The organism is Pseudomonas sp. NPDC088414 (assembly GCF_044753325.1).
In the GTDB taxonomy this organism is placed as follows: Bacteria; Pseudomonadota; Gammaproteobacteria; order Pseudomonadales; family Pseudomonadaceae; genus Aquipseudomonas.
The window spans coordinates 101,405-156,815 of sequence record NZ_JBIVMY010000009.1; the positions used below are offsets into that span (position 1 = coordinate 101,405).

The 55,411-nt window shown below is 60.1% G+C and carries 56 protein-coding genes and 1 pseudogene (2 of these 57 cut by a window edge); 29 read left to right on the plus strand and 28 right to left on the minus strand.

Going from position 1 to position 55,411, the window contains the following annotated elements:
- A protein-coding gene (locus ACIP8I_RS11430) for a 2-hydroxyacid dehydrogenase (protein ID WP_400761070.1) crosses the window boundary here: on the plus strand, positions 1-629 show its 3' portion. It extends 346 nt beyond the left edge of the window; only the last 629 of its 975 coding nucleotides appear in the window; the start codon falls outside the window, past its left edge; the stop codon is at positions 627-629.
- Between the two features lie 148 nt (positions 630-777).
- Complete coding sequence (locus ACIP8I_RS11435; protein ID WP_400761072.1) at positions 778-1,287, plus strand: DUF2165 family protein; 510 nt, start codon at positions 778-780, stop codon at positions 1,285-1,287.
- Positions 1,288-1,306: 19 nt separating this feature from the next.
- Here the strand turns inward: ACIP8I_RS11435 and ACIP8I_RS11440 are convergent, their stop codons facing one another.
- Complete coding sequence (locus tag ACIP8I_RS11440; RefSeq protein WP_400761074.1) at positions 1,307-2,209, minus strand: DMT family transporter; 903 nt, start codon at positions 2,207-2,209, stop codon at positions 1,307-1,309.
- 254 nt (positions 2,210-2,463) lie between these two features.
- On the opposite strand from ACIP8I_RS11440, the gene ACIP8I_RS11445 reads away from it, so the two are divergent.
- Positions 2,464-3,339 carry an AraC family transcriptional regulator gene (locus ACIP8I_RS11445; RefSeq protein ID WP_007967531.1) on the plus strand — a complete coding sequence of 292 codons (876 nt, stop codon included), beginning with the start codon at positions 2,464-2,466 and terminating at the stop codon, positions 3,337-3,339.
- A gap of 143 nt (positions 3,340-3,482) precedes the next feature.
- On the opposite strand, the gene ACIP8I_RS11450 is transcribed toward ACIP8I_RS11445, so the two are convergent.
- The 6 genes from ACIP8I_RS11450 to ACIP8I_RS11475 all read right to left on the minus strand — a co-directional run bounded on the left by ACIP8I_RS11450 (position 3,483) and on the right by ACIP8I_RS11475 (position 9,883).
- Positions 3,483-5,912 carry a TonB-dependent siderophore receptor gene (locus ACIP8I_RS11450; protein WP_400761076.1) on the minus strand — a complete coding sequence of 810 codons (2,430 nt, stop codon included), beginning with the start codon at positions 5,910-5,912 and terminating at the stop codon, positions 3,483-3,485.
- Positions 5,913-6,117: 205 nt separating this feature from the next.
- Positions 6,118-7,107 carry a FecR family protein gene (locus tag ACIP8I_RS11455; protein WP_400761078.1) on the minus strand — a complete coding sequence of 330 codons (990 nt, stop codon included), beginning with the start codon at positions 7,105-7,107 and terminating at the stop codon, positions 6,118-6,120.
- Positions 7,104-7,670: an RNA polymerase sigma factor gene (locus tag ACIP8I_RS11460; protein ID WP_003221797.1), complete on the minus strand. Its 567-nt coding sequence runs from the start codon at positions 7,668-7,670 to the stop codon at positions 7,104-7,106. Before ACIP8I_RS11460 ends, ACIP8I_RS11455 begins: the two co-directional genes overlap by 4 nt.
- Position 7,671: 1 nt before the next feature.
- Positions 7,672-7,998: a DUF3325 domain-containing protein gene (locus ACIP8I_RS11465; RefSeq protein WP_400761080.1), complete on the minus strand. Its 327-nt coding sequence runs from the start codon at positions 7,996-7,998 to the stop codon at positions 7,672-7,674.
- A complete protein-coding gene (locus tag ACIP8I_RS11470; protein WP_400761081.1) occupies positions 7,998-9,581 on the minus strand; it encodes a PepSY-associated TM helix domain-containing protein in 1,584 nt (527 codons plus the stop codon). The genes ACIP8I_RS11465 and ACIP8I_RS11470 overlap by 1 nt, the downstream gene beginning before the upstream one ends.
- Complete coding sequence (locus ACIP8I_RS11475) at positions 9,578-9,883, minus strand: DUF3649 domain-containing protein (protein ID WP_007967542.1); 306 nt, start codon at positions 9,881-9,883, stop codon at positions 9,578-9,580. The genes ACIP8I_RS11470 and ACIP8I_RS11475 overlap by 4 nt, the downstream gene beginning before the upstream one ends.
- 177 nt (positions 9,884-10,060) lie before the next feature.
- Here ACIP8I_RS11475 and ACIP8I_RS11480 point away from each other — a divergent pair, with 177 nt between their 5' ends.
- The 3 genes from ACIP8I_RS11480 (at position 10,061) to fecA (ending at position 14,017) form a co-directional block, all read left to right on the plus strand.
- The gene (locus ACIP8I_RS11480; protein WP_400761083.1) at positions 10,061-10,549 is read left to right on the plus strand and encodes a sigma-70 family RNA polymerase sigma factor; all 489 of its coding nucleotides are present in this window, start codon (positions 10,061-10,063) and stop codon (positions 10,547-10,549) included.
- On the plus strand, positions 10,546-11,478 hold the full coding sequence (locus tag ACIP8I_RS11485; protein ID WP_400761086.1) for a DUF4880 domain-containing protein: 933 nt from the start codon (positions 10,546-10,548) through the stop codon (positions 11,476-11,478). The genes ACIP8I_RS11480 and ACIP8I_RS11485 overlap by 4 nt, the downstream gene beginning before the upstream one ends.
- 208 nt (positions 11,479-11,686) lie before the next feature.
- A complete protein-coding gene (gene fecA, locus ACIP8I_RS11490; protein WP_400761088.1) occupies positions 11,687-14,017 on the plus strand; it encodes a TonB-dependent Fe(3+) dicitrate receptor FecA in 2,331 nt (776 codons plus the stop codon).
- A gap of 283 nt (positions 14,018-14,300) precedes the next feature.
- Here fecA and ACIP8I_RS11495 read toward each other — a convergent pair whose 3' ends face one another.
- Positions 14,301-14,705: an HPF/RaiA family ribosome-associated protein gene (locus ACIP8I_RS11495; RefSeq protein WP_007968091.1), complete on the minus strand. Its 405-nt coding sequence runs from the start codon at positions 14,703-14,705 to the stop codon at positions 14,301-14,303.
- Between the two features lie 200 nt (positions 14,706-14,905).
- Positions 14,906-15,853, minus strand: coding sequence for a LysR substrate-binding domain-containing protein (locus tag ACIP8I_RS11500; RefSeq protein WP_103369604.1), 948 nt, complete (start codon positions 15,851-15,853; stop codon positions 14,906-14,908).
- A 135-nt stretch (positions 15,854-15,988) separates the two neighbouring features.
- On the opposite strand from ACIP8I_RS11500, the gene ACIP8I_RS11505 reads away from it, so the two are divergent.
- The 3 genes from ACIP8I_RS11505 (at position 15,989) to ACIP8I_RS11515 (ending at position 19,375) form a co-directional block, all read left to right on the plus strand.
- On the plus strand, positions 15,989-17,365 hold the full coding sequence (locus ACIP8I_RS11505) for an L-serine ammonia-lyase (RefSeq protein WP_400761090.1): 1,377 nt from the start codon (positions 15,989-15,991) through the stop codon (positions 17,363-17,365).
- A gap of 86 nt (positions 17,366-17,451) precedes the next feature.
- Complete coding sequence (locus ACIP8I_RS11510) at positions 17,452-18,753, plus strand: HAAAP family serine/threonine permease (RefSeq protein ID WP_400761092.1); 1,302 nt, start codon at positions 17,452-17,454, stop codon at positions 18,751-18,753.
- 304 nt (positions 18,754-19,057) lie between these two features.
- The gene (locus tag ACIP8I_RS11515; protein WP_202370141.1) at positions 19,058-19,375 is read left to right on the plus strand and encodes a DUF3509 domain-containing protein; all 318 of its coding nucleotides are present in this window, start codon (positions 19,058-19,060) and stop codon (positions 19,373-19,375) included.
- Here the strand turns inward: ACIP8I_RS11515 and ACIP8I_RS11520 are convergent.
- Positions 19,372-19,872, minus strand: a complete 501-nt coding sequence (locus ACIP8I_RS11520) for a phosphate-starvation-inducible protein PsiE (protein ID WP_003221775.1) — start codon at positions 19,870-19,872, stop codon at positions 19,372-19,374. The genes ACIP8I_RS11515 and ACIP8I_RS11520 overlap by 4 nt on opposite strands.
- Positions 19,873-20,197: 325 nt before the next feature.
- Positions 20,198-20,917: an autoinducer binding domain-containing protein gene (locus ACIP8I_RS11525; RefSeq protein WP_400761095.1), complete on the minus strand. Its 720-nt coding sequence runs from the start codon at positions 20,915-20,917 to the stop codon at positions 20,198-20,200.
- Positions 20,918-21,072: 155 nt separating this feature from the next.
- Between ACIP8I_RS11525 and ACIP8I_RS11530 the strand changes: the two genes are divergently transcribed.
- The 5 genes and pseudogenes from ACIP8I_RS11530 to ACIP8I_RS11550 all read left to right on the plus strand — a co-directional run.
- A complete protein-coding gene (locus ACIP8I_RS11530) occupies positions 21,073-21,627 on the plus strand; it encodes an acyl-homoserine-lactone synthase (RefSeq protein ID WP_367083168.1) in 555 nt (184 codons plus the stop codon).
- Between the two features lie 148 nt (positions 21,628-21,775).
- Entirely contained in the window at positions 21,776-23,020 is a 1,245-nt protein-coding gene (locus tag ACIP8I_RS11535; RefSeq protein WP_400761098.1) for an AfsA-related hotdog domain-containing protein, read from the plus strand.
- Positions 23,017-24,165 carry an NADH:flavin oxidoreductase gene (locus ACIP8I_RS11540; protein WP_400761101.1) on the plus strand — a complete coding sequence of 383 codons (1,149 nt, stop codon included), beginning with the start codon at positions 23,017-23,019 and terminating at the stop codon, positions 24,163-24,165. The genes ACIP8I_RS11535 and ACIP8I_RS11540 overlap by 4 nt, the downstream gene beginning before the upstream one ends.
- 13 nt (positions 24,166-24,178) lie before the next feature.
- Positions 24,179-24,949, plus strand: coding sequence for an SDR family NAD(P)-dependent oxidoreductase (locus ACIP8I_RS11545; protein ID WP_400761103.1), 771 nt, complete (start codon positions 24,179-24,181; stop codon positions 24,947-24,949).
- Positions 24,950-25,129: 180 nt separating this feature from the next.
- Positions 25,130-25,384: pseudogene (locus ACIP8I_RS11550) on the plus strand (YebG family protein); the annotation flags it as partial.
- A 181-nt stretch (positions 25,385-25,565) separates the two neighbouring features.
- On the opposite strand, the gene ACIP8I_RS11555 reads toward ACIP8I_RS11550, so the two are convergent.
- Positions 25,566-26,585, minus strand: a complete 1,020-nt coding sequence (locus ACIP8I_RS11555) for a Glu/Leu/Phe/Val dehydrogenase dimerization domain-containing protein (RefSeq protein ID WP_007968076.1) — start codon at positions 26,583-26,585, stop codon at positions 25,566-25,568.
- 172 nt (positions 26,586-26,757) lie between these two features.
- Here ACIP8I_RS11555 and ACIP8I_RS11560 point away from each other — a divergent pair, with 172 nt between their 5' ends.
- Entirely contained in the window at positions 26,758-27,561 is an 804-nt protein-coding gene (locus tag ACIP8I_RS11560; protein ID WP_007968075.1) for a SirB1 family protein, read from the plus strand.
- 54 nt (positions 27,562-27,615) lie between these two features.
- On the opposite strand, the gene ACIP8I_RS11565 is transcribed toward ACIP8I_RS11560, so the two are convergent.
- From ACIP8I_RS11565 to hmgA, 4 genes are all read right to left on the minus strand, one after another.
- Positions 27,616-28,986: an MFS transporter gene (locus tag ACIP8I_RS11565; RefSeq protein ID WP_400761107.1), complete on the minus strand. Its 1,371-nt coding sequence runs from the start codon at positions 28,984-28,986 to the stop codon at positions 27,616-27,618.
- 158 nt (positions 28,987-29,144) lie between these two features.
- Positions 29,145-29,780, minus strand: a complete 636-nt coding sequence (gene maiA / locus ACIP8I_RS11570) for a maleylacetoacetate isomerase (RefSeq protein ID WP_400761109.1) — start codon at positions 29,778-29,780, stop codon at positions 29,145-29,147.
- Between the two features lie 12 nt (positions 29,781-29,792).
- Positions 29,793-31,097, minus strand: a complete 1,305-nt coding sequence (gene fahA / locus ACIP8I_RS11575) for a fumarylacetoacetase (protein WP_400761112.1) — start codon at positions 31,095-31,097, stop codon at positions 29,793-29,795.
- Positions 31,098-31,100: 3 nt separating this feature from the next.
- On the minus strand, positions 31,101-32,405 hold the full coding sequence (hmgA, locus tag ACIP8I_RS11580) for a homogentisate 1,2-dioxygenase (RefSeq protein WP_400761115.1): 1,305 nt from the start codon (positions 32,403-32,405) through the stop codon (positions 31,101-31,103).
- A 165-nt stretch (positions 32,406-32,570) separates the two neighbouring features.
- Here hmgA and ACIP8I_RS11585 point away from each other — a divergent pair, with 165 nt between their 5' ends.
- Positions 32,571-33,356 (plus strand): IclR family transcriptional regulator, encoded by a 786-nt coding sequence (locus ACIP8I_RS11585; RefSeq protein WP_400761117.1) that lies wholly within the window; start codon positions 32,571-32,573, stop codon positions 33,354-33,356.
- Positions 33,357-33,387: 31 nt separating this feature from the next.
- Here ACIP8I_RS11585 and ACIP8I_RS11590 read toward each other — a convergent pair whose 3' ends face one another.
- The 6 genes from ACIP8I_RS11590 to ACIP8I_RS11615 form a co-directional block, all read right to left on the minus strand.
- Positions 33,388-36,870, minus strand: a complete 3,483-nt coding sequence (locus ACIP8I_RS11590) for a dermonecrotic toxin domain-containing protein (RefSeq protein ID WP_400761120.1) — start codon at positions 36,868-36,870, stop codon at positions 33,388-33,390.
- A gap of 601 nt (positions 36,871-37,471) precedes the next feature.
- Entirely contained in the window at positions 37,472-38,383 is a 912-nt protein-coding gene (locus tag ACIP8I_RS11595) for an SDR family oxidoreductase (protein ID WP_400761123.1), read from the minus strand.
- Positions 38,384-38,629: 246 nt separating this feature from the next.
- On the minus strand, positions 38,630-39,532 hold the full coding sequence (locus ACIP8I_RS11600; protein WP_400761126.1) for an alpha/beta fold hydrolase: 903 nt from the start codon (positions 39,530-39,532) through the stop codon (positions 38,630-38,632).
- Positions 39,532-40,314, minus strand: a complete 783-nt coding sequence (locus ACIP8I_RS11605) for a class II aldolase/adducin family protein (protein WP_007968062.1) — start codon at positions 40,312-40,314, stop codon at positions 39,532-39,534. The genes ACIP8I_RS11600 and ACIP8I_RS11605 overlap by 1 nt, the downstream gene beginning before the upstream one ends.
- A 131-nt stretch (positions 40,315-40,445) precedes the next feature.
- Positions 40,446-41,132: an LrgB family protein gene (locus ACIP8I_RS11610; RefSeq protein ID WP_007968060.1), complete on the minus strand. Its 687-nt coding sequence runs from the start codon at positions 41,130-41,132 to the stop codon at positions 40,446-40,448.
- Positions 41,122-41,508: a CidA/LrgA family protein gene (locus tag ACIP8I_RS11615; RefSeq protein ID WP_400761129.1), complete on the minus strand. Its 387-nt coding sequence runs from the start codon at positions 41,506-41,508 to the stop codon at positions 41,122-41,124. The genes ACIP8I_RS11610 and ACIP8I_RS11615 overlap by 11 nt, the downstream gene beginning before the upstream one ends.
- A gap of 94 nt (positions 41,509-41,602) precedes the next feature.
- Between ACIP8I_RS11615 and ACIP8I_RS11620 the strand changes: the two genes are divergently transcribed.
- Positions 41,603-42,490 (plus strand): LysR family transcriptional regulator, encoded by an 888-nt coding sequence (locus ACIP8I_RS11620; protein ID WP_400761131.1) that lies wholly within the window; start codon positions 41,603-41,605, stop codon positions 42,488-42,490.
- Here ACIP8I_RS11620 and ACIP8I_RS11625 read toward each other — a convergent pair.
- Positions 42,480-42,935 carry a flavodoxin gene (locus ACIP8I_RS11625; protein ID WP_007968053.1) on the minus strand — a complete coding sequence of 152 codons (456 nt, stop codon included), beginning with the start codon at positions 42,933-42,935 and terminating at the stop codon, positions 42,480-42,482. The two genes, ACIP8I_RS11620 and ACIP8I_RS11625, sit on opposite strands and share 11 nt — an antisense overlap.
- Positions 42,936-43,088: 153 nt before the next feature.
- On the opposite strand from ACIP8I_RS11625, the gene ACIP8I_RS11630 reads away from it, so the two are divergent.
- Both ACIP8I_RS11630 and ACIP8I_RS11635 read left to right on the plus strand, forming a co-directional pair.
- Positions 43,089-43,565: a PAS domain-containing protein gene (locus ACIP8I_RS11630; protein WP_400761134.1), complete on the plus strand. Its 477-nt coding sequence runs from the start codon at positions 43,089-43,091 to the stop codon at positions 43,563-43,565.
- 55 nt (positions 43,566-43,620) lie between these two features.
- Positions 43,621-44,226, plus strand: a complete 606-nt coding sequence (locus ACIP8I_RS11635) for a hypothetical protein (RefSeq protein WP_007968048.1) — start codon at positions 43,621-43,623, stop codon at positions 44,224-44,226.
- Positions 44,227-44,229: 3 nt separating this feature from the next.
- On the opposite strand, the gene ACIP8I_RS11640 is transcribed toward ACIP8I_RS11635, so the two are convergent.
- Positions 44,230-45,189, minus strand: coding sequence for a MerR family transcriptional regulator (locus ACIP8I_RS11640; protein WP_400761137.1), 960 nt, complete (start codon positions 45,187-45,189; stop codon positions 44,230-44,232).
- Between the two features lie 212 nt (positions 45,190-45,401).
- Here ACIP8I_RS11640 and ACIP8I_RS11645 point away from each other — a divergent pair, with 212 nt between their 5' ends.
- From ACIP8I_RS11645 to ACIP8I_RS11670, 6 genes are all read left to right on the plus strand, one after another.
- On the plus strand, positions 45,402-45,971 hold the full coding sequence (locus tag ACIP8I_RS11645; protein ID WP_367083143.1) for an antibiotic biosynthesis monooxygenase: 570 nt from the start codon (positions 45,402-45,404) through the stop codon (positions 45,969-45,971).
- A gap of 129 nt (positions 45,972-46,100) precedes the next feature.
- Positions 46,101-46,811, plus strand: coding sequence for a dihydromonapterin reductase (gene folM / locus ACIP8I_RS11650; protein ID WP_400761139.1), 711 nt, complete (start codon positions 46,101-46,103; stop codon positions 46,809-46,811).
- Between the two features lie 21 nt (positions 46,812-46,832).
- On the plus strand, positions 46,833-47,393 hold the full coding sequence (folE, locus tag ACIP8I_RS11655; RefSeq protein WP_400761140.1) for a GTP cyclohydrolase I FolE: 561 nt from the start codon (positions 46,833-46,835) through the stop codon (positions 47,391-47,393).
- Positions 47,394-47,765, plus strand: coding sequence for a dihydroneopterin triphosphate 2'-epimerase (gene folX, locus ACIP8I_RS11660; protein WP_007968040.1), 372 nt, complete (start codon positions 47,394-47,396; stop codon positions 47,763-47,765).
- Positions 47,766-47,833: 68 nt separating this feature from the next.
- Entirely contained in the window at positions 47,834-48,130 is a 297-nt protein-coding gene (locus ACIP8I_RS11665) for a DUF1244 domain-containing protein (protein WP_115986687.1), read from the plus strand.
- Positions 48,123-48,461 carry a HopJ type III effector protein gene (locus tag ACIP8I_RS11670; RefSeq protein WP_400761143.1) on the plus strand — a complete coding sequence of 113 codons (339 nt, stop codon included), beginning with the start codon at positions 48,123-48,125 and terminating at the stop codon, positions 48,459-48,461. The genes ACIP8I_RS11665 and ACIP8I_RS11670 overlap by 8 nt, the downstream gene beginning before the upstream one ends.
- 127 nt (positions 48,462-48,588) lie before the next feature.
- Here the strand turns inward: ACIP8I_RS11670 and trxB are convergent, their stop codons facing one another.
- Positions 48,589-49,551, minus strand: coding sequence for a thioredoxin-disulfide reductase (trxB, locus tag ACIP8I_RS11675; protein WP_003221727.1), 963 nt, complete (start codon positions 49,549-49,551; stop codon positions 48,589-48,591).
- Between the two features lie 311 nt (positions 49,552-49,862).
- Between trxB and cysZ the strand changes: the two genes are divergently transcribed.
- Both cysZ and ACIP8I_RS11685 read left to right on the plus strand, forming a co-directional pair.
- Positions 49,863-50,615 carry a sulfate transporter CysZ gene (cysZ, locus tag ACIP8I_RS11680; protein ID WP_400761144.1) on the plus strand — a complete coding sequence of 251 codons (753 nt, stop codon included), beginning with the start codon at positions 49,863-49,865 and terminating at the stop codon, positions 50,613-50,615.
- Between the two features lie 54 nt (positions 50,616-50,669).
- Positions 50,670-51,869, plus strand: coding sequence for a glycosyltransferase family 4 protein (locus ACIP8I_RS11685; protein WP_400761146.1), 1,200 nt, complete (start codon positions 50,670-50,672; stop codon positions 51,867-51,869).
- Between the two features lie 135 nt (positions 51,870-52,004).
- Here ACIP8I_RS11685 and ACIP8I_RS11690 read toward each other — a convergent pair whose 3' ends face one another.
- The 3 genes from ACIP8I_RS11690 to ACIP8I_RS11700 form a co-directional block, all read right to left on the minus strand.
- Complete coding sequence (locus ACIP8I_RS11690) at positions 52,005-53,108, minus strand: NADH:flavin oxidoreductase (protein ID WP_367083138.1); 1,104 nt, start codon at positions 53,106-53,108, stop codon at positions 52,005-52,007.
- A gap of 141 nt (positions 53,109-53,249) precedes the next feature.
- Complete coding sequence (locus tag ACIP8I_RS11695) at positions 53,250-53,732, minus strand: glutathione peroxidase (protein ID WP_123587239.1); 483 nt, start codon at positions 53,730-53,732, stop codon at positions 53,250-53,252.
- Positions 53,733-53,854: 122 nt separating this feature from the next.
- Positions 53,855-54,340, minus strand: coding sequence for a peptidylprolyl isomerase (locus ACIP8I_RS11700; protein ID WP_007968032.1), 486 nt, complete (start codon positions 54,338-54,340; stop codon positions 53,855-53,857).
- Between ACIP8I_RS11700 and ACIP8I_RS11705 the strand changes: the two genes are divergently transcribed.
- On the plus strand, positions 54,309-54,635 hold the full coding sequence (locus ACIP8I_RS11705; RefSeq protein WP_400761150.1) for a DUF3565 domain-containing protein: 327 nt from the start codon (positions 54,309-54,311) through the stop codon (positions 54,633-54,635). The two genes, ACIP8I_RS11700 and ACIP8I_RS11705, sit on opposite strands and share 32 nt — an antisense overlap.
- A gap of 60 nt (positions 54,636-54,695) precedes the next feature.
- Positions 54,696-55,411, plus strand: partial view of a phosphate acetyltransferase gene (gene pta / locus ACIP8I_RS11710; RefSeq protein ID WP_400761152.1) — the 5' portion only. 1,384 nt of this gene lie beyond the right edge of the window; 716 of the gene's 2,100 nt are visible here — the first part of the coding sequence; it begins with the start codon at positions 54,696-54,698; the stop codon falls past the right edge of the window.

The window sequence follows — 55,411 nt, forward strand, 5'->3', positions numbered from 1 at the left end:
GCCGCGTCGCCGAACTCGACGCCTGGACCAAGGCCGGCCAATGGCAAGCCAGCGTCGGCGCCCCCTTGTTCGGCTGTGACGTCCACGGCAAGACCCTGGGCATCGTCGGCATGGGCAACATCGGCGCCGCCGTCGCCCGCCGGGGCCATTTCGGTTTCAACATGCCGATCCTCTACAGCGGCAACAGCCGCAAGCCGGAACTGGAACAACAACTCGGCGCGCAATTTCGCAGCCTCGACCAACTGCTGGCCGAAGCCGACTTCGTTTGCCTGGTGGTGCCGCTCAGCGACAAGACCCGACACCTCATCAGCCAGCGCGAACTGGCGCTGATGAAGCCAGGTGCGATTCTGGTCAACATCTCCCGTGGCCCGGTGGTCGACGAGCCGGCCCTGATCGAAGCCCTGCAAAACAATCGCATCCGTGGCGCCGGACTGGACGTCTACGAAAAAGAGCCGCTGGCCGAGTCGCCGCTGTTCCAGCTGAAAAACGCAGTGACATTGCCGCACATCGGCTCCGCCACGAACGAAACCCGTGAAGCCATGGCCAATCGTGCACTGGCCAATCTGCGCAGCGCGCTGCTCGGCGAACGCCCGCAGGACTTGGTCAATCCGCAAGTCTGGCGCGGATAAAAAATGACGGGCAAGTGCAGAACCGCACTTGCCCGTTAGTTGCCGCCCTACATAACTTGAAATTGAACAACAAAGCCAATTAAACAACAGCATTATAAGCTCTGCCTGGCAATCGAATGATCGATCACTGCTATGGAGAGCTAATACCGTGAACAATCTGACAACCGACAAAATTATTCGCTACAGCAAAGTTATATTGATGACTTACATCAGCTTCTTTGGTGTATTGGTAATGATTCATAACTTTACCGACTATGATTCGAACTACACGTACGTGGCTCATATCCTGAGCATGGACACTACCGCCGCCAGTGAGTCCATAAAATACCGGGCCATTGACTCGCCAATGATTCATCACCGGATCTATTGGTTCATCATCACGCTGGAAGTAACGTATACGACGTTGTGCCTGATAGGCACCTATCAACTCTATCGGCACATCAACGCGCCTGCAGAGATATTCCACGAGGCAAAAAAGTTCTCGATCATGGGAATACTGGCGGCAATTTTCATTTATTACGTGTGCCTGCAAACCGTGGGTGTGGAATGGTTTGACATGGACACTTCACAATCATGGAATGCCAAAGACTGGGCCCGGCATATCGTAGACTTCATGTTGCCGGTGATGATTTACATCACCTTGAAAGTCGAGCGCTGATGTTCAGTGATCGTTTGTTTCATACCAACTTCCCCTGCACCGGCGCCACCAGCGTTTTCGGCTTACGAAACACCAAGACATTACCCAGCATCACCAACACCAGCCCGAGCAACGCCGGTGCCGTCCACTGATAACCTTCAGCAAACGCTGACACGTTCAGCGCCACCACCGGGAACAGCACCGTGCAGTAAGCGGCGCGCTCCGGCCCCATGCGCCCGACCAGCGTCAGGTACGCGGTAAACCCGATCACCGAACCCGGGATCACCAGATACAGCAGCGCCCCGACATAACGCGGCGACCAGTCCATGTCGAATGGAATGCCTTTGACCAGGCACCACACCGACAACATCGCCGCGCCATAGGCCATGCCCCAGGCGTTGGTGGTCAAGGGTTTCAGACCGGCCTTCTGCTGCAGGCTCGAGAGCATGTTGCCCGCCGAGAAACACAGAGTGCCGCACAGCGCCAAGCCAAGACCCAGCAACGTTTCGGGGCTGGCGTGATGGCCGGCCAGTTCCGGCCAGAACAGCATTCCCAGACCAAGCAAGCCAAGCGCCCCGCCCATCAGCACGTTACGGGCGATGCGCTGACCGAAGAATACCCGTGCATTGAGCGCATTCCACAAAGTGGCCGTGGAAAACACCACCGCCACCAGCCCGCTGGGAATCCACTGGCTGGCGGTCAGAAAGCACATGAAGTTGACGCAGAACAGACACAAGCCCTGCGCCACGCAAATCAGATGCCCGCGCCGGTTCATCGGTTGCAACCGCCGGCTGAGCAGCAGCAAAACAAACAGCACCAGCGCGGCGAGACCGAAGCGATAGACGATCGACACCGGTATCGCGACCACGCCCAATTGCCATTTCAGGGCAATCCAGGTGGTGCCCCAGATCAGCACGGTCAGCAGATACAGCGAAAGGTTCATGACGAGACTCCTGAGGACACCGGACACTCTGTGGCGAGCGAGCTTGCTCGCGCTGGGCTGCGAAGCGGCCCCGTTCATGAGTGCTGCGCACTCGGCGGGAGCAAGCTCCCTCGCCACAGGTTTTGCGTTTAACCGCGATTCAGGGTGCGGCAGCCAGGAGCGGGGCGCTTGCAGATTCTTGCGCTTTTGTCGCTCGACAGGCTGGCAGCGCGCCGGCTACGGAGTAGGATGCAAGGCGTTGGAGAGAACCGCACATGGCCGCTATCGATACCCTGCAAGTCTTTCAAGCCCTCAACCGCTCGCCGAACGCACGCCTTGTGCACAGCGCCGAGCTCGGTGACGGCTTGTCTGCGGCCCTGTGGACCAACCACCACGACGCCCAGGAATACGCAGCGCCGAGCCACCACACCCTGTCCTGCTACATCGCCGGTGGCACCGGGACGTTTCGTCGCGGTCAACCGGGGCACAAGGGTGGGCCGGACAAGCTGTGCATCCTGCCGGCAGATCATGAATCCGGTTGGGTGATCAACGGCGATATCCGCCTCGCTCATCTGTATTTCAGTGCCGAGCAGTTTGCGTTGGGGTGCGTCACCTTGCTCGATCGCGAGCCGCGAGAGATGCAACTGCGTGAGCAGACCTTTCTGGAAGATCCGCAGCAGGCCGGACGCTTTCGGCAGTTACTGACGCTGAATTGGGACGAACCTGCCGAACGCTTGCTGACCAGCAGCATCGCCCATGAATTGATCAGCCATACCCTGCTCAGCCAGGTCGGCGCGCGCCAGGGTTTGCGCCTCAAGGGCGGACTGGCACCGCATCAGCGGCGGCAATTGGTCGAGTTCATTGACAGTCAGTTGGCCGAGCCGATCAGTCTCGGACAACTGGCCGGATTGTGTGCATTGTCGGAGTACCACTTTGCCCGGATGTTTCGCGTGAGCTTCGGCCTGCCGCCGCATCAGTACGTACTGGCACGGCGCTTGAGCCGGGCGCGGGAGTTGTTGCGCGCAACGGCATTGCCGCTGGGGGAGATTGCGCTGGCGTGCGGGTTTGCCAGTGCCAGCCATTTCACCAACCGGTTTCGGCAGGTATTGGGTGGGACGCCGGGGGAATATCGGCAGGCGTTTTTGCGCTAGAGGCGAATGTTTTCGCTGTCTGTCAGGGCCTTATCGCTGGCAAGCCAGCTCCCACAATGTCTCCGGCCGTTCAAAACATTTTTGCTCGACCGTGAACCTGTGGGAGCTGGCTTGCCAGCGATGAACGATGACGCGGTCCCCGATCAGAACTCCAGCGTACTGGAGAGCGAAATCTGCCGCGAATCGCCCATCGACACAAAGAACCGGCTCGCCGCCGAGGTGTAGTAGGTGCGGTCGAACAGGTTCTTCACGTTGAGCTGGAACTTGACCTTCTGCCCTTCGACTTTGGTGTCGTAAGTGGCGAACGCATCGGCCACGGTGTAGCTCGGCAGGTCGAAATCATTCACCGCGTTGCCTGCTCGCTCGCCGACATACCGCGCCCCGGCACCGACCCGCAGTTGATCACCACCGATCACGCTGCCGAAGTCATACACCGCCGACAATGAGCCGCTGTTCTTCGCCACGTTTTGCAGGCGATTGCCTTTGTAGTCCGGGTCTTCGGTGACCTCGGCATCGGTGTAGGCATAGGCGCCGATCAGGCTCCAGCGGTCGGTCAGTTGACCGGTCAGGTCCAGTTCAAGCCCCCGGGAACGCACTTCGCCGGCGGCGCTGTAGATCGTGGTCGGGCCTTCGGCGTTGGCCACCAGCACGTTGCGTTTCTTGATGTCGAACAGCGCAATGTTGCCGGTGATGCGCCCTGGAATATCCAGCCGCGCCCCCAGCTCCCACGACTTGGCTTCTTCCGGCGCGATGCTGCCGTCGAGCACGGTGCTGCTGCCGCTAAGCGGGGCAATGGTCGAGTTGGGTTTGAACGATTCGGTGTAGCTGCCGTAGAACGACAACTCGTCGGTGTAGCGATACACCAGGCCCGCACGCGGTACGAACTTCTGCCCGTTGCTGTCGGTGTTGGCCTTGAACGGCACACCTTTGCCGGCGTACTGGTCGTACTCCTGGAAGCGCCCGCCGGCGACCAGAATCCACTGGTCGTTGAGGTGAATCGAGTCCTGCAGAAACACCGAATCGCTGCGCAGCAGATCGGTCTGCGCGCTGTCCGCCGCGCTGACGGTGGTGCCCTCGACTTCACGGCCATACACCGGATTGACGTAGCTGAAGGTGCTCAGGCTTTTCTGGCGGATCAGGTCGGCGCGGTAGATCTTGCGGTACTCGTCGTCGACGCCGAACACCAGGTCATGCTGCATGCCCAGCAGGTTGACCTTGCCTTCGAGGCTGGCGGTGGTGAAACGGTCGGTGCTGATCGCGCCTTGCGTGCCGTCCATGCTGCGGGTCAGTGTGCCTTTCTTGGTGTCGATAGCGGTCACGCGCACCTGGCTGGCGTCGTAGGTCTCGCGGTTCCAGCTGTAGCCGAAGTGAGCTTTCCAGTCGTCATTGAGTTCGTGGTCGGCCTCGAAGTGGTACAGATCGGAACGGCCTTCCATGTCGTTGAACGGCTCGTCCAGACGCTCGTTGCGCGAGATGTCCAGCGGGTGGTTGGTGCGCGGATCGATCAGCGTGCCACGGTCGAACGGCGTGAGAAATTCGCGGTGTTCGTAGGCGAACAGCAGCTTGGTGCGTTCGCCATACCAGGCCAGCGATGGCGCGATCAGCGTCTCGCGGTGAGTGCCGAAATTGCGCCAGTAATCTTCGTCTTCGTGATCCAGCACCATGCGATACGCCAGGCCGGAATCGCCCAGCGCGCCGGTGCTGTCGAAGCTGCCGCCGCTGCCGTTCTTGCCGTCGCCGTAGGTCGAACCGCGCAGGGTCAGGGCGTTGTATTGGGTCAGTTCGGGTTTCTTGCTGACCAGGTTGACCACGCCGCCCGGGTCCTGGATTCCGTAAAGCAACGAGGCCGGGCCTTTGAGCACTTCGACGCGATCAACGGTTTCGTTCATCCCGCGGCCCTGCACGATCGGCATGCCGTCGCGCATGATCGAGCCGTTGCGGTTGTCGCCGAAACCGCGGGTCATCACCGAATCCTGGGTGCTGCCCAAGGTGTTGCCCTGAGTGATGCCGCTGACGTTGGCCAGCGCATCGTCGAGATTGCGCGGGGTCTGATCGCGGATCACCTGGGCCGGGATCACGTTGACGGTCTGCGGGATTTCCTGCAGCGACGCCGAAGAACGCATCACCGAACTGGTCTGCGGCGGCTGGTAGCTCATCGAGTCGTCGCGCATCGAAGTGATGGTAGTCGCGCCGAGATTCAGCGCCCCTTCGGTGGGCTGCGGTTCCAGCGCCAGAGTGTGACTGTCGGTGCGGCGGAAGGTCATGCCGGAGCCGCTGAGCAGGTGTTGCAGCGCTTGTTCGGCACTCATCTGGCCGCTGACGGCCGGGGCATTAATGCCATACGGCGCTTCGTCGGTGTAGACCACGCTTTGCCCGGTGACGCGGCTGAAGTCGCTCAGGGCTTGCGGCAGCGGTTTGGCGCTCAGGGAGAAATTGAACTGCTTCTGCGCCGGACTGCTGACGGTTTCAGCGGCGAGCGCCACGCTCATCGGCAATAGCGCCAATGCCGAAAAACTCAATGCCGAAACGCCCAACCACTGTTTGACCGAACCCGATTTTGCCCTGGACTTCATTGCTCAATGACCTGTGTAGAACCGCAACGGATGCGAATGACTCGCAGTTTCAGTCACTACACGGATGGGGCTGTGGTTTACCTCATCACTCATTTGAAAATATTTTTGGGTGTCTGAAAGAACGCTTTCGCGAGCAGGCTCACTCCTACAGGGGAAACGCATTCCAAATGTAGGAGTGAGCCTGCTCGCGATGGCGCCGGCAGGCTCAGCGCAGAATTATCAGATGCCCCAGCACCTGATGCTGCTCAAACCCCATCACCCCTTGCAGGGAACTGAGCACCGCCTGCGGATCCTTGCTCGGAAAACTGCCGCTGACCTTGCGCGCTGCCAGTTCATCATTGAGCACAACAATCCGCCCCGGGTAATAGCGCCGCAGATCCTCCACCACATCGGCTAGCGACGCCTTGTAGTAATTCAGCCAGCCTTGGCGCCAGGCCAGTTGCGCTTCGCTGTCCACCGCGTGCAGTTTTTCTGCACTGCCCTGTCCGTAAGCCACTTGCTGGCCGGCGGTCAGAATTTGCTGTTGCGCGTTGCGATCCGCCGTCACGCCAACGCGCCCGGACAGCACCGTGACCTGCGCGCCCTGAGGTTGCAGACGAACTTCGAACTGCGTGCCGAGCACCCGCGCCTCGCCCTTCTCTGCCGCGACCACAAACGGATCCCCCGTATGCGTGACGCTGAAAAAAGCGGCGCCGCGACGTAACCGCACCCGCCGCTCGCCATGGCTGAAATCCACCGCGATGGCGCTGTCGGCGTCCAGCGTGACTTGCGATTGATCGGCCAGGGTCACCGTGCGGACTTCACCCGGCGCCGAGACGTAATCGGCACCGAGATCTTCGATCCAGCGCTGCGGCTGCCAGCCCGTGCCGAGGCTGATCATCAGCAACAGGCACGCGGCCATTGCCAACGCGCCCGACCAGCGCACAAGTGCCGGGCGACGCGGACGATCCATCGCATTCAGGTAACCCTGCAACGCCAATGCGTCTTCAGCGGCCAAGGTACGCGCCGGACTTTCGCTCAACTCCCAGAGTACTTGCGCCTGGGCATAGGCCTCGGCGTGGGCCGGGTCAGCGCGCAGCCATTGGCTGAAGGTCAGTTGATCGCCGGTGCTCGGGTGGTCGTGCAACAGGCTCAGCCAGGCGAGCGCGGCCTGTTCCTGAGCGGGCGTCGGAGTGACGCGGTCGGTGTGATTCACGGTGCTTTCCCTGGCAGGCGTGGCGCGGGCTCGCGCAGGCTGGCCTTGCAGGCCTCGAGGGCGCGCATCATATGTTTTTCCACGGCGCTTTGGGACAGGCCCATGGCTTTGGCGATGTCCGCGTACTTGCGGCCGTGGATGCGATTGAGCAAAAAGATCTGCCGGGTGCGCTCGGGCAAAGCGCGCAATGCCGCTTCGACATGGCGCAGATCATTGCCCGCTTCGAGCGCGGCTTGCGGCTCGCTGCCGTGGCTGTCCGGCGCATCCGGTTGCCAGCCCTCGTTGACCCGCACCCGCGTACCTTCGCTGCGCAAGTGATCGATGGCGATGTTGCCAGCGCAGCGCAACAGGTAGGTGCTGAGTTCTTCGACCTGCACCAGCGGCCGCCGCCAGAAGCGCAGAAACAGATCCTGCACCAGATCCGCTGCCGTGGCCCGGCAACCGACGCGCCGGTTCACCAGCGCTTCCATCTGCGAGCGCTGCGACAGGAACACCTGGAGAAAATGCGCACGCGCGCCATGCGGCTCGTCGTCGCGGGATTCCGGAGGATGACCGATCAGCATGTCAGCCCTGCGCCCAGGCAGCGACCGGACTGGCCAGCAGACTCAACCCGGCCAGTGCGAGGGCCAGACGTGGGCGATACGGCAGCAACAGCACCAACGCCAAGGCGCTGAGCATGAGTACCGCGCACCAGTCGACCAGACCGAAACTCCAACCGTGTGCAGCGACTGCCGCCCATAGCGACAACCCGAGCAATAGCCAACCGGCGAGTTTCAAAACCCTTGCGCGTCGGGCCGAGGGTTTGTTGCCGAGCAGTTCATCGTGGTGCCGGGGCATCGACAGACACAACGCGCTGAACCCGGCGTAGCACAGCAACAACGCCAGCAACATCAGCTGACCTCCTGCTCGAGCGCGATCGGTCGCGGCTTTTCCCGGGGAGTTTTTTTCACGTTGACGGTGCTGCCGGCACGCTGCATTTTCCATGCGGCCCAGCCGAGGAACAGACCTGCGCCCAGGCAGGTCAGATCGAAACCCGCCAGCGTCCAGTCACCTTGCGCCAGCGTTACGCCGAGATTCCATGGCGTGGTCAGATTGATCAGCGGCACCGCGATAAACAGCACAGCAGCCAGCGCGAGCTGTTCGACCCAGGCCTTGCGTCCTTTGCGCAGCAACGCATGCACCACGCTCAACGCCCAGGCAATAAAAAACGCATTCACTTCCTGATCAGCGCGCCCGGCCAGATCCGCCCGCAACAGCCGATTGGCCAAAAAGAACACTGCCACCGCCGCTGTCAGCCCGGCCATGCTGGCGATGTTCAGCACTTCCACCAGACGCAACTCGAACGGCATCACGCCGCTCTTGGCGTGTTTGAGCTGGCGCTTGCCAAGCCAGATCACCAGCCCGGTGCCGATCATCGCGGTACTCGCCAGGCCGCAGATGAAATACAGCCAGCGCAACGTCGCCCCGGCAAAGTGGCCCATGTGCAAACCGTAGAACGTGCCGCCGACGGCCATCGCCACTGGCTGCTCCGGGGTGCTGCCGAGGCGCTCGCCGGTGACGCCGTTGAACGTCACCGCGCGCCCGAAATCGTGGACGACGCGGTCGCCACGGCGCGACAGCACCACCGAGGCATTCGCGTCTCCCGGGTTGTTCACCGTCAGCCGCGCGGTACTGCCTCCCGCCCACTGCTCGCTGGCCTTGGCCAGCAGTGGTGCCAACGGGCTCAGCGGCGCCGCCAGATTAGCCCGCTCAGGGGTTTTCGATGCCGGAAAAACTTCGTCGTAAAAGGCGCGCACGTCGCCGTTATAGGACGCCAGAATGCTCGCCGGCATGACCATCGCCATGAAGATCACCAGGCTGCTGTAGGTGATCATCAGGTGAAACGGCAGCACCAGCACACCGACCGCGTTATGCCCGTCGAGCCATGAACGCTGGCCTTTGCGCGGGCGAAAGGTGAAGAAGTCCTTGAAGATTTTCTTGTGGGTAATGATGCCGGTGATCAGCCCGATGAACATCACCATCGCCGCCATCGTCGCCAGCCAACGGCCCCACGGATAGGGCATTTGCAGCTGAAAATGGAAGCGGTAGAAGAACTCGCCGCCCAGGCTTTCGCGGGCCTGGACTTCGCTGCCGGTCTGCGCGTCGAGTGTTCTGGATTCGAACTTGCCGCGCTCACCCGGCTTGTTCGGCGCCTGCTGCCAGCGCACCGTCAGGCCGGGATCGCGGGCGTCGGGCAAGTCGATCAGCCAGCGCGAGGCGCCGGCGGCGTGTTGTTGCAGATAACGTTGCGCCAGGGTCAGGCTCGCTTCGGTATTGATGGACCGCGCGGGAATTTCCGGCTGCATCCAGTGGCTGATCTCATCCTTGAAATAGGCCAGCGTTCCGGTCAGAAAAATCGCAAACAGCAGCCAGCCGAACAGCAGCCCGGTCCAGGTGTGCAGCCAGGCCATCGACTGACGAAAGCCCTCTTTCATGCGTAACCCAAGCCCCGCGCGGCACCGGACACCGTCGCCAGAATTACGCTGGGCACCAGCAAACCGACCCACGCCGACCACGCCGTGCGGCAAGCGAAGCACCACAGCACCGCAACGAGATAGACCAGAAAGGAAATGGTCATGCCGGTCACCACCGCCTCGGCGCGGCTCAACGGCAGCCACATCGTCAGCGCGACACTGGCCAGCGCCGCGACCAGATAGCCGCCGAACACCGCCGCCAGCACCCGCGAGGTGACGGCCAGACGATAGGACATGGGAAGTGAGGCGAGTTTGCCTTTCATGTTTCGACCCTGAAACGAAAAACGTCCGGCCGACAAGCCGAACCAACAGACGAGCAATATTAATGATAAATATTCTCATACGCAAAAGCATCTGATTGCCGGACACCCACGCGCGCCCCTACAATGCGAACAGTTCTTGTTCTCTAACGCATCGATCATGCGCCCGGAGTAATCCCCTTGCCGTCCGCCCATCCCGTCGAATCGCTCTACCAGGACCACCACAGCTGGCTCACCGGCTGGTTGCGGCGCAGACTCGGCTGCCCGGACAGCGCGGCGGATCTGGCGCAAGACACGTTCATCCGCGTGCTCAGCGCCCGCGAACCGGTGACGATCATCGAACCGCGCGCGTTCCTGACCACCCTCGCCAAACGCGTGCTGTTCAATCATTACCGCCGCCAGGACCTGGAACGCGCCTACCTCGATACCCTGGCGCAGATGCCGGAAATGGTTGCGCCATCGGAAGAAGACAAAGCGATCATCCTGCAGACCCTGATCGAACTGGATCAGTTGCTCGATGGCTTGCCACGTCTGGTCAAGCGCGCCTTTTTGCTGGCGCAGGTCGATGGCCTGACTTATCCGCAAATCGCCGTCGAACTGGGCATCTCGGTGGCCACGGTCAAACGTCATCTGCAAAAAGCCGCCCTGCGCTGCTACTTCGCCCTATGAATCGCGCTCCGGATTTCTCTGCGCAAGTGGCCGAACAGGCCGTGCACTGGCTGTTGGAAATGCAGCAAGGCACGCTCTCCCCACGCCAGCAACAGGCCTGGCAACAATGGCTGGACGCCCACAGCGAACATCGTCGGGCGTGGGAGCACATGCAGCGGGTCAACCAGCGCTTGCGCGGTGTGGCGTCGCCATTGGCCCATGCCACGTTGAACGGGCCGAAGTCTTCCAGCCGCCGACAGGCGCTCAAATTGCTGCTGCTTCTCGGTGCCGGTTCCGCCGTCACCTGGGGCATGCGCGAGCACAATCCACTGCCGACGCTGCTCGCCGACTACCGCAGCCCGGTGGGCCAACGTCGCAAGATTGCGTTGGGCGCCGGCAGCCAGTTGCAGCTCAACACCGCGAGTGCGGCGGATGTAGACGGTGCACAACGGCTGATCCGTTTGCTGGAAGGCGAGATCCTCCTCAGCAGCGCGCAAGCGTTCGAAGTGCGCACGGCACAAGGTGTGCTGAAAACCAGCGCGGCCCGGCTCAACGTGCGGCAATTTGCCAATCGCACGCAGGTAGCGTTGTTCGAAGGCCAGGTCGAATTGATCACCCACGGACGCGCCCCGATGTGGTTGCCGGTTGCCCGGCAGTTGAGTTTCAGCACCACCTCGATCAGCGCAGCCCAGCCACTGGATGCCAACAGCGGCGCCTGGGCCGAGGGCATGCTGGTTGCCGCGCACATGCGTCTGGGCGACTTCCTCGATGAACTCGGCCGTTATCGCCGGGGGCAGTTGCATTGTGATGCGAAGGTGGCCGACCTGCTGATCTCCGGGACTTATCCACTGGACGACAGCGAGCGGATTCTTGATCTGCTGCAAATCAGTCTGCCGGTGAAAGTGCGGCGGTTTACCCGTTATTGGGTGAGTGTCGAGGCCCGGGTTTAAAACAAAACTGTGGCGAGGGAGCTTGCTCCCGCTGGCCTGCGCAGCAGGCCCTCAATACGGGGGCCGCTTCGCGCGCCAACGGGAGCAAGCTCCCTCGCCACAAAATCAGTCATTCAAAAAAATATTCGTAAACCGTGAGCCGTTTTTCAGATCTGGCGTGACAGAGAAGGAAAGCCCCCTTGATTCAACCTTCTCAGGATCATCGTTCATGCACCCCACCCGCCTCACGCCACTGGCCCGCAGCTTGCGCAACTTCGTACTGGGCGCCAGCCTGGGCTTCAGCGCTCTGCCGGCCATGGCCGCCGAAACCAAGGTTTACCATATTGCCCCGGCATCGTTGGAAAACGCCCTCAACCAGTTTGGTCGTGAAGCCGGCGTGCTGATTTCCTTCAGCTCGCAAATCACCAGCGGCGTGCAAAGCCGTGGCCTCGAAGGCAGCTACAGCGCCGCACAAGGTCTCGATGCGCTGCTCGAAGACACTGGCCTGCAAGCCCGCGCCGAAGGCAACAATGCGTTCAGCCTGCAACCGGCCGGCGACACCGCATTGGAGCTGGACACCTCGAAAGTCGTCGGTGACTGGCTCGGTGATGCCGCGCAGGTCAACGTCTTCGAACACCCGGGCGCCCGTGATGTGATCCGCCGCGAAGATTTCGAACGCCAGGGCGCGACTCAGGCGCGCGATGTGCTCAACCGCATCCCCGGGGTCAACGCTCCGGAAAACAACGGCACCGGCAGCCACGACATGGCGCTGAACTTCGGCATACGCGGTCTCAATCCGCGCCTGGCCGCGCGCTCGACCGTACTGATGGACGGCATTCCCGTGCCGTTCGCACCGTACGGCCAACCGCAGTTGTCGTTCGCGCCGATCAGCATGGGCAACATGGATGCCGTGGACGTGGTACGTGGCGGCGGCGCGGTGCGTTACGGCCCGCAGAACGTCGGCGGTGTGGTCAACTTCGTGACCCGTGCCATTCCCGATGCGCCGACGGTCAAGGGTGGTTTCCAGACTGAGACCAGCCCGTCGTCGAGTCACGATGGCTTCAAGACCAGCGCCAACCTGCTGGCCGGTGGCACCAATGAAAATGGTCTGGGCGGCGCGCTACTGTATTCCGGCACCCGTGGCGGCGACTGGCGCGAACACAGCGACAGCGAGATCGACGACCTGATCCTCAAGGGCAAATACCAGCTCGACGAGGCCAACAGTTTCAACGCCATGGCCCAGTATTACGAGGGCAAGGCCGACATGCCCGGCGGCCTCAACGTTGCCGATTACGATGCCGATCCGTACCAGTCGACGCGCCCGAAAGACCAGTTCTGGGGCCGCCGTACGATGTTCAACTTCGGCTATCGCTATCAGGAAGATCGCCGCGAATTCACCGCCAACACCTTCTTCACCAAGACCTTGCGCAGCGGCTATCTGGATCAGGGCACGTTCCTCTCACTGTCGCCACGCGAGTATTGGGTGCGCGGTTTCGAAACCCGTTTCGCCCAGGGCTTCGACCTCGGCCCGACCAGCCACGAAGTCGGCGTCGGCTACCGCTACATCAACGAGGCCGGCCACGAATTGCGCTATCGCACGCCGATCAGCAGCAACCAATACCCGACCACCGACAGCCGCAACGACCGCGACACCCGCGGTGGCACCGAAGCCAATGCGTTGTTCGTCGACGATCGCATCGACATCGGTAAGTGGACCATCACTCCGGGCGTGCGCTACGAGATGATCGAATCGCAGCAGACCAACAACCTGACCGACGTCAAATACAAGGGCGACTACAACACCGCGCTGCCGGCATTGAACGTGCTGTACCACCTGACTGACAGCTGGAACCTGTACGCCAACACCGAAGGCTCGTTCGGCAGCGTGCAGTACAGCCAGATGCCCAACCGCGTGAGCAGCGGCGAAGTGAAACCGGAGAAGGCCCGCACCTGGGAACTCGGCACCCGTTACGACAACGGCGCACTGCGCGCGGAGATCGGTGCGTTCCTGATCAACTTCGACAATCAGTACGAAAGCAACCAGACCAACGATTCGGTGATCGCCCGTGGCGAGACCCGCCATCAGGGGATCGAGACCAGCGTCAATTACGCGCTGGATGACTTGAGCCCGGCACTGGCCGGTTTCGATGTGTACGCGACCTACGCCTACGTTGACGCGACCATCCGCGAAGATGGGCCGAACAAGGGCAATCGCGTGCCGTTCTCGTCGAAACACAAAGGCACAATTGGCGTCGGTTACACCGAAGGCCCGTGGAAGCTCAACTTTGACAGCAGCTTCCAGAGCGACCAGTTCGCCGACAACGCCAACACTTCCAGGGAAAGCGCCGACGGCAGCACCGGCAAGATCCCGGGCTACATGCTGTTCAGCAGCCGCGCCGGTTACGACTTCGGCCCGCAATTGTCGGACCTGAATGTGGCGGTGGGGGTGAAGAACATCTTCAACACGCAGTATTTCACCCGCTCGTTTGATGACAACAATAAAGGCAAGTACGTGGGTGAACCGCGCACGGTGTACGTGCAAACCTCCCTCGCGTTCTGAGATTGAAAACCCCCTCACCCTAACCCTCTCCCAAGGGAGAGGGGACTGATTGCGGGATGCTTGCGAAGTACGCCGACCTGATTCTGCTTTGCCGAATCCATAGTCGAGTCGGTCTTTCAGGTCGATGTTTCACGTCAGACACCTCTGTCGGCCCCCTCTCCCGGAGGGAGAGGGCTGGGGTGAGGGGCCGCTTTCTGATGCCCTGCGCAAAAAAACGCCACAAACAAAAACGGGCCTGCTTGCGCAGGCCCGTTCTCATGGGGTGGCTTGAAAAATCAGCGTATCAACTGTTGATCGCTGCCTGTTCGTTCTCCAGAAACTCTTCTTCCAGCAGTGCGTCGTTCGCCTTGCTGAATGGCACGATGGCGGCGCGGGGTTTGCCCCGCAGTTTGCCAAACAGGTGCTCCAGCGCATGTTCCAGTTTTTCGGCTGCACCGTCGATCGCCTGTTCCAGCGAATCGGCTTTATGGGTGACGGAAATCGGTTGGTGGCCTTTTGGCCGCGCTTCCAGCTGGCAGCGCAAGTCATGGGGACCTGGTTTGTCGCCGTTCTCGTCGCTCAGGTGGACTTCGACACGGGTCAGGTCTTCTTCATAACGGTCGAGCGTGCTCTCAATGGTTGTACGTACCCACTCCTCCAGTCGTTTACTGCTTTGAATATGGTTATCGCTGTTGACTTGGATTTGCATAGTTCATCCCTTATTTCAGCTAGCTCGCGAGAGGCCTTGAATTGAATTTCCTGACCCCTTGGTTACAACAATCGGCCCGACTGACGAACATTTCAACCCCTGAAAAAAGATAAATATTCATTCGCAAAAAAAGCCGGACAACCGAGCAAGTCACTGGTAAGGTCGGGAGTTGGGTCGCCTGGCAACCCTGTAAAATCTGCTCACAATTGCCCGTCGTTCAACGGGTGCAAACTGCGGAAAATCCCCGCCTCCTCCACCAGCCAGTCATGCACCGCACGCACGCCCGGATGGCTCAAGGCCCCCGGCGCATACAGCAGCACGTAGCGTTTGTGGTTGGGCACCGACAGACCGAACGGCACGATCAACGTCCCGCGCTCCAGCTCATCGTTGAGCAACGTACGCCGGGCAATCGCCACGCCCATGCCGGCAATCGCGGCTTCGATGGTCAGGTGATTGCGGTTGAACGTGTGTCCACGCCGTACGTCGGCGCCTTCGAAGCCGATCGCGTTCAGATAGAACTCCCATTCCGCGTATTCGTAACTGCCGCGCCAGGCGGTGATGTCGTGCAACAACGGGAAATGCACCAGGTCCACCGGCCCATGCAGCGGCGGACGTCCACGCAACAGGCTCGGCGCACACACCGGGAAAATCTGCTCGTCGAGCAAGGCCGTGGATAACAGGCCCGGGTAGCTGCCGTCGTTCAGATCGATTGCCAGATCAAAGTCGCCCTCGTGCAACGGCACGCTGCTGTCCTCGGCCACCAGGCGCAACTGGATATCCGGATAACGCTGTTGCAGACGCGGCAAACGCGGGGTCAGCCATTTACTGAGGAACGACGGAATCGAACGCACCCGTAGAATCCCGCTGATCATCCCGGCATCCAGACGGCGCAATTCAGCATCGATGCTGCCGTAGGCCTCGTTGACCGTGATGGCCAGTCGCTGGCCTTCCGCACTCAACTCGACACCCCGCGCTCGTCGGTGGAACAGGCGAAAACCGAGGCGCTCTTCCAATTGGCGAATCTGCTGGCTGACCGCCCCCGGGGTGATGTGCAGCTCTTCCGCGCAACGGGTGAAGGACAGGTGCCGCGCGGCACAGGAAAACACCTGCAGCCAGACGTAGGTCTGGGCATGCAATTGACGACTCATTGTTTAGTCCTGCTAAAGGCTTTCTTAGGAAGTTTCGTTGGTCACGTAGGACCGAGGTAGGCAGTATCGCCGACATTGCGCTTGTCCTACAAAAAATGGCAGCGATTCCTACTCCATTGCTTGTAAGGGTTTAGCATGGCTATCAGTGTTTTCGATCTATTCAAAGTCGGCATCGGTCCGTCCAGTTCCCACACCGTCGGTCCGATGCGTGCCGCCGCGACCTTCGCCCGGGCGCTGATCGAGCAATGCCTGCTCAATGATGTGCGCCGCGTGGAAATCCGTTTGTACGGTTCGCTGTCGGCCACCGGTGTCGGTCACGCCACTGACCGCGCCACGGTCATGGGCCTGATGGGCGAATGGCCGGATAGTATCGATCCGGCGACCATCGACCCACGCATCCAGCAACTGCGCGAAAGTGGCCTGTTGCTGCTGGCCGGGCACAGAGAAATTTCCTTCAACTGGCAGCATGATCTCCTGCTGCTGGACGAAAGCCTGCCCTACCACCCCAACGCCATGTCGCTGACAGCCTTCGGCGAAAGCGCCGAGCTGTTCACACAAACGTACTACTCGATTGGTGGTGGTTTCATCATCGAAGCGGCGGAAGCCGAGTCCGGTGTGGCGCCGGCCGGCGACGTGGTGTTGCCATACGATTTTTCCAGCGCTGCCGAATTGCTGAACCTGTGCAGGCAGCACAACTTGCGCGTGTCGGAGCTGATGATGGCCAACGAACGGGCCTGGCGCAGTGACGCTGAAATCCGTAACGGCCTGCTGCACATCTGGTCAGTGATGCGCGAGTGCGTCGAGCAAGGCCTGCGCCACGAAGGCATCCTGCCCGGTGGGCTGAACGTGCCGCGCCGCGCGGCGAAGTTGCACCGCAGCCTGCTGGAAATCGTCAAGCCGAACGTGATCAGTTCGACGCTGTCGGCGATGGAATGGGTCAACCTGTTCGCCCTCGCCGTCAACGAAGAGAACGCTGCTGGCGGGCGCATGGTCACCGCGCCGACCAACGGCGCGGCCGGGATCATTCCGGCCGTTCTGCACTACTACATGAAATTCAATTCGGACGCGCCTGACGATGACGTGGTTGCGTTCTTCATGGGCGCCGCCGCCGTCGGCATCTTGTGTAAGAAAAATGCCTCGATCTCCGGCGCCGAAGTCGGCTGCCAAGGCGAAGTCGGTTCGGCCTGCGCGATGGCCGCTGCAGGCCTCGCTGAAGTGCTCGGCGCAACGCCGGAGCAACTGGAAAACGCTGCGGAAATCGGCTTGGAACACAACCTCGGCCTGACCTGTGATCCGGTCGGTGGCCTGGTGCAGGTGCCGTGTATCGAGCGCAATGCCATCGCCGCGGTGAAGGCGATCAACGCCACGCAAATGGCCCTGCGCGGCGACGGCAAACACTTCATTTCCCTCGACCGGGTAATCCGCACCATGCGCGATACCGGCGCCGACATGCACGACAAATACAAAGAGACTTCACGGGGCGGCCTGGCCGTGAGCTGGGTGGAATGCTGACGCGTATTCCCTGACCGCCCCGGCAGGCCGCCACCCGCGGCCTGCCAACCGTGAGCCCGAGCAAAAATAATAACGAGGCCAAAACGATGACCGATGTACGTACACCTGCTGCCGAAAACCCCGCTGTAGATCGCACACGCAACACCGAAATTGCCCACAAAGGCTGGAGCAAATCCGACACCACCTGGATGCTCGGTCTGTACGGCACCGCCATCGGTGCCGGCACCTTGTTCCTGCCGATCAATGCCGGTGTCGGCGGTTTCTGGCCGTTGCTGATCCTGGCGCTGCTGGCGTTCCCCATGACCTTCTTCGCCCACCGTGGCCTGACTCGTTTCGTGCTGTCCGGGCGTTCGGGCGACATCACCGAAGTCGTCGAAGAACACTTCGGCATCGGTGCCGGCAAGCTGATCACCCTGCTGTATTTCTTCGCGATCTTCCCGATCCTGCTGGTGTACAGCGTCGCGCTGACCAACACCTTGAGCAGCTTTCTCGAACACCAGTTGCACATCGCCCCGCCACCCCGAGCGATTCTGTCGCTGGCGCTGATTCTCGGCCTGATGGCGATCGTGCGCTGCGGGCAGAACGTGATCGTCAAAGCCATGAGCGTGCTGGTCTATCCGTTCGTCGCAGCCCTGCTGTTGCTCGGTCTCAGCCTGATCCCCAACTGGAACGGCGCGTTCTTCGCCAGCGCCAAGGAGGCGATGCCACTGTCGACGTTCCTCAAAACCCTGTGGCTGGCGATCCCGGTGATGGTGTTCTCGTTCAACCATTCGCCGATCATCTCGGCCTTCGCGGTTGACCAGAAGCAGCGCTACGGCGAGCAGGCCGAGCGCAAGAGCAGCGGCATCCTCGCCATGGCCCACGGGATGATGGTGGTGACGGTGATGTTCTTCTGCTTCAGCTGCGTGCTGGCGCTGTCGCCGGCCGATCTGGCCGCGGCCAAGGCGCAGAACATTTCGATCCTGTCGTACCTGGCCAACCACTTCCAGACCCCGGTCATCGCTTACGCTGCGCCGCTGATTGCGCTGGTGGCGATCACCAAATCCTTCCTCGGCCACTACATCGGCGCCAGCGAAGGCTTTCAGGGCATGATCGTCAAGAGCCTGCGCGGTCATGGCAAGGTGATGTCGGCGAGCTGGCTGAACCGTGCGACCGCGCTGTTCATGATCCTCAGTTGCTGGGCGGTGGCAACGTTCAACCCGAGCATCCTCGGCATGATCGAAACCCTCGGCGGCCCGGTGATTGCCTGCCTGCTGTTCCTGATGCCGATGTACGCCATCCGCCGCGTGCCAGCCTTGCGCCAGTATTCGGGTCAGGCGTCCAACGTGTTCGTGGTGCTGATCGGCCTGATTGCACTGTCGGCGATCATCTACTCGGTTCTGCCCTGAAACGGGCCACAAATGACAAAGGCGAGCCATGGGCTCGCCTTTTTTATGCCGTATACATTGTCCAGCAATTTTCCCGGCACAGCCCTTGCTAAGCCCTGTGTAGGAGCTGTCGAATGCAACGAGGCTGCGATCTTTTGATCTGCATGACGCACATCAAGACGCTGAAGATCAAAAGATCGCAGCCTGCGGCAGCTCCTGCATAAAGCAACAACACAGGCCACGGAATCGCCGATGATCAGGTATTGCGAACCAACCCGATCACGGCCGGTCAACAACTGCACGTTCAATCAGGCGGTGACGCATCATGGACAACCCTTTTCAGATCATTACCGATGCCTTCGCGCCGGACTATCAGATCAACCTGAGCATTCAGGGACTGGACGGCAGCATCATGCTGACCTTGTCCAACAGCGGCCGAATCGTCGCCAAACGGATGATCAGCGCCGAACAGCGCAACGATCCGGTACGGCTCAAACGGCTGGTGCAAAGCATCCAGTTCGGCATCGCCATCGAACAGGGCCACAGCGCCATGGCGATCCTTGAAGCGATGACCGGCGGCGACGGTCTGCCCCCGCCACCGCAGCCAATTGACGGCCGCTCTCGACCATCAGCCGGGATTTAGAGTTCGCCCTTCTCGATCTCGGGGTGCTCACCGGAGCCGGCGCCAAGTTTGCGTTGCGGTTTCTCGATCTTCACCGACGGAAATTGCGAGGAGGCGTAACGCACCACCAGGATCGAGAACGCCAGCAGCAGAATGCCGCCGCACAGGTAGATGATGCCCATGTCCGGCGGGTTGTGGTGCGAGACGTTGGAGATCAGCAGGCGGGTCAGCGCAGTGATCGCCACGTAGATCAGGAAGCGCACCGGCATGTGGTTGGTCTTGAAGTAAATCCCGACCATCGCCCCCAGTTCCAGATAGATGAACAGCAACAGAATGTCATCGATCTTGATATGGCCCTCTTCGAGCATGCCGAGAAATTCCATCACCGCCGCCCACGCAGTCACCGCACCAATGGCGAACAGCGCCAGGTAGTGGAAGGTCTCGACGAACAGGTTGCCCAGGGACTCGGCCAGTTGATGCACGTTTTGCCGCAGTTTCTCGGCCCAGTTGATTTTCACGATGATGTTCCTTAGCCCGATGCGAGCGGATGATGCCGGTTGGACGTGACGGTTTTCCGTATGCGCTGTGCGCCATGCAGAAACGAGGCCACGCATCATGGCGAGCCGGCATGAAACCTGCGCCGTGGCGTTTGGTCGCACCGTTGAACAGGCACCGTCGACAAGAATGATTGTGACGGTATAACTGAAGTTTCTTGATAAGTTCGTTACGCTTGAAATGGCATTAGCTTATAAGTGAAATATTATTAATCGGGTCAATCTGTGAACTCGCGCACACTCACCTCGGTTATTCACCAGTTAGTTATCCAATATATGACTGGTGTAATTATTTCCAGAGCAGCCCCATCAGCGAAGCTTTAACTGCAGCAGCGATCTTGTTTTGGCAACCGAGCTTCTTCAGGCAATGGTTTATATGGAAGTTAACCGTCCTTTTGCTGATGCCGAGGATCACCGAAACATCGTCCGATGACTTTCCGTCAGCGGTCCATTGCAGGATTTCCTTTTCCCTTTGCGACAGTTCTATTGGCACCGGGAGCGCCGAATCCACGCCGCGCATTTGCAGGCGCGTCAGGCCCAGGTGAGTGATCTGGGCCAGCCAGGACAGCTGCGCCTGTTTGGTTTCGAGTTCCAGCGCGGTGATCGGCTCGCTGCCCCGGGCGAAGGTCACCAGCCCTTGAGTTTCGCTGTTGAGCAGCGTCTGCCCCCAGCCCTCCGCGAGTCCGTGAGCCTGCGCTTCGTGCCAGAATTCGGGCGTCTGAGCCTTGAGTTCAGCGTCCCATAGGACCGGTTTTACGCTGCGCATTGCGCGCATGACGTAGGGGTCGATGTCCAGGTAGCGATTGGCGGAATAGGCAGCTTGCCAGGCGGGCGAATAATTATTGGCAAGAAAAAGACAGGGTTTGGTGATGGGAAAAAGCCTGCGTGACCCGTAAGCCACATAATCAAACTCCAACTGCCGGGCAACGGTCTTGATATTGTCGAACAACAACTCGACATCCGTTGCAGACATGGCGTTTTCCAACAGTTCAGCCTGCCAATATGACATAGAGATTCCTTTCCCGCAGTTATTGCTGTCGGCCTCTTGCCAACATGCCTAGCATATTTCCAAATGTTTCCGCTAGCTGTCAAGGGTGACAGGTAGTATGCGAGCGCAGTGTGCACTTTAATCGCCACCCAACCAATCACTAAACGGAATCTGTGATGGATTACTTGTCAGGACGTTATGACGAGTTGACGACAGTAAAGCGTCAACGCTTGGCTCAATATCGCTATCAGGTGTTCGTCGAACGCCTCGGCTGGCAGTTATCCACGCCGGACGATTTCGAGTTTGATCAATTTGATCACAGCGGCACTCACTACATCGTCGCCGAAGAACACGACGGCAACATCAAGGGATGCGCCCGCCTGCTGCCGACCACCCAGCCGTATCTGCTGAGTGAGGTGTTCACCTCGTTGCTCGGCGACAAGCCTGCCCCGTGCGGCGATGACATCTGGGAGCTGTCGCGCTTCACCTCACTGGACCTCGATGCCGAGGGCGGCAAAAACGAACAGGTGATGTCCGACGAAAACACCGTTGGCCTGTTCATGGCCACGCTGGAGTACGCCAGGACCTGCGGCGTTTCACATCTGGTGTCGGTGTCACCGGTCGCGATCGGCCGCCTGCTCAAACGTGGCGGCATCGACTACAAATGGCTGGCACCGCCGCAGGTACTGGACAACCGAACCCTCGGCGCCTGCTACATCACGGTGCAGTAACCCTGCCCGACACGCGATAACAAGAAAACAAGAAAACACATCAACTGAAGCTGCCGACACGCGTCGAGCAGCACCTTTCGGTGTGGGTCGATTTCACGCCATGGATAGCAACTGCCTTACAACCAACGTTCAACACAGAGGGATGATCATGATCGACATGCACAGGAAAGTTGCCAAAGACATCGTCCACAAGGGCCACGATGACGACGTGCTGATTTACGACGCTCACCACTTGCTGCCAGCCTGGCTGCCGGCCGCCATCGTGCAGCAGGCCAACCTTGATCCAGTGGCTCTGGAGATCGTCAATCAGGCCTATCGGCTGGACAGCGAACGTCTGGTGCTGCGTTCGCTGCCAACCATCATCGACCTGGAGGAGCTCGAACTGGCGGGCCTGTCCGACTGTCTGCCGGAGCTGCTGACGAACTACGAGAAAACCACCGACCACCTGATCCTCAGCGGCGTCTGGGTGCTGGAAAGCACCGAGGCCAAACTGGCTCGACTGCCCGGTTGCGACAACGGCCTGAGCCTTGATCAGCGTCGACAGGTGCATGATGTTCTGAAGGCTCTGGACGGCTGCCCGCAACAGGGCCTGCTCTATTTCACCCTGTTCAACGACACCGCCAATTACTTCTTTTACCGCAAACACCACGAACACGTGCCGGGCCTGATGCTGATCGAAGCGGCACGCCAGGCGATGTACGCGCAGTTCTACCAGCACAGCGGTTACGCCCGCGGCGAGGTGTCGATTTCCATCGTTGATCTGCTGTCGAGTTTTCCCCGGTACACCGAGTCTTCGTTTCAGGTGGATGTACTGGTCGGCGACTACGAAGGCATGGCGCCGCCGCGGGCGCGCAAGGTCGACAAGCGTGCGCGATTCTTCCAGCGTGGCGAGTTGGTGGCCGACATTCGCCTGCACGGCGAAGTGATCAAGATGCCGGTGTTCAAGCGTATGCGGAATATCAACATCGACCCCGCCTGCTGGTTCCGTCCGCTCAAGGGCATACGCCATGAAGTGCTGGTGCGCCTGGATTCCGGTCGTCACCTCTCCGCCCGTCTTGAGCTGCTGTCGATGGCCGGTCTGCAAGTGCAATGCGACAGCCCGCTCGAGGCTTCCGAGCGCGGCCACGTCTACCTGTACCTGGAAAACGAAGGCATGCTCAGCCTGCCGCTGCAATCGCTGCACGCCTGCGACGCGACAAAGGCCGGCACGCTCAAACTGCACCTGGCAGAGCTGGATTCGCCGTTGCGCTTCAAGTGGCGCGAAGTGCTCAAACAGTTCGCTTACTTCTCCCACGAAGAAACCGCCCCGGTTCCGGCGCCCGTCCTCGGCCAACCGTTGTGGATGACCTTCGATCAAGCTTCGGCGATGCCCGAACAAAGGAAGGAAGCATGATGCCGCGCTATCCCCACGTGCTGGAGCCCCTGCGGCTGGCCGGTGGGCTGGAGTTGCGCAATCGGCTGTTCTTCGCGTCGATGGGCGTGGACCTGGCCGATCACAGCGGGTGCGTGACGCCCGCCATGATCGAGTTCTATCAGGGCATCATGGAGGGCGGTTGCTCCATGGCGTTTCTGTGCAACGCCACGGTCTCGCCGCAGTCGCGTTTACAGAGCACCGGGCTCGGCCTGTTCGAGGAACATCAGGGCGAATCGCTCAAGGCGATGTTCGCGATGGCCGAGCAGGTCAACACGCCGGTGGGTGTGCAACTGCAGCATTACGGCGGTCAGGGCACCACCACGCACACCGGCGTTGCCGTGCTGACCCCGAGTGGCGTGCCCTGCCCGCGCGTGTCGAAACTCGATCCGGATTACCGCGTGCGGATCATGGACGAAACCGACATCGCTCTGGTGATCGAGCAGTTCGCCCATTCCGCCTGGCTGGCCTGGACCAACGGCGCGCGTCTGGTGCAGTTGCAGGCGTCCAACGGCTACCTGCTGAGCAGTTTTCTCTCGCCGCACACCAACAAGCGCACCGACCGGTATGGCGGCAGCGAAGAGAACCGTGCGCGGCTGTTGCTCGACGTGGTCAGGGCCATCCGCGAGCGCACTCAAGGCCAACTGATCGTCACCATTCGTCTGGGCATCGACGACCGTCTGGGCGCTGAAGGGCTGCAATATCCGGATCTCAAGGAAACCGTGCAGGCGCTCTGTCAGGCCGGCGTTGCCGCGCTGGAATGTTCGATGTGCATGGGCGCGACGTTCGGCCAGTTGATCGTGCATTCCGAGACCATGGACCAATACCTGCAAGCCGGCGTGCGGGCGATCAAATCCGTGTCGACAGTGCCGGTGGGTTACGCCGGTTTCATCGATGGGCTGGACAAGGCCGAGCAGTTGCTTGCCGATGGCGTATGCGATTGGGTAGGAATGTCGCGAGCGCTGTTCGCCGACAATGACCTGATCAACAAAACCCTGCAGGGCCGTTCCGCCGACATCCACAAATGCCGCTGGGACAGTCAGTGCTTCAGCGACAAGAGCAATCCGCGACTGGATCGGGTGTATTGCTGCGTGAACCCGAAATATTTACGCCCCGCGTTGGCATAAGGAGATGCGACATATGTACGATTTTCTGGGAAAAGTCTGCCTGGTCACCGGCGGCACCAGTGGCATCGGCGAGACCGTCAGCGAACGCCTGATCAAGGCCGGCGCCGATGTGATCGTGTTCGGCCGGGACGAAGAAAAAGGCGCAGCGCTGGCCGATCGGCTGGGTGAACACTGCCGCTTCATCGCCTGTGATGTCGGGGATCCGGTGCAGGTCGAGCAGGCGTTCGCGAGCATTCGTTTGGTCTACGGCCGTCTCGATTGCGCGTTCAACAATGCCGGCGTAACCGCCAAGTACGGAGCGCTCGCGCAATCGTGCCCGGATGACTGGATGAGGGTGATGAACATCAACGTCAACGGCACCTACCACTGCATGCGCCATGAACTGCAACTGATGCTCACCCGCGGCACCGGGGCCATCGTCAACACCTCATCCTGTGCCGGTGTAGTACCGATTGGCGGCCAGGTCGCCTATGTTGCCAGCAAGCAGGCGATCAACGGCATGACCCAGGTGGCGTCGATCGAAAATGCGCGACTGGAAGACGGCGGCTGCATTCGCGTCAATGCGGTCGCCCCGGGACCGATCCTCGGCGGCATGAACAGCGAGGCACGCCTGAAAGCCGCACCGGAAAACACCCAGCGCAAAATCAACGTGACGTCGATGAAACGTTTCGGCACCGCGGACGAAGTGGCCAACGCGGTGCTCTGGCTGCTCAGCGATCAATCCGCTTACGTCACGGGTGTGATCATGCCCATCGATGGGGGTTACGCCAGCGGCAAGTTCTGAAATCAAAATAAAACCAACGACCCGCCGTGTGCGGGTCGTTTTGTTTGAGGGGGAAAAACGCCGAATCCGGTCTACATTGAAAAGCCACTACCCAAAGCGCAGGGATTCGCTTATCCTTTCGCTGTATATAAATACAGTAGTCGCTAAGACAACTAAATGTGAAGGCATGTGAGGTGGTGAATGGCCGTCGAAGTGGTATACCGCAGCAGCCGAGATCTGGAGCGCTTGTTCATGGATAAAGCCGAAGCTGACCGTCATGACAAAATGCTCGAACTGGCCGAGATGCTGTCCGAAGTGTTGCAGAAAGCCGTGCCGTCGCTGAACGAGCAACAGGTTGAAGAAGTCGGGATCTACATGGCGAAGAACCGCGATGTGTTCGCCAAGGCGTTCAAGAGCCAGCCTGATGCGCTGTCGGAGCTGATCAATGCACCAGCCGAACCAGTGGCGGAAGTGGCTGATGCAGAAGAGCCTGCTGAAGCACCGGCTAAACCGACAAAAGCGGCGAAAGCTGCCAAGTAACAACGTTTGAATCGAAAAGATCGCAGCCTGCGGCAGCTCCTACAGGGAATACGCATTCCATATGTAGGAGCTGCCGCAGGCTGCGATCTTTTGCTTTTCAGCGATACAAAACCTTCTCCGCCAACTCATCCGCCACCCGCGCCGGCGAACGCTTCTCGGCCTGCGCATGGGCAAACACTTCAGTCAGACGCGAACTTATTTTCGACAGGTGCGCGGTTATCGTCCCCAGCTCTTCTCCGCGATGCTTGAGCGAGACATAAATCAACCCGCCCGCATTGATCACGTAATCCGGCGCATACAGAATGCCGCGCCGCTCCAGTTGATCGGCCACATCCAGATGCGTCAGCTGATTATTCGCCGAACCAGCCACTGCCGAGCAGCGCAGTTGCGTCACCGTATGGCTGTTGAGCACTCCGCCGAGGCCGCATGGCGCGAGGATGTCGCACGGTGTGCTGAGCAACGCGTCGTTGGCGATCGGATGCGCGTTGAGCTGTTCCATCGCCAGTTGCACTTTGCCGTGATCGATGTCGCTGACCAGCAACTCCGCGCCCGCCGCGTGCAACTGCTCGGCCAGTGCATAACCGACGTTGCCCAGTCCTTGAATCGCCACGCGCAGGCCCTCGAGGTTATCACTGCCCAGCCGCGCCATGGCGGTAGCGCGAATCCCGGTGAACACGCCCATCGCCGCATGCGGCGCCGGGTCACCGGCCGAAGTGGTACTGGTGACATGCTGGGTCTGCTGGGCGATGCAATCCATGTCCGCCACCGAAGTGCCGCTGTCGATGGCGGTGATGTAGCGACCGTCGAGCTGCTCAATGCAGCGGCCAAACGCTTCGAACAACGAAGCGCGGTTTTCCACATGCGCCGGGCGCACAATCACCGCCACCCCGCCGCCCTGATCGAGCCCGGCCAGGGCAGCCTTGTAGCTCATGCCCTGCGCGAGGCGAATGGCGTCCTCGACTGCGGACTCGTCGTTGGGATAGGCGAGATAACGGCAACCGCCCAGGGCTGGGCCAAGGCGACTGTTATGAATGGCAATGACCGCCTTCAACCCGGTGACCGGGTCAACGCTGAGGTGCAGCGATTCCAGGCGAGTGCTTTGCATGAGAGCGAACATCGGCAGGCTCCCGAATCACTTCTGGTAGACGCCAGTATAGGCTTGCGCCCAAAAATTGCTGAAGCGCGCCGGAATAAGCGCCCGCTTCGACGATGACTTTGCGGCATAACCTGGTCGGTACTGGACGAATGGCGCGGACGGGGCTAAAACGAGGCATTCCCCGGAGATTGCGATGAGCCCGCGCCAACGTTTTTTCGAGTGTCTGCACCGTTCACCGCCCGCGCTGTTCGAAGCGGCGTTGTGGATGGCCGCTGAACACGAAAAAGGTCTCGATGTCGAAGCGCTGCAACAAGACTTCAAGGCGCTGCAACAGCGCGTCAGCTACGGCTTGCCGATGCTGCCGGTCAGCGAACTGGCGCAACCGTTGCTGCGGCGGATGAATGACCTGGGCTTCTCTCAGGACGATTTTCTGCCGCTGCGCCCGCAGGTTGCGTTGTTGGACAAAGTGCTGCAGACCCGTCGCGGCCAACCGCTGAGCCTGTCCTTGATTGCTCTGGAACTGGCGCGTGGTCTGGAGATTCCGCTGGTCGGGGTGAACTTCCCCGGGCATTTCCTGCTGCGGGTACCCGGTGCAGATCACTTGCTGGATCCCTGCGGTGGTCGGCGCCTGTATCCGAATGATTGTCGCGAATTGTTGCAGCGTCAGTACGGCGCGCACCTCAAACTCAATGCCGACCATCTGGCCACCGCCAGCCCGCAGCAGATGCTTCAGCGCCTGTCACGCAACCTGCGCCAGTTGCATCTGGCCCATGAGGATTACATCGCCGCGCTGATCGATGCCGAGCGCGTGCTGGAACTGGGCGGTGCCAGCGCAGCCGATTATCTGGCCCGCGCCAGCCTGTATCAACGGCTCGATTGCCCGAACGCGGAGCGCTTCGATCTGGAGCATGCGCTGCTGCTCAGTGATGACCCGATCCAGCGCCTGCGCCTGACTGAACGGCTCGGGCATCTGCCGCCGAATTCCGTAGTGCACTAAACGCTTTTTGTAGGAGTGAGCCTGCTCGCGATGCAGGCGCCGCCGTTTTTTCTGTCAGACCGCGTTATCGTTCTTCGCCAGCAGGCTGGCTCCTACATTGGACAGGGTGGACTCGGAAGGCGAGCGCACCTGAATGATCAACAGCGCCGCAATGACCGCCGGAATCGCGCAGAAGAAGAAAATCTGCGTCACCGGAATGTGCATCGCCAGCAGCATGCTGCCGAACAGCGGCCCGAGGATCGAACCGAAGCGCCCTACCCCCAGCGCCCAGCCAGTGCCTGTGGCCCGCACATGCGCCGGGTAGAAATTACTGGCAAAGGCGTTCAGCGTCAGTTGCCCACCGATGATGCAGAACCCGGCGGCAAACACGCAGGCCACCAGATAACGTGGATTGTCGTGATTCAAGCCCAGCAGAATCGTGCACAGCGCCGCCCCGGCCAACACTGCGCAGAGCAGGCGCACCTTGCGTTGCAAACGATCGGCGAACCACGCCATGCACACCGCGCCCAAGGTGCCGGCGAACAGGAACATCGAGGTCACCAGGTTGGCTTCATTGAGTTTCAGACCGCTTTCCAGCAACAGCGTCGGCAGCCAGCTGATCATGAAATACAACAGAATCAGGCTGACAAAAAACGTCGCCCAGATCAGCAGGGTCGGTCGCGCATAACCGTTGCGGAACAGCTCGACCACGGTCAATTTGCTGCCCTGCTCGCGCTCGTTCTGTTCGACGGACGCGGCCGGCGGTTGCCAGTCCGGCAGCATTCGCGCGGTGACTTTGCGCAGGCGCGCATAGGGCGGTGCATCGCGCAGCAGACGCGGCAGCGATTCCGGCAGCATCCACCACAGGAACGGGAACAGCAGCAATGGCGTGACACCACCGGCAAGAAACACCGCTTGCCAGCCAAAGCGATCGATAAAGCCCGCAGCAACAAAACCGCCCGCCGCACCGCCAAATGAAAACCCACAAGCCGCCAGCGTCACCATCAAGGTGCGCAGGCGTGGCGGTGAGTATTCCGACATCAACGCCATGGCACTGGGCATCGCCCCACCCATGCCGATGCCGCAGATGAAACGCGCGATCATCAGGGTATTCAGCGAGTCGGCGAACACCATCAGCACCGTCAGGCTGGCGTAGATCAGCACGCAGGCAAGCAGGATTCGCCGTACGCCGAAGCGGTCGGCCAGCGGCGTCACCGCGAGCGAACCGAGGGTCAGACCCAACAGGTTGGCGCTGAAAACCGGCCCGAACGCGGCTTTCTCCAGCCCCCAGTCCTGGGCCAGGGCCGGCACTACGTAACCGAGCACCTGGGCGTCATAACCGTCGGTGACCAGCAACAAGGCGAGCAGGATCAGGAGTAACCACTGATAGCGGGACACAGGACGGGCGTCGAGTGCCGCGCGGAAGCTGGCAATCTGGTTGTGCATCGCAAGGTACCTGTTTTGTTTTTATGTTTTTTGTATGCGGCGCTGATCCCTTGTAGGAGTGAGCCTGCTCGCGATAGCGGTGTGTCAGTCAACATCCCCATATCTAACACTCCGCTATCGCGAGCAAGCTCACTCCTACATTGGGGCATTGTGAAGCGTTAAGGGGTATCAGGCTGGTTTGCCGGATGCGCCTTGATGAACGCCGGATGCTCTGCCGCCAGCGCCGCCACCCGACGAATCCGTGGATAAGCCTCCAGCGAAACACCGAACCGCTCCGCCGCATACAACTGCGGAATCAGATAGACATCCGCCACACACGGCCACTCACCGAAACAGAAACCGCTGTCACCGATCAACTGCTCGACGGTCGCCAGCCCCTGACTGATCCAGTGCGCGATCCACTCCACCACCTGCGGCTCTTCGTGGCCCAACTGACGCAGGCGATTGAGCACGCTGACGTTGTGCAGCGGATGCACGTCGCAGCCGATCACCGCCGCCACACCGCGCACATGAGCACGGGCCGCGAGGTCTTCGGGCAACAACGGCCGTTGTGGATAACGTTCTTCCAGGTATTCGATGATCGCTGGCGACTGAATCAGCAACTCGCCGTCATCGGTGCGCAAGGCCGGCACCCGGCCCTGCGGATTGATCGCCAGGTACGCCGCCTGGCGGTGCTCGCCCCCGGACGGCGCAATCAGGTTGACCGGCAACGCGGTGTAGTCGAGCCCTTTCAGCGCCAGAGCAATGCGCACCCGGTACGACGAGGTCGAGCGGTAATAGGTGTAGAGATCCATGATCCGCTCCTGTCAGCGCGCCGCCAGCACTTTGCCGCGGCATTCGCCGAAGCCGATCGAGGCAAAACCATCTCGGGCGCAACGCGCGCGCAGGATGATTTCGTCGCCGTCCTCAAGGAATTTGCGCACTTCGCCGGAGGCCAGTTCGATCGGCTTTTTACCGCCCTCGGTGATTTCCAGCAGGCTGCCGAACTGACCGTTTTCCGGACCGGACAAGGTGCCCGAACCGAACAGGTCACCGGCCTGCAACTGGCAGCCGTTGACGCTGTGGTGCGCGACCATTTGTGCGACGGTCCAGTACATGTAGCGAGTGTTGCTCAGGGTCAGGCGATGGGCCGGCAGACTCTGCTCGCGCATGGCTTCGGTGAGCAGCAGCACTTCCAGTTCGATGTCGAAGGCGCCGCCATCCTGATCACGTTTGTCGAACAGGTATGGCAGCGGCTGCGGATCACCTTGCGGACGCGCAGGTTGCGCCGTGCGGAATGGCTCCAGCGCTTCGGCGGTCACCACCCAAGGCGAGACACTGGTGATGAAACTCTTGGACAGGAACGGCCCCAGCGGCTGGTATTCCCAGGCCTGGATGTCGCGGGCCGACCAGTCGTTGAGCAGGCAGAAACCGGCAATGTGATCAGCGGCGTCACCGATGGCAATCGACTCGCCCATCTCGTTGCCCTGACCGATCCAGATGCCCAGCTCCAGCTCGTAGTCCAGTCGTGCGCACGGGCCGAAGGTCGGTTCGCTGGCACCGGCCGGCAACGTCTGCCCTTTTGGACGACGCACGTCAGTGCCGGAGGCGCGCACCGTGGAGGCGCGACCGTGATAACCGATCGGCACGTGCTTGTAGTTCGGCAGCAACGGATTATCCGGGCGGAACAGTTTGCCAACGTTCTGCGCGTGCTCGATGCCGACGTAGAAGTCGGTGTAGTCGCTGATGCGCGCCGGCAGGTGCATCTGGCAATCGGCCGCCAATGGCAGCAGTTTCACGCTCTGGGCTTCGATGGCGCCGCGGTGGTTGCTGCCCTCGCTGAACAATTCCAGCAAACGGCTGCGCAAGGCTACGCGGGCTTCGCGACCGAGATCGAAGAAGGCGTTCAACAGGCCGCCGTGCATGGCTTCAACCGCGCTGCGTGCCGGGCCGTCGAACAGGCCGGCTTCAAGCGCCACCTGCAGATCGAAAATATGTTCACCGATCGCCACGCCCGCGCGCGGCGCCGAGGCGCCAGTGCTGAACACGCCCAGCGGCAGGTTCTGCAACGGGAAATCTGCGTGGCCGTTGGCCGAAGCAACCCAACTGCGGGTGATGGAAGTCTGAGTCATGGGTTATCTCCGGGTCGGGTCGAACGTGGCAGGCAGCGTGGCCCAGCAGGCGTCGTAAGTGGATTGCAGTTGCGGGCAGTCGAGGGCGAAGCGGCTTGGACGCAGCACCTGACTGGTCTCGAACATGAAGGCCATGGTGTTGTCGATCTTCGCCGGTTTGAGTTCCGCGTTGATCGCTTTGGTGCAGGTTTCGCCATCCGGGCCGTGGGCGCTCATGCAGCTGTGCAGCGAGGCACCGCCGGGCACGAAGCCTTCAGCCTTGGCATCGTATTCGCCCTGGATCAGGCCCATGAATTCGTTCATCAGGTTGCGGTGGAACCACGGCGGACGGAAGGTGTTCTCGGCGACCATCCAGCGTGGCGGGAAGATCACGAAGTCGAGGTTGGCCAGACCGTGCACGCTGGTCGGCGACGTCAGCACGGTGAAGATCGACGGATCCGGGTGATCGAAACTCACGGTGCCGATGGTGTTGAAACGGCGCAGATCATATTTGTACGGCACGTTGTTGCCGTGCCAGGCCACCACGTTCAGCGGCGAATGATCGAGCTCGGTGCCCCACAACTGGCCGAGGAACTTCTGCACCAGCGTTGTCGGCTGCTGCAGGTTTTCATAAGCGGCGACCGGCGCGAGGAAGTCCCGTGGATTGGCCAGACCGTTGCTGCCGATCGGCCCCAGATCGGGCAGGCGCAGCGGAGCGCCATGGTTCTCGGCGACGTAACCGCGCGCCTGCGGATCAAGCAGCTCGACGCGGAATTTCAAGCCACGCGGCAGCACGGCAATTTCCAGCGGCGCGACTTCAAGCACACCCAGTTCGGTGGCAATGCGCAGCCGCCCCAGTTGCGGCACCAGCAGCAGTTCACCGTCGGCGTTGTAGAACACCCGCTCCATCGAACGGTTGGCGGCATAGTTATAGATGCTGATGCCAGACGGTTTTTCCGCTGCCGAGTTGGCCACCATGCCGACCAGGCCATCGATGAAGTCGGTCGGCTCGGCCGGGATATCCAGAGGATTCCAGCGCAGGCGATTGGGGGTTACTTCACCCAGTGGACCGCCGGCCAGTTGCCGCTCGAGTTTGACGAACGCCGGGTGATTGGCCGACGGTTGAATCCGGTACATCCAGGTACGACGCGCTTCACTGCGGGTCATGGTGAATGCAGTGCCGGAAAGCAATTCGGTGTAGAGGCCGTAGGGGGCTTTCTGCGGGGAGTTCTGGCCGATGGGCAAGGCGCCGGGCAACGCTTCACTGCTGAATTCGTTGCCGAAACCGGACTGGTACGCCAGCTCCGACGCGTTTGAATCGAGGTTCATGGAGCCTCCTGAACAGGGAGTCGGCAGTGGCCCATCGCTCTGGCTCAGAGGTTTGCGCACGCCGGGGTTGTTATTATCGTAATTCGATTACGCATAACGTAATTTGCTCGCTATCCAGCGTCAAGCTATAAAGACGCCCATTCGTTTTCGGATCCCGGCCGCACCATGGAAAAAACCAGCGACAGCAACGGCAAACAGAAAGTCCGCTCCGCCGAGGTCGGCACCGACATCCTCAAGGCATTGGCCGAGTTGTCGCCCTCCACCTCACTATCGCGTCTGGCCGAACACGTGCAGATGCCGGCGAGCAAGGTGCACCGTTATCTTCAGGCGCTGATCGCCAGTGGTTTTGCCGAGCAGAACGCCGTCACCAACCACTACGGCCTCGGTCGTGAAGCCCTGCGCGTGGGCCTCGCAGCCCTCAACAGTATGGACGTGCTGAAAGTCGCCGCCCTGCCCCTGTCCGAGTTGCGCGACGAACTGAATGAAACCTGCTTTCTGGCAGTGTGGGGCAATCAGGGCGCGACCGTGGTGCACATCGAGCCGGCAGTGCGCGCGGTGACGGTGGTGACCCAATTGGGTTCAGTGTTGCCGCTGCTCAGTTCGTCCACCGGGCTGGTGTTCAGTGCCTTTCTGCCGCATCGGGAAACCGATGAGTTACGCGAGCAGGAAATTGCCGTCGCCGGCCATCCACTGGCCGATCAAAATGCCTACAGCAGTTTGTGCGAACAGATCCGCGCGCGCGGTCTGCATCATGTGCACGGTTTGTTGATGCCTGGGGTCGATGCCTTGTCGGCGCCGGTGTTCAACGCTGTCGGGCAGATCGCCGCGGTGCTGACCATCGTCGGTCCGACCTCACTGTTCCACGCCGACGAAAACGGCCCGGCGGCGCAGCGATTGCTGGCGGCGACGCGGGCCGTGAGCTGGCGCATGGGGTATGAGCAAGCCGATTGAGTCAAGCGATCACCATGCGCCAACCTGGCGATCAGCGCACGATGGTCTGGCTGATGCCCGTTACCCGATCCTTCATCAACTCAGTGATGAAATCGATCAACTGTTGGTCTGCAGCTTTATGACCCGCCGCCTCGGCGACGAATTGTGCTGCCGACCGTGCGTCATCGACCAGATCCAGAAACGATCTTTGTACGTTGGTCACCTGCTTGATCACTTCTGCGCTCGCACCAGCTGTGGCCGCCTGGCCAAGCGTAAACAGTCCGATCAGCGCGTCTGCGCCGTATCCCAGGGCCGCGGAGTAGTCACCTCGCTGTTGCGCCTGAGATCCGTCGTAAACACTTTTCATCATCTGCACCGCGACGAGCAGAGTGCCGATTGGCGGCACGGCGAGACTGATGACACTCGTCGCCTTGATCAGGCCATCGTAAATCAGTCCGGCGATAACCTCCTTCAAGCTGGTGGTTCGCTCGTCGATATCGCTCAATGCGCGACGCACTCTCCGATCATGGAACGTGAAGAGGTTGTTCAATTTGGCGCGTTCTTGCGTCTTGACCGGAGGCCGGGTATTCACGGTTGCGACAAGATCGTCAAAATAGTCATTGATTACTTTTTGATCGACGATCGCAACCCGGTCAAAATAATAATCGCGCATCGGTCCATAGCGGAACCGAATGGAGGGAATGAAATCGTTGATAGGTCGGTAGGCAACGCCATCCGGCGCATCGGGCGTATATAACCAGTCGTTGAACTGGCCAAGAATGTTCATCCGCAGGATATAGACACCCGCAACCGTACGATCCCCCTCCTTGGTCAAGCCTATTTTCCCGATATTGAATTCGTAAAGACCTTCATCACCTTCTGCAGAACTACCTGCGATCGGGTAGTGATAGACATCCTCTTTCAAACTGCCGACAACCCGTTGCAGCCCTAAAAAAATTTCAGACCCAAACCTGCCACCGATGTAGTTGGAGAGCAGATCGTAATGCATCTGACAGCGAACTTTTTTCGCGTGAACGGCGCGCTTGAAGGCGTAGTCAGGATGCTCCCGGTCCAGATAGTCGGTATTCAACATTTTCGTATACCTGTCGCCAGGACGGAATGTTTTCGATAACGAGGACAGATCGCGAATATCCAGCTGGTCGACTGCGGGATGGCCGCCCGTCAAAAAACACCTCGGGTCATACTTGCCTGGATACGCCGGATTGGCAGCTTCAAACGACAGCCCTTCGATGAGCAGATCCGTTACGCTTTTCTGAAAATCGTCAGTCTGGACAATAATCTGATCCGGATCGATCTCGACACTTCGTCCTCGCGAACGCAGCAGATTTTCAAGGTTCTGCTTCACCGCATCGCGGGTAAAGCGTTCAAAAGAAGGGAACGCATTGTCCCTTGTCTCTACGGTGGAGAGTGCTTTCAGCTCGGTATTCAATCGAGCGTAACGTTTGCGCGGCTCAATCTCGAGGTAGCGGTAAGGCGCAGGCGCAATGGTCTTGTGTAACGCCAGTTCAGACTGATAAGCGACAGTGACGTTATTGAGCAACGGCGCTGTGCCATTGGGGAAAAGGTCCGGGTATCGGGTATCCAGTTTGTACAGATAATGGGTTGAGTGACGGCTGGCACCGCGCAACGATCCGGCATCGTGCAAATAGTCCGGATGAATCAATGACGCCGCGTATTGGCGATCAGCGGTCATGGCCGATTCAAACCACTTGTTCAGAGCGAATGCGTCCGCAAACGTCATGAAAACAGACTGGCCTGCAGGTGTTTTCAGATAAACAAGATGGTTCCGAGTCTCCCGTGCCTGAAAAATCATCACACCTTTCAAGGTTGGCCCTGGAATCTGCAGGCTCAGTTGCAATCCACGGATGGACACCGACGGGTCACCTGCCAACGCCCTTTCAATGACCTTCGCTTCAGTTTCACTGAAGACCTCCGAATGACGCGCAACGAAAAGCGCGAATTCCATGTTGCTGTGCAAGTGATCACGATACGCCTTTGCAAACTCAGGCGATGGATCAACGGGAAGCCTGAATACGAATTGCGAGCGCACGTTGATGTTGGTCAACCATCGCTCAAGCGCTGCAGCGGACAGCTTGCTGCCGGGCGGCAGCCCGGTGATGCTGATTTCGGCTTTATATCCCTCGTCATGCAGACCGAAGATGATGAATTCCGTCAGGGTCCGACTGTCAACCTGCTCGAGGGTGCGGCCGCCCAGTTGCATCTTGTGGACGCTGCGCACCTTTATCGTCTCGGCTTCCAGTTGCTCACCCAACGCGCTCATCGCCCATTCGGAAAAACAACGCAAGACATAATCTTTAAACGAGAAACACCTGTCGAAAACCACCTGGTAGGCAGAGTGATATTTCTCCATTGAGTGCTCAAGTTCGACGTACCGCTGCTGAAGAGCGTTTCCACCGCTCTTCAGCCAGAGTGGCCATTCGGTACGCTTGAGTTCTGCCTGCACTTGATCGAATCGACGACCGATGTCAGCACGCATCTTCGACAACACCTGATTGTCCTGCAATACCCGGCTGAACGCTTGAGTCTGGCCCTTGCGATCGCGCATCAGACTTGCAAGCGTATCGAGCTGCCCCTTCAAGTAAACATCGACACAATACGCAGACACACTCTGCCTGGCTTTGGGGAAAGCGATTTTGCTCCCGGACGCCGATACACGCGCCAGCAACGTCGCGGGCAAGTCGAGGTTCATGGCGAAGTATTCAAAACCATTGCCTGGTGTGTGAAGGACATAACCGGTGGGCTCATTGAGCAATTTCATTTCCGGATCCGCCCGCATCGCATTATCGAGCACAAACCCGGGCCCGAGCGAAGTGCGATAGTCGGGTTCAGGACTCACCACAACGTTATATGCACCGGCGCCGTTTTCCAGGTTCAACAAGTAGCAATAGCGCTTCGCCATGCCATGATCCAGGAATCCCGCCATGGCTTTTAAAGAAAGCTCTGCTGTCAGTACAACGTTATATGCCTGCTGAAAAGCCTGTTTATTTGTCAGGCCGGTGTTTTCAGTCGCTGCGACTTTTACGGGTGCTGCCCAATACTTGCCCATCTCCGAACGCAGACTGCTTTCCAGATTTCGCAGCGTATAAGTAATAGCTTCCTCAGCCTCGAAAATACTGAAGCCCTTGACTCTCATCTGTTCGCCAACGGTCTCCGGCAGATGAAAAACACCGTCCCCGCCGCCATCCAGATAGTTCGGCAGCACATTATTATCAAGACAATGAAACAATACGTCAGACAGTTTCCCCGAAGGACGGCGTTCTATCTCATATGACTGATCGGTGACATTTATGTACACATTATCGATATCGATATTCTTCCGCCGTTGCTGCAGTTCTTGCTGCAATGCCTGCCGAGCAATCTGCCGAACTGTCGGGATCGCCTCAACAATAGCGAACAAATCATCCTGCGCGGCGGCAGCCTTTACCCACTCGGCCCTCCAGGTTACTTCCGCACCTTCAGAACCTCGCATCAGGCTTTTGTATAACTTATCCATATTCAAGTCCTATCTTTCAAGTTCAATGAACGGAACCCCGTATCACTGCGAAAGCGAAAGATAGTTTCATTTTTGAAAAACAAGAAGCACCAGTTCATTTCAACAAATATAGATTGCAAAACATTAATCAAAACAAAGAAGCCACTTATAAAAAGTGACAAGATTACAAACAAATACTGCGCAACAAGATCCATACAAAGAAACTAACGCAGCCATCCAGAATAGACAGAGAAGCGATACATTTCAGACTGTGAATGCTCTGCAAAGTCCAAGCAGTGCGCTGGCACGAACAAGACTGTTGCACGCCCCGTAACAGTGCATGTCCGGAATCGCTATTTTTCCATTGGGCTCAAGTGCTTATTCTGAGCGGGCTTTCACGGCACACGCCGTAAAGCACCCAGCTTTGGCTGCTGAGTAACTCACGCCAGCGCTGACCGATTTCAGATGAGTCGATGCTTCGATTGATCGCCCAGGTGTTCACTGACGTTGATTTGTAGCTCCTTGATCCAACGTCTTACCTTGGCCGCTGCGTTTGCAGCGGCCTTTTTTATGGGCGAAGGTTTTGCCGATCGGGTTGCTCATTAGCCGGGCATGACACACGTCACAGCGAATACTTTTGCAAATTCGCCATCATTTCCTTCAGCGCTTCAATGTTGTCCTTCGGATGCGCCGCGCCTTCGAAATCGCATATCTGCTGCCAGTGCGCCGCGACATCTTCCGGGGAGAAACCGCTGCGTGGATCGAACCCGGCGCCGAGACTGCGTTCCCAGCGCACCTTGCCCATCCAGCCGCCACCGACTTCAAACAGGCCGGACGTTTCCTGGCACTGTTCACTGGCCAGGTACACCACCAGCGGGCTGACCAGTTCCGGTTTGAGCTGTTCGAACACTTGCGGCGGGATCAGGCCTTCGGTCATGCGCGTGCCGCCGGTAGGCGCGATGGCATTGACCAGAATATTGTTCTTGCGACCTTCGATGGCCAGGGTACGGGTCAGGCCGTAGAGGCCGAGTTTGGCCATGCCGTAGTTGGACTGGCCGAAGTTGCCGTAGATGCCCGAGGTCGATGCCGTGAAGATCACCCGGCCGTAATTTTGCTCGCGCATGTGCGGCCAGGCGGCGCGGGTGACTTTGTAGGCGCCCTCCACGTGGACGCGATAGACCAGATCCCAGTCGGCGTCGTCCATTTTGTGGAAGGTCTTGTCGCGCAGGATCCCGGCGTTGTTCACCACCACGTCGACACGGCCAAAGGCGTCGAGGGTATTCTGCACCAGTTTGTCGCCGTCGGTGACCGAGTCATGGTTGGCCTCGGCAATGCCGCCGGCTTCGCGAATCTCCGCCACCACACGGTCGGCGGCGGAGGCGTTGGCACCTTCACCCTGGGTCGAGCCGCCGAGGTCGTTGACCAGCACTTTGGCGCCGTGCCGGGCGAACAACAACGCGTGCGCCCGCCCCAGGCCACCACCGGCGCCGGTGACGATCACAACTTTATCTTCGAAACGTACGGACTCATTCATCGCAGGAACTCCAGCAGGCCTGAGGGACAGTAATCCCGAGTGTCAGGCACGGGGCTTTCGCTCACAACGAACAGGGCTGGGGCTGAATGGTGGGCGATAAGGCTGGGGGATGATGAACAGCAAAATCAAAAGATCAAAAGATCGCAGCCTTCGGCAGCTCCTACATTAATTTGTGCAGGAGCTGCCGCAGGCTGCGATCTTTTGACCTTCTGTAGGAGCTGCCGCAGGCTGCGATCTTTTGATCTTTCAGGAGCACGCCACCTTGCGCGGCGGCAACTCCAGACGCTGACGAAACGCCAGGTAATGCTTGAGCACCTGCACCGGCGCTTCAATTTGTGGGTAATGACCGATGCCCGGCAACAACACGGTGTCGGCACCAGCAATCAGCTCACGATAACGCTCGACCATGTGCGCACCGGAGATCGGGTCGACTTCGCCGTCGATCACCCGCAGCGGGATTTCATCACGCTGCATGGCCGCCACCCAACGGTCGCGCTGCACACGGCGCTCGGGGATGTAGCTGATCAGTTTGTGCAGGATGCGTGGGCCGCGATGGGTCTCGATCAGACTCCAGAAATCATCCAGCTCACTTTCGCTGGGGCCGGTCTGCGGACCAAAGATCTGCCGGAAACTTTTCACCAACGCGTCACGGCTGAACGCCCGCCCGATCATCCAGCCCAGCGGGCTGAGCAACAGCTTTTGCATCAGCACCGGGCGGTGGGTTTCCGGGAACAGTCCGCCATTGAGAAAGACACAACTGGCCACCTCGATCCGGTTTTCGTAATGCCGGGCGAGCAGTTCCTGGGCAACGCTGTCACCGTAATCGTGAGCCAGCACATGCACCGGTTGTTCGATCTGAAGATGCGCCAGCAGCGCCTGTTGCAGGTCGGCCTGTTCCAGCAGGCTGTAGCGGTGATGCAACGGTTTGGCCGAATCCCCGAAACCGAGCATGTCGCAGGCAATCACTCGATAACGCTGGGCCAGTGGTTGCCACAGATAGTGCCAATCCCAACTGGCCGTCGGAAAACCGTGGATCAGCAGCAGCGGCTCACCCTGCCCCGCCGTCCAGTAGCAGATCGACTGGCCGCGGAAGACAAACGTCCGGCTGCGTTTGCGCCAGACACACAGAGGAATCTCGGCAAGAGGCATCAGAGTTTATATCCGGGGTCTTGTTTATCGAGTTTGCGCAGCAGCGCCGGCCAGGCCAGCGCGCCGCCCATGCCTTGAGCACTTTTGGTCACGCCGGCGATCATCGCTTTGGCGCCCGCGAGTATCTGCGGTTCGATGGCGATCAGTTCAGCACCGCCGGTTTGCGCCATGACCTGAATATCGCAGGCGCGCTGGAAGGTGAACATCATCAGAAAGGTGTCGGCGATGGTGCTGCCACAGGTCAGCAGACCGTGGTTGTGCAGCATCAGGAAATTGTTCTCGCCCAGATCGGCCTGCAAACGGGCCTTCTCTTCATGATTCAGCGCCACGCCTTCATAGGCGTGATAAGCCAGGCTCGACAGCACGAACAGCGATTGCTGGCTGATCGGCAACACACCCTGTTTTTGCGCCGAAACGGCCACCCCGGATGCGGTGTGAGTGTGCAGCACGCAGACCACATCGTGCCGCACTTCATGCACGGCGCTGTGAATGGTGTAGCCGGCGGGATTGATTTCGTAGGGACTGTCCATCAGCTTGTTGCCGGCCTGATCGACTTTGACCAGGCTCGACGCGGTGATCTCATGGAACATCAACCCGAACGGGTTGATCAGGAAGTCTTCGGTGCCGGGGACCTTGGCCGAGATGTGGGTGAAGATCAGGTCGTCCCAGCCATGCAACGCCACCAGTCGATAGCAGGCGGCAAGATCGACCCGAGTCTGCCATTCCGCGGCACTGACCTGGTCTTTGACATCAAGGGACGACTGGACGGGGGCTACGCTCACTGTATGCACCTCTGCGTTCTTATTGTTTTGCACGTGTCAGCAGTCTAGTCAGGCGCAGAGGATCGCGGAGTTGCATTGCCAGCCAGCTTGATGACTGAGCGGGTCAGCCATGCAAACACCTTGGATCCATGTCAAAGCAACGACGCCAACAAAGGCGCGGCGAACAGATTGAGCAGCCCGGTCAGCACCATCACCAGCCCCGCCACCGAGCCTTCTTCACCGCCCACTTCATGCGCCCGACTGACGCCTGCGCCGTGCGCGCCAACCCCGAACAACGCACCGCGCGCCAGGGCACTGCGCAACGGCAGCCACTTGAGCAACACGCCACCGAGCATCGCGCCGAACACGCCGGTGAACATCACGAACACCGCGGTCAGTTCCGGCACGCCGCCCAGATCCTGCGCCAGCGGCATGGCGAATGGCGTAGTGATCGAACGCGGCACCAGTGACATGGTCACTGAGCTGTCGAGCGCCAGCGCTCTGGCCAGGCCGAACGACGTAGCGATCGATGCCGCGCTGCCGGCGAACATGCCCAGCAACAACGCTGACCAATGCTGCATAAGCAATCGCCGCTGCTGCCAGATCGGCACCGCGAAGGCGACCGTCACCGGCCCGAGTACCAGCATCAACCAGTGGGTGTTGCTGGAATATTCGGCGTAGGCGGTGTGCAGTGGCACCGCGAGGGCCAGCAGCAGCGCCGGCACCAGAATCAGCGGCGACAGCAGATAACGTCCGGTGCGCCGATAGATCCAGCGACTGAACAGATACGCCAGCAGCGTGAAAGCGAGCCAGAACATCGGCATCCATTCAAGCTTCATGGGACCGCCTCAGGCGCACGGCCAACTCGACGGTGAATGCGGTCACCAGCATCACCATCAGTGTGCTGGCGCCGATCACCAGCAGAATCCGCCAGCCGTCATTGCGCAGCAGTGCGCCGTAGTCGAGCAGGCTCATCAGTGCCGGAATAAAGAACAACAGCATCTCGGCCATCAGCAACCCGGCACCCAGTTGCAGCGCCGCCGGTTTGACCCAGCCAAACGCGAACGCCAGCAGCAACAAAGCCATGCCGATGACGCCGCCGGGAATCGGCCAGGCCAGCCACGCGGCGATCTGGCAGCCGAGCAGGTAGAGACCGAGCAGCACGGCCAGTTCTGCGAATAGACGGGAAAGATATTTGAGGGGTGCGGCGTTCATGTTGGGCTCCTTACAGTGGCTTATTTTACGAAGCGGCCTGCCATCCCAGAAGCGAATTGTTAGACTCAGTCCTATTCCACAATGGAATCGGAACATGGAATTCAAACAGCTGCGCAGTTTTGTCGAAGTCATGCATCAGGGCGGCTTCACCCAAGCGGCGAAAACCCTGCACATCAGCCAGTCGGCGGTGAGCAAGCAAGTCGCGCAACTGGAGCAGAGCCTCGGCACGCCATTGCTCGAACGACTCGGCTCGCAACTGCGCCTGACCGCCGCCGGCAGCGTAGTGCTGCAACGGGCCGAAGGCATGTTGCGTTTGCGCAATGAGTTGCTCAGCGAACTGGATGATTTGAGCCAACTGGCTCGCGGTGAACTGCGCCTCGGCCTGCCGCTGCTGGGCAGCGATGCACTGTTCGCCGGGCTGTTTGCCGAGTATCGGCGGCGCTATCCGAACATCAGCATTCAATTGCTTGAGGGCGGCAGCCGCAATATCGAGCAGGCGGTGCTCAGCGGCGAACTGGAGTTGGGCGGGAGCCTGCTGCCGAAAGATCCGCAGTTCGACTTCCAGCCTTTCTGCGATGAAAAGCTCGATGCGCTGCTGCCGGTGGATCATCCGTTGGCAGCACTCGGCGAGATTGGTCTTGAGGAATTGGCCGACACGCCGTTCCTGCTGTACCAGCGCAGCTTTGTGCTCAATGACCGTCTACTGCAGGCCTGCCAGCAACTGGGCTTTACCCCGAAAGAAGGCGGGCGCAGTGGCCAGGCGGATTTTCTCGTGGCACTGGTGGCCGCCGGGCAAGGCGTGGTGCTGCTGCCCAGTGTGGTCGCCCGGGCACTGGAGCGCCCGGGCGTGGTGCGCCTGACCCTGCGCGCGCCGGATTACTTGCGTTGGGACATCGCGTTCATCTGGCGCCGGGGTGCCTATCTGTCGAAAGCTGCGCAGGCCTGGCTGGCCTTGCTGCGCGAGCGCGCGATCAGCCCTTGAGCGTGGCGATCAGTTGCGCCAGCCATGGCTCGGCGTCGGTTTCCGGAGTCACGCTTTCGCTGGCGTCCAGACGCAGCATCTCCTGCACTTCGCGCACGCCCAGCTCGGCGAACAACTCACGCATCAGTTCGCCGCCGCCACAGAACGTATCGCCGTAACTGGCATCGCCCAAACCGATCACCGCGCCCGGCAAACCGCGCCAGGCCATTGGCAGTTGATCGCGAAGGCTGAAATACAGCGGCTGCAGGTTATCCGGCAATTCGCCCATGCCGGTGGTCGAGGTCACCGCGAGAATCGCTTCAGGGCCAAACGCCTGAATGTCCGCCAGGCTGGCGCGCGAGTTGTAAAAGGTTTCAAAACCGGCGCCTTTCAGCAGGTTCTGCGCGTGACGGGCGACTTCTTCGGCCGTGCCGTAAACCGAGCCGGAGAGGATGGCGACTTTCATCAATCTGATCCTGAAGCTGAAAAAAAGAGCGGCGATAGTAGCAGTCCCGACAGAGATGTTGCGACTGGCTCTCAACAGACGCTGATGGCCTATAGACAGCGCCGGCTGATCTTCTAGAATGCGAGCCATCGACAATGCTGAAAGGATTCACAGATGATCAATGCCAGTCTGCTGCAAATGGTGATCAACGCGTCGAACGACGGAATCGTGGTGGCTGAGAAAGAAGGTGAGCAGGACAACATCCTGATCTATGTGAACCCGGCCTTCGAACGCCTGACCGGTTACAGCAGCGAAGAGATTCTCTATCAGGACTGCCGCTTTCTGCAGGCCGGAGACCGTGATCAAGCAAGTCTGGAGCGTATTCGCGGAGTGTTGCGCGAGGGTGGTTCGTGCCGGGAGATCCTGCGCAACTACCGCAAGGACGGCACACCGTTCTGGAACGAACTGTCGCTTTCGACGGTAAAAAATGCCGATGACGGTCAGACCTACTTCGTCGGTGTGCAGAAGGATGTCACCGTTCAGGTCAAGGCACAGCAGCGCGTCACTCAGCTGGAGGCCGAGGTTGCGGCATTACAAGCGGAGCTTGCAGCGTTGAAAGCGACGAACGGCGCAAACAAAACAGCGAACTAAGTGTCATTAACTACAATCACCAATGACTTTGTAACTATTTCTTTCGAGCCAGGCCATGCAACGCGACGCCCTCCTGACCCAGGATGAGCTGGATTTCATCCAGACCATGCAGCACAACCCGCAGCTCAATGTGCGGGATGCGACGTCGAGCCTGCTGGTCAATGGTGGTTCGCAGATCCGCGACTTGCTCACGCGCCTCGCGGCTCAAGAGCAAGTGACCATCCAGGCCAACTTCGAAAATCAGCAGATGACCTTTCCGCTGCACCTGGTGGAAGACGAATTCCACGCCTTGCACCTGCGTCTGGGCGTACCGAGCATTTACGAAGACGGGCCGATGGTTCGCCCATGGCGCCTGACCCTCGAAGAGCCGGTAGCGCTGGAAAATGCCAAGGGCCAGCCGGGCATGATGTGGGTGCACGAGGTGTCGCACAAAGGCGTGCTGCTGGAGATGCGCAACAAGACCAAACCACCCAAGCATTTCGCCCTGTGGTTCAGCCCGTCAGGTTATGAGCGGATTTCCCTGCGCGGCAATTTCGAGCGCGAAACCGAGCACGGCTTCTACGCCTACGAGCTGAGCCAGACCGATGCCGATGAAACCGAACGCCTGCGCCAGTTCATTCTGCAGCAACACCGTCTGACCCACCCCGCCCTGCACACCTGATATTCAGGTATCCAGCGTCCCCGCGAGAAACTGCGTCATGCGCTGACGCATCGTCGCCGCTTCATTGCCCAGACAACCGATCGACGATCCGGCCAGGTTGTCCTGTGCCAGATCAGCAGTATCACCGGCGAGCATGACCTGACAATCCAGACTCAATGCCAGACGATTCAACCGTCGCGGCAAATCGGCTGTCGGGGCGTGGTTGGAAAACAGCACCAGCGCCTGCGGCTTGATCCGCTCGCACACCAGCGCCAACTCATCGAATGGCTGACCGGTGGTCAGCACCCGCACCCCGGCGTCATTGCCGCTGAGAAACAACGCGGCGACCAGTAGCTCGAGTTCACGACACTGACCGGCGAGCGCACTGACAATCACCTTGCGCGGTTGCGTGCCGCGCAGCGCAACAATGCGCTGCAGCACCCGAGCCCGCAGGAACCCGTCGAAAAACAGCCACTCGCTGGTCTGACCGAAGGCGTCCTGGCGCTGCAACATCTGCAGCCACAACGGCATGAGGATGTCCTGAAACACCACCGGCAGCGAGTATGAAGAGAAAATCTGGTTGTAGACCTGATCCAGCGCGCGGTCATCGAACGCACTGACTGCAACTTGCACCTGCTGCTGCCACTGCGCGTAATCGGTCTGAACCAGATCATCGGGGATGATATGCGCCAGGGCCTTCAATGGCTCGGTCTTGGCGAGGATCTTGCCGACCTTGCTCACGGCCACGCCGCGATCGATCCAGTCGACGATGCTGCGCACACGCTCGATTTCGGTCATCGAATACAACCGGTGCCCGCTTTCGGTGCGCGTCGGCTGGATCAAACCGTAGCGGCGCTCCCATGCACGCAGCGTAACCGGGTTGACGCCGGTCAGCCGCGACACCTCCCGAATAGGGAACAACTCCTCGCGCTCTAGCGCGACAGAGGCCTGCGGGGCAGGGTTAGCGTCCGTGATAACAGCCATGGTGCTGGTGTGTCCGCTCGGTAAATTTGGATCCCATTCTACATCCGATGCCCTCTATCGGTTCAACCCAATGAACAGAGACGAAAGTCTCTGAAACTGTCATCAAAATCGGGAATAATCCTTGCTTGCTGAAAAGTGCAGGCCCCTACCCCGGCCTGCGCCATGCGAAATCTCCTACCCGGAGCGACGCAATCGAAATATGGAGATACACAATGTCTACTTCCCCCGTCACGCTGATGGTTGCGCGTCGCGTCGCCGACGGCCGCTATCATGACCTGATTGCCTGGCTGCGCGAAGGCGAACAACTGGCCACAGACTTTCCCGGTTACCTGGGTTCCGGCGTGCTCGCTCCGCCACCCGGTGACAACGAGTTCCAGATCATTTTCCGCTTCGTTGACGAGCAGACCCTGCACGCTTGGGAACACTCGGCCTCGCGTACCGCTTGGTTGGCCCGGGGCAGCGATCTGTTTGCGCACCCCAAAGAGCATCGGGTCAGCGGCATCGAAGGCTGGTTCGCCGCGGCTGGTCAGCGGCCTCCGCGCTGGAAACAGGCCGTGGCGATCTGGCTGGCGTTCTTCCCGGTATCGCTGCTGTTCAACTTTGTCCTCGGCCCGCTGCTCGGCGAGATGAGCCTGCTGCCGCGGGTGTTGATCAGCACCGCATGCCTGACGCCGCTGATGGTGTACTTCTTCATTCCGCTGTCGACGCGGTTGCTGGCCAACTGGTTGAACGCTGTGCCGGCGCGACCTTTGCCTGCAACACCCTCTACGCAGAATCGCTAAAGATCGCAGCCTCGTTGCACTCGTCAGCTCCTACAGATGAATGCGCCCCTGCAGGAGCTGCCGAAGGCTGCGATCTTTTCGGCAGCGTCGCTGTTATAGTTTTTACTCTGACCGCGACGCGAGCCGTACATGACCAATTCCTCCGCCCCGATCCTCATCACCGGTGCCGGCCAGCGTGTCGGTCTGCACTGCGCGCAGCGTTTGCTTGAGGACGGCCATCGGGTCATCTTCACCTACCGCAGCGAACGTCCCGGCGTGCAAGCGCTGCGGGATCTGGGCGCGATCGGGGTGTTTGCGGACTTCTCCAGCGAAGCCGCCATCCTCGTCTTCATCGAAGACCTGAAAAGCCATACCGACAGCCTGCGCGCCATTGTGCACAACGCCTCCGAATGGCTGGCGGAAACCCCGGGCAGTGAAGCCGAAGCCTTCTCGCGCATGCTCAACGTGCACATGCTGGCGCCATACCTGATCAACCTGCACTGCGCCGACCTGCTCAAGCGCTCGGCCCCTGCAGACATCATCCACATCAGCGACGACGTCACCCGCAAGGGCAGCAGCAAGCACATCGGTTATTGCGCCAGCAAGGCCGGGCTCGACAGCCTGACCCTGTCGTTCGCCGCACGCTATGCGCCGGCAATCAAGGTCAACGGCATCGCGCCGGCCCTGCTATTGTTCAATCCCGACGACGACGCGGCGTACCGCGCCAAGGCGCTGGCCAAATCCGCACTGGGCATCGAACCCGGCAGCGAAGTGATCTACCAGAGCCTGCGCTATCTGCTCGACAACCCCTATGTCACCGGCACGACCCTGACCGTCAACGGCGGACGGCACGTCAAATAAGCTGCTGCGCGAGGCTATCCCATGACCCGTTCCCTGCCCGAGAATTACCGCGAGATCCTCATCGGCCTCGGCGAAGACCCCGACCGCGAAGGCCTGCTCGACACCCCGGCACGCGCGGCCAAGGCCATGCAATACCTGTGTCACGGCTACGAACAGAGCGTGGATGAGATCGTCAACGGCGCGTTGTTCGCCTCCGACAGCGACGAGATGATCATCGTCGCCGACATCGAGCTCTACTCATTGTGCGAACATCACCTGCTGCCCTTCATCGGCAAGGCCCATGTGGCTTATATTCCGACAGGCAAGGTGCTGGGGCTGTCGAAGATCGCGCGGTTGGTGGACATGTTCGCCCGGCGCCTGCAGATTCAGGAAAACCTCACCCGGCAGATTGCCGATGCGGTGCAACAGGTCACCGATGCCGCCGGCGTCGCGGTGGTCATCGAAGCCCGGCACATGTGCATGATGATGCGCGGTGTCGAGAAACAGAATTCGACCATGAACACCTCGGTCATGCTCGGCGCCTTTCGCGACTCGAGCAACACCCGCCAGGAGTTCCTGCAATTGATTGGACGGAGTAAGTAAATGTCACAACTTCAACCGGGAATGGCGCGCATCCGGGTCAAGGATCTGCGCCTGCGCACCTTTATCGGGATCAACGAGGACGAGATCCTCAACAAGCAGGATGTGCTGATCAATCTCACAATCCTGTACGCGGCGCAGGAAGCTGTGCGCGACAACGACATCGATCACGCGCTGAACTACCGCACCATCACCAAGGCGATCATCGCCCACGTGGAAGGCAACCGTTTTGCGCTGCTCGAACGCCTGACCCAGGAATTGCTGGATCTGGTGATGACCCATGCCGCGGTGCTGTACGCCGAAGTCGAAGTCGACAAGCCGCATGCGCTGCGGTTTGCCGAATCGGTGTCGATCACCCTCGCCGCCAGCCGCTGAGCATGTCTGGCGCATCGCGCGCCAGACTTTTATCATCCGCGCCACGAATAGACTGCACAGAGCCCATCATGACCGAGCAACAACGCCTCGAACTCGAAGCCGCCGCCTTCCGCCGACTGGTTGCCCATCTGGACAGCCGCAAGGACGTGCAGAACATCGACCTGATGAACCTCGCCGGGTTCTGCCGCAACTGCCTGTCCAAGTGGTACAAGGCTGCCGCCGACGAGAAGCAGATCGAGGTCAGCCTCGACGACGCCCGTGAAGTGGTTTACGGCATGCCTTATGCCGAATGGAAAGCCCAATACCAGCAAGAAGCCAGCGCCGAACAACAGGCGGCGTTCGCCAAAGGAAAACCCAATGAGTGATCTGAACACCCTGCGCGCCAGCCTCAAGAGCGGCGAACACGTTTTTGCCGACACCCTGGCTTTCATCGCCGCCGGTTACGACTACCAGCCTCAGGCGTTCAACAACGGTGGCGTGGAAAACGCCGCCGGGCAGAACGAAGGTTCGTGCAAGACCCTGGGTCTGGCGCTGCTGGAAGGCTTGAGCGATGAAGAAGCGCTGCTGGCATTCGGCGAGCATTACCGCTCGGTGCTGGCGACGCCTGAAGGCAGCGACCACGGCAATATCCGCGCGCTGATCAAGCACGGGCTGGCCGGTGTGAAGTTCGAAGCAAAGCCGCTGACCCGCCGCTGATTCAAGATCAAAAGATCGCAGCCTCCGGCAGCTCCTACACCGATCCCTGTAGGAGCTGCCGCAGGCTGCGATCTTTTGACTCACATAAAAAAACCGGCCGAAGCCGGTTTTTTTTATGCCTGCGGTCTTAGAACGAAGCGTTCTGCAAACCGTCCAGGTAACGCTCGGTGTCCAGTGCCGCCATGCAGCCGGCGCCGGCCGAGGTGATGGCCTGACGGTAAACGTGGTCAGCCACGTCACCGGCAGCGAAGATGCCTTCGACGCTGGTCGCAGTGGCGTTGCCGTCACGGCCGCCCTGCACCACCAGGTAACCGTCTTTGAGGGTCAACTGGCCTTCGAACAGCGACGTGTTCGGGGTGTGGCCGATGGCGATGAACACGCCGTCGACCTTGATTTCGTCGAAGCTGCCATCGTTGTTCTTCAGGCGCGCACCGGTCACGCCCATGTTGTCGCCCAGCACCTCATCGAGGTTGGCGTTCAACTTGAGGATGATCTTGCCTTCGGCCACGCGGGCGTTGAGCTTGTCGATCAGGATCTTCTCGGCGCGGAAGGTTTCGCGACGGTGGATCAGGGTCACGGTGCTGGCGATGTTGGCCAGGTACAGTGCTTCTTCAACCGCGGTGTTGCCGCCGCCGACCACAGCCACTGGCTTGTTGCGGTAGAAGAAACCGTCGCAGGTCGCGCAGGCGGAAACGCCTTTGCCCATGAACGCTTCTTCCGACGGCAGGCCCAGGTAGCGAGCGCTGGCACCGGTGGCGATGATCAGCGCGTCGCAGGTGTAAGTCGCACTGTCGCCGGTCAAGGTGTACGGCTTGGCGGCGAAGTCCACAGCGTTGATGTGATCGAAAACGATCTCGGTTTCAAAACGCTCGGCGTGCTCGCGCATCCGCTCCATCAGCGCCGGGCCGGTCAGGCCGTGTACGTCGCCTGGCCAGTTGTCGACTTCGGTGGTGGTGGTCAGTTGACCGCCGGCCTGCATGCCGGTGATCAGCAGTGGCTTGAGGTTGGCACGGGCGGCGTAGACCGCAGCGCTGTAACCGGCAGGGCCGGAACCGAGAATAATCACTCGCGAATGACGGACTTCAGACATGACCTGCTCCTGTTGACCGGGCCGAAACACTGGCGCGGAACGCCGGACTGCCGGCGGGAATAAAAAAGGACTGTGGATAACCTTGGGGAAGGCATGAGCTCGACAGTCCTGTAAAAAGTTGGGTGCAGCGTATCGAGGGGGGCAAGATTAAGGAAATACGGATTAACAATCCAGCTCATAGGTGGTCTCTATACGCAGACTCCGACCAGATCGACGTCTTTGTTACAGTGAATGTCGATGGCTCTGCCGCGCTTTCGCACCGGTTGCAAAGTCGGTAAGGTCGGCGCGTTTTCCCTTGCTCGGAGCACCTTATGCCCGCCCCTGTTCTGTCCGGCCCGCAATACCTGCGCGAAGGCCTCAAACTGGTTCTCAGCCCGGGCCTGCGCCTGTTCGTGTTGCTGCCACTGGCGATCAACCTGGTGCTGTTCGTCGGATTGATCTATCTGGCCGGCCATCAGTTCAGCCTGTGGGTCGACAGCCTGATGCCGTCGCTGCCCGACTGGCTGAGTTTCCTCAGCTACGTCCTCTGGCCGCTGTTCGTGATGCTGGTGGCGTTGATGGTGTTTTTCACCTTCACCATGCTCGCCAACGTCATCGCCGCACCGTTCAACGGCTTCCTCGCGGAAAAAGTCGAAGTGGTGGTACGCGGCACCGATGATTTCCCGGCCTTCAGCTGGGGCGAACTGATCGCGATGATCCCGCGCACCCTCGCCCGGGAAATGCGCAAACTCGGCTATTTTCTGCCCCGCGCGATCGGCCTGTTCATCCTCTCGTTCATCCCGGTGGTGAACATCGTCGCCGCGCCGCTGTGGCTGCTGTTCGGCGTGTGGATGATGGCGATCCAGTACATCGACTACCCGGCAGACAACCACAAACTGGGCTGGAACGAGATGCTCGCCTGGCTGCGCCAGAAGCGCTGGCAGAGCATGAGTTTTGGCGGCATCGTCTATCTGGCGCTGCTGATTCCGGTGGTGAACATTCTGATGATGCCGGCCGCCGTAGCGGGCGCGACCTTGTTCTGGGTACGTGAGCGCGGGGCGGAGAACCTCGTCACGCAGCGCTAGGCCACTCCCAAACAGCCAGTCACAAATCCATCATCCGAACGTCACAAGCGCGACATGGCCTCAGCCGACACTGAGGTCATGACGACAGCTCTGCATATCACCCTGATCAGCGAAACCTTCCCACCGGAAATCAACGGGGTGGCCAATACCCTTGGTCGCTTGTGCGATGGCTTGCGCGCGCGTGGGCATCAGGTGGAACTGGTGCGACCGCGCCAGGCGGGGGATCCGCAGCGTGTCGAGGACGATGCCTTGCTGTTGTGCCGGGGCTGGCCGTTGCCGGGCTATCCCGGTCTGCAATGGGGCCAATCGTCGATGCACAAACTGCTACGGCGCTGGAAGCGTCACCGCCCGGACGTTTTGTACATCGCCACCGAAGGCCCGCTCGGCTTGTCGGCGTTGCGTGCAGCGCGACGCCTGGGGATTTCGGTGGTCAGCGGTTTTCACACCAATTTCCAGCAATACACCAATCAATATGGGCTGAGTTTGCTGACGCGCTTGCTGACCCATTATCTGCGCTGGTTTCACAACCGCTCGGCGATGACCCTGGTACCGAGCGTCAGTCAGCGCCTGGAACTGGAGCGTCGGCATTTCGACCGTCTCGCCCTGCTCTCCCGAGGCGTGGACAGCCAGTTGTTTCATCCGGCCAAGCGGTTGAACGGACTACGTGAGCAATGGGGCCTGAGTGAGCAGGACATCGCGGTGATTCATGTAGGACGTCTGGCCCCGGAAAAGAACCTCGGTCTGCTCAAGCGCTGCTTCGACACCCTGTGCCGCACTTATCCACAGCGCAGGCTGAAGCTGATCGTGGTCGGCGACGGGCCGCAACGTGTGGCGCTGGAAAAGGAGCTGCCCGAGGCGACTTTCTGTGGTTCACAACGCGGTGAAGCGCTGGCGGCGCATTATGCGTCCGGCGATATTTTTCTGTTCCCGAGTATGACCGAAACCTTTGGCAACGTAGTGCTTGAAGCACTGGCTTCAGGGCTGGGGGTGGTGGCTTACGATCAGGCTGCGGCGGCGCAGCACATTCGCCATGGCTACAACGGCGTGTTGGCGATGCCGGGGGATGAGGAAGCGTTTTGCGATGCGGCGGCTTGGCTGCTGGAAGAAGACGAGCGCTTGCGCTGCGTGCGTCTGAATGCGCGCCAGCATGCCAGTCGCCAAGGCTGGGCGGCGATCATCGAGCAGTTTGAAAAGCATTTGCGTGGGGCGTGTGTGCGGGAGCAGGTGGTGCCGAATGCGCAGACATTGCCCTGAATCCTGGCTGACTTTGAAGCCGCTATCGCTGGCAAGCCAGCTCCCACAAGGGGCTGCGGTGAACACATTTTTTGTGAACACCCGCAAAACCTGTGGGAGCTGGCTTGCCAGCGATAGCGTCAGTGAGAGCGCCGCTTAAACCAGCGTCATCAACGCCTCACGGCTAAACGGCAGAATGTCCTGCTCACGCCCTTCGCGCACTTTCAGCGCCCAGTCCGGATCCACCAGCAGCGCACGGCCCACTGCCACCAGATCGAACTCGTCGTTGTTCAGACGCTCCAGCAGTTTCTCCAGGCTCGCCGGTTGCGCGACCTTGTCGGTGTTGACCATGAACTGCAGGAACTCGCCGTCCAGACCGACGCTGCCCACAGTGATGGTCGGTTTGCCGGTCAGCTTGCGCGTCCAGCCGGCCAGGTTCAGTTCGGAACCGTCGAACTCAGGCTCCCAGAAACGTCGCGTTGAGCAGTGGAAAATGTCCACACCGGCATCGGCCAGCGGCTTGAGGAATTCGCCCAGCACTTCCGGGGTCTGCACCAGACGCGCGGTGTAATCCTGCTGCTTCCACTGCGAGAAACGGAAGATGATCGGGAAACCTTCACCGACCGCCGCCCGCACCGCTTGAATCAATTCGATGGCAAAGCGCGAACGGTTGGCCAGGCTGCCGCCGTATTCGTCGCTGCGCTGGTTGCTGCCTTCCCAGAAGAACTGGTCGATCAGGTATCCGTGGGCACCGTGAATTTCCACGCCGTCCATGCCGATGCTTTTGGCATCTTTGGCCGCCTGGGCGAACGCGGCGATCACGTCCTGAATGTCCTGTTTGGTCATGCCGTGCACCACGACCTGGCCGTCCTTGAGTTTTTCCGTCGGACCGTAAGCCGGCACGCTGGCGTCCGGTTCAGTGCCGATGCGGCGCACGCTGCCGACATGCCACAGTTGCGGAACAATCTTGCCGCCCTCGGCATGCACCGCGTCGACGACTTTTTTCCAGCCAGCCAGTGGCGCTTCACCGAAAAACTGCGGCACGTTCGGGTAACCGTTGGAAGCCTTGTGACCGACCGTGGTGCCTTCGGTGATGATCAGGCCGACACCGGCCGCAGCACGGCGACGGTAGTACTCGATCACTTTGGAATTGGGTACGCCACCCGGGGAAAACGAGCGGGTCATCGGCGCCATGACCACGCGGGTCGGCAGTTCGAGGGCACCGAGGTGGAACGGTTTGAACAGGGCTTGCACCGGCATGGGAAGGCTCCACAGGGAATGACTTTATGACGGCGATAATATGAACAGTCAGCGCCCTTGAACAGCACTATTGATCTGAATGATTAAGGGTCAAAAGTCAGGCAAAAAAAATCGCAGCTCGATGGCTGCGATTTTTGTGTTTCAGCCCAGCGCTTTTTCAATCGCGTGGACAATGGTCGGATCATCCGGCGCCGTACGTGGCGAGAATCGCGCCAGCACCCGGCCGTCCTTGCCGAGCAGAAACTTCTCGAAATTCCAGGTGATGTCACCGGGGAATTCCGCGCCCTCGCCCGCCAGCAAGCGGTACAGCTGATGGCGCTCATGGCCGTTGACTTCAAGCTTGCTCGACAACGGAAACGTCACGCCGTAGTTGAGGCTGCAGAACTCTTGAATTTCCTTCTCGGAGCCTGGTTCCTGGCCGGCAAACTGGTTGCACGGCAGGCCCAGCACACTGAAACCTTTGTCTTTGAACTGCTGATAGAGGTTTTCCAGTGCCGCGTACTGTGGGGTCAAGCCGCATTTGGAGGCGACGTTGACCACCAGCACGACTTGGCCCTTGAAAGGCGCCAGCGGTAGCTCCTGACCATCCAGGGCTGTCAACTTAAGGTCGTGAAAAGCACTCATGACGGACTCCAGATTCCCGTGTTCTACTCGAAACAGCCACTTGGCGAGAGCGCCAAGGACAGCCGCGGACTAAAAAGGCGCCCGCAGGCGCCTCTCCAGTACTCGAAGCTTAGCGCAGAAAATCAGTGGTGATGGCCACCTTCGCCATGGACGTGGCCATGAGCGACTTCTTCCTGGCTGGCATCACGGATAGCAACGACCTTCACTTTGAAGTTCAGGCGCTGACCGGCCAGTGGGTGGTTGCCGTCGACGGTGACGTCGTCGCCGTCCAGGTCACGGATGGTCACGATCTGCATCTGGCCGTCCGGCGCCGAAGCGTGGAACTGCATGCCGACTTCCAGCTCGTCAACGCCTTCGAACATGCTGCGGCTCAGGGTGCTGACCAGTTCGGCAGCGTATTCGCCGTAAGCGTCTTCCGGCTCAACGGAAACTTCCAGCTCGTCACCAACAGCTTTGCCTTCCAGAGCTTTTTCCAGGCCCGGGATGATGTTGCCTGCGCCTTGCAGGTAGACCAGCGGAGCGCCGCCGGCGGAGCTGTCGATGACCTCACCAGCGTCGTTGGTCAGGGTATAGTCGATGGAGACAGCCTTATTGGCGGCGATCAGCATGGGGCGAGACCTTTTGCAGAAGAATATAGAAAGGCCAAGTTTAGCGAAGCAATCGCGCGAAAGCGAACACAACCCGGACAAACGGGATTCGACGATCACCGGCTTCCATCAGGACGAGGACAGTCATTGGGTCGTCGAGCTTTCCTGTGGCCACACCCAGCACCTGCGTCATCAGCCGCCGTGGCAATCGCGGGCGTGGGTCCTTGATCCGGCGCAACGTATTGAAAAAATAGGCCAACCCTTTACCTGCGGTTGGTGCGCACAAGGCTCGGTTAGCGATAACCTTGGCGACTGAATTGCGGTAGGCGATCACGTATGGATCGCCACCATTGCCATGCAACTTTAGAGAATTCGCATGCAAACTTTTTTTATCGCGCCCACCGATTTTGGTGTGGGTCTGACCTCCATCAGCCTCGGGCTGGTGCGCACCCTGGAGCGGGCCGGACTGAAAGTCGGCTTCTTCAAACCGATTGCCCAGCCGCATCCGGGCGACACCGGCCCTGAGCGTTCCACCGAACTGGTGGCGCGCACCCACGGCCTGAAACCGCCGCAACCACTGGGTCTGGCCCACGTGGAGCGGATGCTCGGCGACGGCCAGCTCGATGAACTGCTCGAAGACATCATCGCCCTGTATCAGCAAGCTGCCATCGGCAAAGACGTGTTGGTAGTCGAAGGCATGGTGCCGACCCGCAGCGCCAGCTACGCCGCGCGGGTCAACCTGCATCTGGCCAAAAGCCTGGATGCCGAGGTGATACTGGTTTCGGCGCCGGAAAACGAAGTGCTCGCCGAACTTTCCGGCCGCGTCGAATTGCAGGCGCAATTGTTCGGCGGCCCGAAAGACCCGAAAGTCCTCGGCGTGATCCTCAACAAGGTCAAGACCGACGAGAGCATGGAGGCCTTCGCCACACGTCTGAAGGAGCATTCGCCGCTGTTGCGCAGCGGTGATTTCCGCCTGCTCGGCTGCATTCCATTCCAGCCCGAACTCAACGCACCGCGCACCCGCGACGTCGCCGACCTGATGGGCGCGCAGGTGCTCAACGCCGGCGATTACGAAACCCGGCGCATGACCAA

Bases quoted from the DNA above. Each gene is read 5' to 3' on its own strand.
- ACIP8I_RS11440 (WP_400761074.1), bottom strand. From the start codon at position 2,209: ATGAACCTTTCGCTGTATCTGCTGACCGTGCTGATCTGGGGCACCACC.
- ACIP8I_RS11445 (WP_007967531.1), top strand. From the start codon at position 2,464: ATGGCCGCTATCGATACCCTGCAAGTCTTTCAAGCCCTCAACCGCTCG.
- ACIP8I_RS11450 (WP_400761076.1), bottom strand. From the start codon at position 5,912: ATGAAGTCCAGGGCAAAATCGGGTTCGGTCAAACAGTGGTTGGGCGTT.
- ACIP8I_RS11460 (WP_003221797.1), bottom strand. From the start codon at position 7,670: ATGCTGATCGGTCATCCTCCGGAATCCCGCGACGACGAGCCGCATGGC.
- ACIP8I_RS11465 (WP_400761080.1), bottom strand. From the start codon at position 7,998: ATGTTGCTGGCGTTGTTGCTGTGCTACGCCGGGTTCAGCGCGTTGTGT.
- ACIP8I_RS11470 (WP_400761081.1), bottom strand. From the start codon at position 9,581: ATGAAAGAGGGCTTTCGTCAGTCGATGGCCTGGCTGCACACCTGGACC.
- ACIP8I_RS11475 (WP_007967542.1), bottom strand. From the start codon at position 9,883: ATGAAAGGCAAACTCGCCTCACTTCCCATGTCCTATCGTCTGGCCGTC.
- ACIP8I_RS11485 (WP_400761086.1), top strand. From the start codon at position 10,546: ATGAATCGCGCTCCGGATTTCTCTGCGCAAGTGGCCGAACAGGCCGTG.
- fecA (WP_400761088.1), top strand. From the start codon at position 11,687: ATGCACCCCACCCGCCTCACGCCACTGGCCCGCAGCTTGCGCAACTTC.
- ACIP8I_RS11495 (WP_007968091.1), bottom strand. From the start codon at position 14,705: ATGCAAATCCAAGTCAACAGCGATAACCATATTCAAAGCAGTAAACGA.
- ACIP8I_RS11500 (WP_103369604.1), bottom strand. From the start codon at position 15,853: ATGAGTCGTCAATTGCATGCCCAGACCTACGTCTGGCTGCAGGTGTTT.
- ACIP8I_RS11505 (WP_400761090.1), top strand. From the start codon at position 15,989: ATGGCTATCAGTGTTTTCGATCTATTCAAAGTCGGCATCGGTCCGTCC.
- ACIP8I_RS11510 (WP_400761092.1), top strand. From the start codon at position 17,452: ATGACCGATGTACGTACACCTGCTGCCGAAAACCCCGCTGTAGATCGC.
- ACIP8I_RS11515 (WP_202370141.1), top strand. From the start codon at position 19,058: ATGGACAACCCTTTTCAGATCATTACCGATGCCTTCGCGCCGGACTAT.
- ACIP8I_RS11525 (WP_400761095.1), bottom strand. From the start codon at position 20,917: ATGTCATATTGGCAGGCTGAACTGTTGGAAAACGCCATGTCTGCAACG.
- ACIP8I_RS11530 (WP_367083168.1), top strand. From the start codon at position 21,073: ATGGATTACTTGTCAGGACGTTATGACGAGTTGACGACAGTAAAGCGT.
- ACIP8I_RS11535 (WP_400761098.1), top strand. From the start codon at position 21,776: ATGATCGACATGCACAGGAAAGTTGCCAAAGACATCGTCCACAAGGGC.
- ACIP8I_RS11540 (WP_400761101.1), top strand. From the start codon at position 23,017: ATGATGCCGCGCTATCCCCACGTGCTGGAGCCCCTGCGGCTGGCCGGT.
- ACIP8I_RS11545 (WP_400761103.1), top strand. From the start codon at position 24,179: ATGTACGATTTTCTGGGAAAAGTCTGCCTGGTCACCGGCGGCACCAGT.
- ACIP8I_RS11555 (WP_007968076.1), bottom strand. From the start codon at position 26,585: ATGTTCGCTCTCATGCAAAGCACTCGCCTGGAATCGCTGCACCTCAGC.
- ACIP8I_RS11560 (WP_007968075.1), top strand. From the start codon at position 26,758: ATGAGCCCGCGCCAACGTTTTTTCGAGTGTCTGCACCGTTCACCGCCC.
- ACIP8I_RS11565 (WP_400761107.1), bottom strand. From the start codon at position 28,986: ATGCACAACCAGATTGCCAGCTTCCGCGCGGCACTCGACGCCCGTCCT.
- maiA (WP_400761109.1), bottom strand. From the start codon at position 29,780: ATGGATCTCTACACCTATTACCGCTCGACCTCGTCGTACCGGGTGCGC.
- fahA (WP_400761112.1), bottom strand. From the start codon at position 31,097: ATGACTCAGACTTCCATCACCCGCAGTTGGGTTGCTTCGGCCAACGGC.
- hmgA (WP_400761115.1), bottom strand. From the start codon at position 32,405: ATGAACCTCGATTCAAACGCGTCGGAGCTGGCGTACCAGTCCGGTTTC.
- ACIP8I_RS11585 (WP_400761117.1), top strand. From the start codon at position 32,571: ATGGAAAAAACCAGCGACAGCAACGGCAAACAGAAAGTCCGCTCCGCC.
- ACIP8I_RS11590 (WP_400761120.1), bottom strand. From the start codon at position 36,870: ATGGATAAGTTATACAAAAGCCTGATGCGAGGTTCTGAAGGTGCGGAA.
- ACIP8I_RS11595 (WP_400761123.1), bottom strand. From the start codon at position 38,383: ATGAATGAGTCCGTACGTTTCGAAGATAAAGTTGTGATCGTCACCGGC.
- ACIP8I_RS11600 (WP_400761126.1), bottom strand. From the start codon at position 39,532: ATGCCTCTTGCCGAGATTCCTCTGTGTGTCTGGCGCAAACGCAGCCGG.
- ACIP8I_RS11610 (WP_007968060.1), bottom strand. From the start codon at position 41,132: ATGAAGCTTGAATGGATGCCGATGTTCTGGCTCGCTTTCACGCTGCTG.
- ACIP8I_RS11615 (WP_400761129.1), bottom strand. From the start codon at position 41,508: ATGAACGCCGCACCCCTCAAATATCTTTCCCGTCTATTCGCAGAACTG.
- ACIP8I_RS11620 (WP_400761131.1), top strand. From the start codon at position 41,603: ATGGAATTCAAACAGCTGCGCAGTTTTGTCGAAGTCATGCATCAGGGC.
- ACIP8I_RS11625 (WP_007968053.1), bottom strand. From the start codon at position 42,935: ATGAAAGTCGCCATCCTCTCCGGCTCGGTTTACGGCACGGCCGAAGAA.
- ACIP8I_RS11630 (WP_400761134.1), top strand. From the start codon at position 43,089: ATGATCAATGCCAGTCTGCTGCAAATGGTGATCAACGCGTCGAACGAC.
- ACIP8I_RS11635 (WP_007968048.1), top strand. From the start codon at position 43,621: ATGCAACGCGACGCCCTCCTGACCCAGGATGAGCTGGATTTCATCCAG.
- ACIP8I_RS11640 (WP_400761137.1), bottom strand. From the start codon at position 45,189: ATGGCTGTTATCACGGACGCTAACCCTGCCCCGCAGGCCTCTGTCGCG.
- ACIP8I_RS11645 (WP_367083143.1), top strand. From the start codon at position 45,402: ATGTCTACTTCCCCCGTCACGCTGATGGTTGCGCGTCGCGTCGCCGAC.
- folM (WP_400761139.1), top strand. From the start codon at position 46,101: ATGACCAATTCCTCCGCCCCGATCCTCATCACCGGTGCCGGCCAGCGT.
- folE (WP_400761140.1), top strand. From the start codon at position 46,833: ATGACCCGTTCCCTGCCCGAGAATTACCGCGAGATCCTCATCGGCCTC.
- folX (WP_007968040.1), top strand. From the start codon at position 47,394: ATGTCACAACTTCAACCGGGAATGGCGCGCATCCGGGTCAAGGATCTG.
- ACIP8I_RS11665 (WP_115986687.1), top strand. From the start codon at position 47,834: ATGACCGAGCAACAACGCCTCGAACTCGAAGCCGCCGCCTTCCGCCGA.
- ACIP8I_RS11670 (WP_400761143.1), top strand. From the start codon at position 48,123: ATGAGTGATCTGAACACCCTGCGCGCCAGCCTCAAGAGCGGCGAACAC.
- trxB (WP_003221727.1), bottom strand. From the start codon at position 49,551: ATGTCTGAAGTCCGTCATTCGCGAGTGATTATTCTCGGTTCCGGCCCT.
- cysZ (WP_400761144.1), top strand. From the start codon at position 49,863: ATGCCCGCCCCTGTTCTGTCCGGCCCGCAATACCTGCGCGAAGGCCTC.
- ACIP8I_RS11685 (WP_400761146.1), top strand. From the start codon at position 50,670: ATGGCCTCAGCCGACACTGAGGTCATGACGACAGCTCTGCATATCACC.
- ACIP8I_RS11690 (WP_367083138.1), bottom strand. From the start codon at position 53,108: ATGCCGGTGCAAGCCCTGTTCAAACCGTTCCACCTCGGTGCCCTCGAA.
- ACIP8I_RS11695 (WP_123587239.1), bottom strand. From the start codon at position 53,732: ATGAGTGCTTTTCACGACCTTAAGTTGACAGCCCTGGATGGTCAGGAG.
- ACIP8I_RS11705 (WP_400761150.1), top strand. From the start codon at position 54,309: ATGGAGACAGCCTTATTGGCGGCGATCAGCATGGGGCGAGACCTTTTG.
- ACIP8I_RS11700 (WP_007968032.1), bottom strand. From the start codon at position 54,340: ATGCTGATCGCCGCCAATAAGGCTGTCTCCATCGACTATACCCTGACC.